The 56,339-nt window shown below is 60.8% G+C and carries 54 protein-coding genes, 1 tRNA gene, 2 pseudogenes and 1 riboswitch (2 of these 58 cut by a window edge); of the genes and pseudogenes, 37 read left to right on the plus strand and 20 right to left on the minus strand.

The features are described 5' to 3' along the window. Together ruvA and ruvC are read right to left on the minus strand one after the other, a co-directional pair. Positions 1–444, minus strand: the 5' portion of a protein-coding gene (gene ruvA / locus AF71_RS18940; RefSeq protein WP_018858853.1) for a Holliday junction branch migration protein RuvA. The gene continues 174 nt to the left of window position 1, outside the view; 444 of the gene's 618 nt are visible here — the first part of the coding sequence; it begins with the start codon at positions 442–444; its stop codon lies beyond the left edge, outside the window. Between the two features lie 34 nt (positions 445–478). After that, positions 479–991: a crossover junction endodeoxyribonuclease RuvC gene (ruvC, locus tag AF71_RS18945; RefSeq protein WP_018858852.1), complete on the minus strand. Its 513-nt coding sequence runs from the start codon at positions 989–991 to the stop codon at positions 479–481. Positions 992–1,232: 241 nt separating this feature from the next. On the opposite strand from ruvC, the gene AF71_RS18950 reads away from it, so the two are divergent. From AF71_RS18950 to AF71_RS18985, 8 genes are all read left to right on the plus strand, one after another. After that, positions 1,233–3,548 carry a methyl-accepting chemotaxis protein gene (locus AF71_RS18950; RefSeq protein WP_169682601.1) on the plus strand — a complete coding sequence of 772 codons (2,316 nt, stop codon included), beginning with the start codon at positions 1,233–1,235 and terminating at the stop codon, positions 3,546–3,548. A gap of 120 nt (positions 3,549–3,668) precedes the next feature. Beyond that, on the plus strand, positions 3,669–4,670 hold the full coding sequence (locus tag AF71_RS18955; protein WP_169682656.1) for an LLM class flavin-dependent oxidoreductase: 1,002 nt from the start codon (positions 3,669–3,671) through the stop codon (positions 4,668–4,670). Positions 4,671–4,862: 192 nt separating this feature from the next. Further along, entirely contained in the window at positions 4,863–5,249 is a 387-nt protein-coding gene (locus tag AF71_RS18960; protein ID WP_026372005.1) for a cytochrome c family protein, read from the plus strand. Positions 5,250–5,394: 145 nt separating this feature from the next. Then, positions 5,395–6,204 (plus strand): cytochrome c oxidase subunit II, encoded by an 810-nt coding sequence (locus AF71_RS18965; RefSeq protein ID WP_169682603.1) that lies wholly within the window; start codon positions 5,395–5,397, stop codon positions 6,202–6,204. Positions 6,205–6,259: 55 nt separating this feature from the next. Then, positions 6,260–8,035, plus strand: coding sequence for a cytochrome c oxidase subunit I (gene ctaD, locus AF71_RS18970; RefSeq protein ID WP_018858847.1), 1,776 nt, complete (start codon positions 6,260–6,262; stop codon positions 8,033–8,035). Beyond that, positions 8,032–8,742, plus strand: a complete 711-nt coding sequence (locus tag AF71_RS18975; protein ID WP_018858846.1) for a cytochrome c oxidase subunit 3 — start codon at positions 8,032–8,034, stop codon at positions 8,740–8,742. The genes ctaD and AF71_RS18975 overlap by 4 nt, the downstream gene beginning before the upstream one ends. Positions 8,743–8,752: 10 nt before the next feature. After that, positions 8,753–9,478 carry a heme-copper oxidase subunit III family protein gene (locus tag AF71_RS18980; protein ID WP_018858845.1) on the plus strand — a complete coding sequence of 242 codons (726 nt, stop codon included), beginning with the start codon at positions 8,753–8,755 and terminating at the stop codon, positions 9,476–9,478. A 10-nt stretch (positions 9,479–9,488) separates the two neighbouring features. Next, entirely contained in the window at positions 9,489–9,824 is a 336-nt protein-coding gene (locus AF71_RS18985) for a cytochrome C oxidase subunit IV family protein (protein ID WP_018858844.1), read from the plus strand. A gap of 16 nt (positions 9,825–9,840) precedes the next feature. On the opposite strand, the gene AF71_RS18990 is transcribed toward AF71_RS18985, so the two are convergent. The 4 genes from AF71_RS18990 to AF71_RS19005 form a co-directional block, all read right to left on the minus strand. Further along, positions 9,841–10,146 (minus strand): SH3 domain-containing protein, encoded by a 306-nt coding sequence (locus tag AF71_RS18990; RefSeq protein WP_246733736.1) that lies wholly within the window; start codon positions 10,144–10,146, stop codon positions 9,841–9,843. 56 nt (positions 10,147–10,202) lie between these two features. Then, positions 10,203–10,691, minus strand: a complete 489-nt coding sequence (locus AF71_RS18995; protein ID WP_018858842.1) for an invasion associated locus B family protein — start codon at positions 10,689–10,691, stop codon at positions 10,203–10,205. A 236-nt stretch (positions 10,692–10,927) separates the two neighbouring features. Further along, on the minus strand, positions 10,928–11,404 hold the full coding sequence (locus tag AF71_RS19000) for a tetratricopeptide repeat protein (RefSeq protein ID WP_018858840.1): 477 nt from the start codon (positions 11,402–11,404) through the stop codon (positions 10,928–10,930). A gap of 21 nt (positions 11,405–11,425) precedes the next feature. Next, complete coding sequence (locus AF71_RS19005) at positions 11,426–12,400, minus strand: MBL fold metallo-hydrolase (RefSeq protein ID WP_018858839.1); 975 nt, start codon at positions 12,398–12,400, stop codon at positions 11,426–11,428. A 292-nt stretch (positions 12,401–12,692) separates the two neighbouring features. Here AF71_RS19005 and AF71_RS19010 point away from each other — a divergent pair, with 292 nt between their 5' ends. Further along, on the plus strand, positions 12,693–13,448 hold the full coding sequence (locus tag AF71_RS19010) for a sigma-70 family RNA polymerase sigma factor (RefSeq protein ID WP_113472030.1): 756 nt from the start codon (positions 12,693–12,695) through the stop codon (positions 13,446–13,448). Further along, on the plus strand, positions 13,445–14,266 hold the full coding sequence (locus AF71_RS19015) for an anti-sigma factor (protein ID WP_018858837.1): 822 nt from the start codon (positions 13,445–13,447) through the stop codon (positions 14,264–14,266). The genes AF71_RS19010 and AF71_RS19015 overlap by 4 nt, the downstream gene beginning before the upstream one ends. Positions 14,267–14,327: 61 nt before the next feature. Here the strand turns inward: AF71_RS19015 and AF71_RS19020 are convergent, their stop codons facing one another. Then, positions 14,328–15,074, minus strand: coding sequence for a YebC/PmpR family DNA-binding transcriptional regulator (locus AF71_RS19020; RefSeq protein WP_018858836.1), 747 nt, complete (start codon positions 15,072–15,074; stop codon positions 14,328–14,330). A gap of 174 nt (positions 15,075–15,248) precedes the next feature. Here AF71_RS19020 and AF71_RS19025 point away from each other — a divergent pair, with 174 nt between their 5' ends. Beyond that, a complete protein-coding gene (locus AF71_RS19025) occupies positions 15,249–15,752 on the plus strand; it encodes a pyridoxamine 5'-phosphate oxidase family protein (protein ID WP_018858835.1) in 504 nt (167 codons plus the stop codon). 30 nt (positions 15,753–15,782) lie between these two features. Here the strand turns inward: AF71_RS19025 and AF71_RS19030 are convergent, their stop codons facing one another. From AF71_RS19030 to AF71_RS19060, 7 genes are all read right to left on the minus strand, one after another. After that, complete coding sequence (locus tag AF71_RS19030) at positions 15,783–16,619, minus strand: MBL fold metallo-hydrolase (RefSeq protein WP_169682606.1); 837 nt, start codon at positions 16,617–16,619, stop codon at positions 15,783–15,785. 114 nt (positions 16,620–16,733) lie between these two features. Further along, positions 16,734–17,558, minus strand: coding sequence for a TIGR00282 family metallophosphoesterase (locus tag AF71_RS19035; RefSeq protein ID WP_169682608.1), 825 nt, complete (start codon positions 17,556–17,558; stop codon positions 16,734–16,736). Positions 17,559–17,560: 2 nt separating this feature from the next. Next, positions 17,561–18,148 carry a 5-formyltetrahydrofolate cyclo-ligase gene (locus AF71_RS19040; RefSeq protein WP_169682660.1) on the minus strand — a complete coding sequence of 196 codons (588 nt, stop codon included), beginning with the start codon at positions 18,146–18,148 and terminating at the stop codon, positions 17,561–17,563. Positions 18,149–18,244: 96 nt separating this feature from the next. Next, positions 18,245–18,976, minus strand: coding sequence for a hypothetical protein (locus AF71_RS19045; protein WP_169682610.1), 732 nt, complete (start codon positions 18,974–18,976; stop codon positions 18,245–18,247). Between the two features lie 65 nt (positions 18,977–19,041). Continuing rightward, positions 19,042–19,926 carry an NAD(P)-dependent oxidoreductase gene (locus AF71_RS19050; protein ID WP_018859204.1) on the minus strand — a complete coding sequence of 295 codons (885 nt, stop codon included), beginning with the start codon at positions 19,924–19,926 and terminating at the stop codon, positions 19,042–19,044. Then, entirely contained in the window at positions 19,923–20,744 is an 822-nt protein-coding gene (locus tag AF71_RS19055; RefSeq protein ID WP_169682612.1) for a glycosyltransferase, read from the minus strand. The genes AF71_RS19050 and AF71_RS19055 overlap by 4 nt, the downstream gene beginning before the upstream one ends. Continuing rightward, on the minus strand, positions 20,741–21,961 hold the full coding sequence (locus AF71_RS19060; protein ID WP_113471092.1) for an NAD-dependent epimerase/dehydratase family protein: 1,221 nt from the start codon (positions 21,959–21,961) through the stop codon (positions 20,741–20,743). The genes AF71_RS19055 and AF71_RS19060 overlap by 4 nt, the downstream gene beginning before the upstream one ends. A 119-nt stretch (positions 21,962–22,080) precedes the next feature. Here AF71_RS19060 and ybgC point away from each other — a divergent pair, with 119 nt between their 5' ends. The 16 genes from ybgC to AF71_RS19140 all read left to right on the plus strand — a co-directional run bounded on the left by ybgC (position 22,081) and on the right by AF71_RS19140 (position 40,552). Then, the gene (gene ybgC, locus AF71_RS19065; protein ID WP_112646151.1) at positions 22,081–22,545 is read left to right on the plus strand and encodes a tol-pal system-associated acyl-CoA thioesterase; all 465 of its coding nucleotides are present in this window, start codon (positions 22,081–22,083) and stop codon (positions 22,543–22,545) included. A gap of 441 nt (positions 22,546–22,986) precedes the next feature. Then, positions 22,987–23,706: a protein TolQ gene (gene tolQ, locus AF71_RS19070; protein ID WP_016557208.1), complete on the plus strand. Its 720-nt coding sequence runs from the start codon at positions 22,987–22,989 to the stop codon at positions 23,704–23,706. Between the two features lie 29 nt (positions 23,707–23,735). Beyond that, positions 23,736–24,191 (plus strand): protein TolR, encoded by a 456-nt coding sequence (gene tolR, locus AF71_RS19075; protein ID WP_025660914.1) that lies wholly within the window; start codon positions 23,736–23,738, stop codon positions 24,189–24,191. Between the two features lie 8 nt (positions 24,192–24,199). Next, positions 24,200–25,330, plus strand: coding sequence for a cell envelope integrity protein TolA (locus tag AF71_RS19080; RefSeq protein ID WP_018859209.1), 1,131 nt, complete (start codon positions 24,200–24,202; stop codon positions 25,328–25,330). Between the two features lie 22 nt (positions 25,331–25,352). Further along, positions 25,353–26,663, plus strand: a complete 1,311-nt coding sequence (gene tolB, locus AF71_RS19085; protein ID WP_018859210.1) for a Tol-Pal system beta propeller repeat protein TolB — start codon at positions 25,353–25,355, stop codon at positions 26,661–26,663. A gap of 156 nt (positions 26,664–26,819) precedes the next feature. Continuing rightward, positions 26,820–27,350: a peptidoglycan-associated lipoprotein Pal gene (gene pal / locus AF71_RS19090; RefSeq protein WP_007802639.1), complete on the plus strand. Its 531-nt coding sequence runs from the start codon at positions 26,820–26,822 to the stop codon at positions 27,348–27,350. A 160-nt stretch (positions 27,351–27,510) separates the two neighbouring features. Next, positions 27,511–28,512: a tol-pal system protein YbgF gene (gene ybgF, locus AF71_RS19095; RefSeq protein WP_026372052.1), complete on the plus strand. Its 1,002-nt coding sequence runs from the start codon at positions 27,511–27,513 to the stop codon at positions 28,510–28,512. A 12-nt stretch (positions 28,513–28,524) separates the two neighbouring features. After that, entirely contained in the window at positions 28,525–29,850 is a 1,326-nt protein-coding gene (gene tilS / locus AF71_RS19100; RefSeq protein WP_169682614.1) for a tRNA lysidine(34) synthetase TilS, read from the plus strand. Positions 29,851–29,948: 98 nt separating this feature from the next. Further along, complete coding sequence (gene ftsH / locus AF71_RS19105) at positions 29,949–31,880, plus strand: ATP-dependent zinc metalloprotease FtsH (protein ID WP_025660918.1); 1,932 nt, start codon at positions 29,949–29,951, stop codon at positions 31,878–31,880. A gap of 237 nt (positions 31,881–32,117) precedes the next feature. Continuing rightward, positions 32,118–33,470: a phosphoglucosamine mutase gene (glmM, locus tag AF71_RS19110; protein WP_112661269.1), complete on the plus strand. Its 1,353-nt coding sequence runs from the start codon at positions 32,118–32,120 to the stop codon at positions 33,468–33,470. Between the two features lie 181 nt (positions 33,471–33,651). Beyond that, entirely contained in the window at positions 33,652–34,419 is a 768-nt protein-coding gene (locus AF71_RS19115) for an outer membrane protein (RefSeq protein WP_018859216.1), read from the plus strand. 179 nt (positions 34,420–34,598) lie between these two features. After that, positions 34,599–35,411, plus strand: coding sequence for an outer membrane protein (locus AF71_RS19120; protein WP_112646141.1), 813 nt, complete (start codon positions 34,599–34,601; stop codon positions 35,409–35,411). A 141-nt stretch (positions 35,412–35,552) separates the two neighbouring features. Next, positions 35,553–36,731, plus strand: coding sequence for a phosphoserine transaminase (locus AF71_RS19125; protein ID WP_018859218.1), 1,179 nt, complete (start codon positions 35,553–35,555; stop codon positions 36,729–36,731). Positions 36,732–36,817: 86 nt separating this feature from the next. Beyond that, entirely contained in the window at positions 36,818–38,413 is a 1,596-nt protein-coding gene (serA, locus tag AF71_RS19130; RefSeq protein WP_169682616.1) for a phosphoglycerate dehydrogenase, read from the plus strand. A 148-nt stretch (positions 38,414–38,561) separates the two neighbouring features. Next, positions 38,562–38,720, plus strand: coding sequence for a hypothetical protein (locus AF71_RS19135; RefSeq protein WP_025660921.1), 159 nt, complete (start codon positions 38,562–38,564; stop codon positions 38,718–38,720). Between the two features lie 644 nt (positions 38,721–39,364). Beyond that, entirely contained in the window at positions 39,365–40,552 is a 1,188-nt protein-coding gene (locus tag AF71_RS19140; RefSeq protein WP_348644144.1) for a transporter substrate-binding domain-containing protein, read from the plus strand. Between the two features lie 27 nt (positions 40,553–40,579). Here AF71_RS19140 and AF71_RS19145 read toward each other — a convergent pair whose 3' ends face one another. Then, positions 40,580–42,820: a heavy metal translocating P-type ATPase gene (locus AF71_RS19145; protein WP_169682619.1), complete on the minus strand. Its 2,241-nt coding sequence runs from the start codon at positions 42,818–42,820 to the stop codon at positions 40,580–40,582. Positions 42,821–42,891: 71 nt separating this feature from the next. Between AF71_RS19145 and AF71_RS19150 the strand changes: the two genes are divergently transcribed. Together AF71_RS19150 and AF71_RS19155 are read left to right on the plus strand one after the other, a co-directional pair. After that, positions 42,892–43,314, plus strand: coding sequence for a helix-turn-helix domain-containing protein (locus AF71_RS19150; protein WP_018859225.1), 423 nt, complete (start codon positions 42,892–42,894; stop codon positions 43,312–43,314). 140 nt (positions 43,315–43,454) lie between these two features. Further along, positions 43,455–45,545, plus strand: coding sequence for a bifunctional diguanylate cyclase/phosphodiesterase (locus tag AF71_RS19155; protein WP_169682621.1), 2,091 nt, complete (start codon positions 43,455–43,457; stop codon positions 45,543–45,545). Between the two features lie 61 nt (positions 45,546–45,606). Here the strand turns inward: AF71_RS19155 and AF71_RS19160 are convergent, their stop codons facing one another. Continuing rightward, entirely contained in the window at positions 45,607–46,815 is a 1,209-nt protein-coding gene (locus AF71_RS19160) for an MFS transporter (RefSeq protein WP_169682623.1), read from the minus strand. Positions 46,816–47,116: 301 nt separating this feature from the next. On the opposite strand from AF71_RS19160, the gene AF71_RS19165 reads away from it, so the two are divergent. The 5 genes from AF71_RS19165 (at position 47,117) to AF71_RS19185 (ending at position 51,317) form a co-directional block, all read left to right on the plus strand. Continuing rightward, positions 47,117–47,932, plus strand: coding sequence for a sulfurtransferase/chromate resistance protein (locus AF71_RS19165; RefSeq protein WP_169682625.1), 816 nt, complete (start codon positions 47,117–47,119; stop codon positions 47,930–47,932). Further along, a complete protein-coding gene (gene chrA, locus AF71_RS19170; protein ID WP_169682627.1) occupies positions 47,933–49,342 on the plus strand; it encodes a chromate efflux transporter in 1,410 nt (469 codons plus the stop codon). Positions 49,343–49,520: 178 nt separating this feature from the next. Continuing rightward, on the plus strand, positions 49,521–50,720 hold the full coding sequence (gene mnmA / locus AF71_RS19175) for a tRNA 2-thiouridine(34) synthase MnmA (protein WP_169682629.1): 1,200 nt from the start codon (positions 49,521–49,523) through the stop codon (positions 50,718–50,720). A gap of 110 nt (positions 50,721–50,830) precedes the next feature. Then, positions 50,831–50,907 (plus strand) — tRNA-Met (locus AF71_RS19180). A gap of 149 nt (positions 50,908–51,056) precedes the next feature. Next, the gene (locus AF71_RS19185; RefSeq protein ID WP_169682631.1) at positions 51,057–51,317 is read left to right on the plus strand and encodes a hypothetical protein; all 261 of its coding nucleotides are present in this window, start codon (positions 51,057–51,059) and stop codon (positions 51,315–51,317) included. Between the two features lie 60 nt (positions 51,318–51,377). Here AF71_RS19185 and AF71_RS19190 read toward each other — a convergent pair. Continuing rightward, positions 51,378–51,963, minus strand: a pseudogene (locus AF71_RS19190) (transglutaminase-like cysteine peptidase). A 12-nt stretch (positions 51,964–51,975) separates the two neighbouring features. Here AF71_RS19190 and AF71_RS19195 point away from each other — a divergent pair. Next, entirely contained in the window at positions 51,976–52,131 is a 156-nt protein-coding gene (locus tag AF71_RS19195) for a hypothetical protein (RefSeq protein ID WP_192306232.1), read from the plus strand. 88 nt (positions 52,132–52,219) lie between these two features. On the opposite strand, the pseudogene AF71_RS31800 reads toward AF71_RS19195, so the two are convergent. The 3 genes and pseudogenes from AF71_RS31800 to AF71_RS19205 form a co-directional block, all read right to left on the minus strand. Then, a pseudogene (locus AF71_RS31800) lies at positions 52,220–52,384 on the minus strand (porin family protein); the annotation flags it as partial. Positions 52,385–52,685: 301 nt separating this feature from the next. Beyond that, complete coding sequence (locus tag AF71_RS19200) at positions 52,686–54,251, minus strand: EAL domain-containing protein (RefSeq protein ID WP_169682633.1); 1,566 nt, start codon at positions 54,249–54,251, stop codon at positions 52,686–52,688. Between the two features lie 383 nt (positions 54,252–54,634). Then, positions 54,635–55,198 carry a histidine phosphatase family protein gene (locus AF71_RS19205; protein ID WP_113471098.1) on the minus strand — a complete coding sequence of 188 codons (564 nt, stop codon included), beginning with the start codon at positions 55,196–55,198 and terminating at the stop codon, positions 54,635–54,637. A gap of 57 nt (positions 55,199–55,255) precedes the next feature. Beyond that, a riboswitch (cobalamin riboswitch) is annotated at positions 55,256–55,393 on the plus strand. Positions 55,394–55,421: 28 nt separating this feature from the next. On the opposite strand from AF71_RS19205, the gene AF71_RS19210 reads away from it, so the two are divergent. Beyond that, positions 55,422–55,631 carry a CbtB domain-containing protein gene (locus tag AF71_RS19210; RefSeq protein WP_018859236.1) on the plus strand — a complete coding sequence of 70 codons (210 nt, stop codon included), beginning with the start codon at positions 55,422–55,424 and terminating at the stop codon, positions 55,629–55,631. A gap of 13 nt (positions 55,632–55,644) precedes the next feature. Then, a protein-coding gene (locus AF71_RS19215; RefSeq protein ID WP_169682636.1) for a CbtA family protein crosses the window boundary here: on the plus strand, positions 55,645–56,339 show its 5' portion. 49 nt of this gene lie beyond the right edge of the window; the window shows 695 of its 744 coding nt (coding positions 1–695); it begins with the start codon at positions 55,645–55,647; its stop codon lies off the right edge, out of view.

The raw sequence follows: 56,339 nt of genomic DNA on the forward strand, positions 1-56,339 counted from the left end.
CTCCTGCTTGAGGCCGATGGTGGCCGACGCTTCTCCGGCGAAGGCCGGCGCCTTGTTCTTCAGTTCGGTGACGATGCGCACGGCAACCTTGGGACCAACGCCCTGAGCGCGGGCGACTGCCGTGCGATCCTGCAGCGCGATGGCGTTCGCCAGTTCGCTTGGAGGCAGGGTCGAAAGGACGGCGAGAGCCACCTTTGCACCAACGCCCTGTACGCTCTGCAGGAGGATGAACCACTCTCTCTCGAGCGCGGTCATGAAGCCGAAGAGCTTCAGCTGGTCTTCGCGAACATAGGTCTCGATGAAAAGCACACAGGCCTCGCCCACCGAGCCGAGGCGGGAGAGCGTGCGCGCCGAGCAGAAGGCGACGTAGCAGACGCCGTGGACATCGACGAGGACGTAGTCATCGCCGATTTCATCGATGGTGCCTTTGAGCTTGCCGATCATGCAAATGGTCCGTTCGGTGGGTTTTCAGTGAAGATTAGCCGGCAAGCGCCGCCTGCCGCATGCGGCTGCTGCCGCGGTTATGAGCGTGGCAGATGGCGATGGCCAGCGCATCAGCCGCGTCGTTGCCCTTGAATTCGACCTTGGGCATCAGGATTTTCAGCATCATGTGGATCTGCTGCTTCTCGCCGTGGCCGACACCGATGACCGCCTTCTTGACAGCGTTTGGCGCATATTCGGCGACGGGCAAACCGGCGCGGGCAGGGACCAGCATGGCAATGCCGCGTGCCTGCCCGAGTTTCAGCGTTGCAACGGCGTCCTTGTTGACGAAGGTTTGTTCGACGGCAGCCTCATCAGGCTGATAGCTGTGCACGACTTCCGCCAGGCCATCGTGCAGCTGGCAAAGGCGCGAGGCCAGGTCCAGGTCGCCGTCCGAGGTGACCGTACCGGACGCGACGAAGCGCAAGGAATTGCCGAGCGTGTCGATAATTCCCCAGCCCGTGCGGCGCAGGCCCGGATCAACGCCGATGATGCGAATCGTATTTTGCATGCTTCACCCTATTGCACTCGCCAAATAACTGCCATCGATATGTGAACAAAACAAAAACATTCCTTGTTTTTGCCACACGCTGTTTACGGCAATTTAAGCTCCATAGCCGACTTTTGATCCACAAAATGTCAGAGGAACTCCCTTCTCAGGAAGGCAAGGTTCCCGTTTTCTGTTTTCAGGTCAGCCGGCAGGATGTTCCACGCTCTGCCGGTATGAGCCGTTCCGGAAGGGTTCATCGTTCATGGTTCAGAGATTTAAATCCCTGTCCTTCAAGGTCATCGCGACATTTATACTGCTGACCGCACTGTCGATTGCGGTCATCAACGTGCTTGCTTACTTCGCCAGCAGCCGCATTTCCGGTGAGCAGGCACTCAAGGCGAAGGAGAGCGTCCTGATCTTCCGCGGCGACATGCTGCAGGATCAGCTTGAGCAGTTGGAAAACCAGGCGAACTCGATTGCGCGCATCGAAGCGTTGCAGATGTCGATTACAAGCCTGAAGAGCGGTTGGAAGACAATCGAGAAGACGTCGGGTGATGCGCGCGCCGAATTGAAGAAGGTGTTCATCACCAACAATCCGAACCCGGCCGACCAGCGCGAAAAACTGGTGAAGCCGCAGGCACCAAGCGGCTTCTACTACGCCAACCATGAAACGACGCAGGGTGAAGTGGCCCGCGACCTGGAGAATACCGCCTTCAGCGACCTGCTGATCGCCGATCTCGATGGCAACGTCCTCTACTCCTACAAGAAGAACGACGATTTCGCGGAGAACCTGAAGACCGATGCATGGAAGGCGACCGGCGCCGGCCTTGCCTTCGCCAAGGCGATCGCCAACACCGCAAAGGCGACTGACGATTCCGCCCCCACCGGCTTTTCCGGTCTTCGCGTCGACGCGGCGAACGGCAAGTCGGCAATCTTCTATGCCGTGCCGATCGTCAAGCTCGGCGCGGCGAAGGGCGTGATGCTCTTCAAGGTCCGCGACAACATCATCACCAGCATTCTCGCCAAGGGCATCGTGTCCGGTAGCACGGCGCAAGCCGCTATCATCTCGGATGACGGATCGGCGATCGGCGTAAACTCGTCCGGCCAGCTGGCAACGCTCGATACCACGCCTTTCACCTTCGCGAAGGACGCGCTGTCGGCCAAGGGCATGACGGTCGACGACTTCGATCGCGCCGATGGCTCGGCACGAGCCTATGTTCGCGGCATCGATTATCAGGGCTCCCGCTTCCTCGTCGTGGAAAGCGTCCGCATCAGCGAACTCAATGCTGGCTCGCTGGAGATCGCCACGCTCCTGACGATGATTGCGTTTGGTGTTCTGATCATCATGGCCGTGGCAACCTGGGCCATCACCAAGCTGCTGTTCTCGCCGCTTGCCCGGCTCGCGGACGTCACGCGTGACGTCGCCGACGGCAACCTCGAAGTCGAGATCGGCAGCCAGAACCGCGGCGACGAAATCGGCACGATGGCCAAGGCATTGGCGCGGTTCAAGCAGTCGCTTGTCGAGAGCCGCGACCTGGAAGCTGCCAGCAACGAAACGCGGGCTCGCGCGGAGCGGGATCGCCAGCAGCACATGGCTGAGCGCGAGGCGGAAGCACGGACCCTGCAGGAAGTCGTCCAGGCGATCGACGAGGGCCTGCATCACCTTGCCAACGGCGATCTTGCCCATCAGATCGAGACCCGCTTCCCGAACGAACTCGAAGGCCTCCGGGTCAACTTCAACGAGGCGCTGGCTACCCTCAGCGAAACGATGACGGCGATCGGCGGCAACTCCATGGCCGTGCGTTCGGGTTCCGAGGAAATGCGCACCGGTGCCGATGAGCTTGCCGGTCGGACCGAGCGGCAGGCCGCCTCTATCACCGAGACCGCGAATGCGATCGATGCGATCACCCAGTCGGTCCGCGTTCAGATCGAGCGTGCGGAGCAGGCCGAACGCATCGCCCGCGACGCCAAGCGGGAGACGACCGGCTCCAGCCAGATCATGCGCGAGACAATTGCCGCGATGGAGGCGATCCAGGCGTCGTCGCGCCAGATCAATTCGATCATCGCCGTTATCGATGCGATCGCCTTCCAGACCAACCTGCTGGCGCTCAATGCCGGCGTCGAGGCTGCACGGGCAGGCGAGTCCGGTAAGGGCTTCGCCGTGGTCGCCATGGAAGTGCGCGAACTGGCACAGCGTTCATCGAGTGCCGCAAAGGAAATATCGAGCCTCTTGCAGAAGTCCACGCATGAAGTGGAGATGGGCGTGTCGCTCGTTGAGCGTGCCGGCGACGCGCTGACGGGGATCGGCAGCCATGTGGAGGCAATCAACGGCCAGATCAGCGAGATCATGGAAACGACGCGCGAGGAAGCCGACACCCTGCGTCAAATCAACTCCGCGGTCTCAGAGCTTGATGCGATGACGCAGCAGAATGCCGCCATGGTCGAGGAAACGACGGCTGCGATCCATCGGCTCGCGACCGAAGCGGTCGAAATGGACCGGCAGCTGGCGAATTTCACGCTGGCGCAGGCGGAACATCACCAGGGCGCCGAGGTACACCTGCTGCGACGTCGGGCTTGAACCGTGATCGGCAGATGAACGAGGGCCGGGAGACCGGCCCTTTTTCTTTCCCGCTCGTTTGGAATGGGCCGAGCGGCCACCTACATAGACCTGTCCTTCCAATTACCGACAGGCTTCGTCATGGTTCCCTTCTCCATTCTCGATCTCTCTCCTGTTCCAGAAGGCGGGACGATCCGCCAGTCGCTCGAGAGTTCGGCGCGCATGGCGCAGAAGGCCGAAGGGTTCGGGTACAACCGCTTCTGGCTTGCGGAACATCACGGCATGCCGGGTATTGCCAGCGCGGCGACGGCGGTCGTGATCGGCCACGTCGGCGCGGCAACCAAGCGGATCCGCATCGGCTCGGGCGGCATCATGCTGCCGAACCACTCGCCGCTTGTCATTGCAGAGCAATTCGGAACGCTGGAAGCGCTGTTTCCGGGCCGCGTCGATCTCGGCCTGGGGCGTGCGCCCGGCACCGACATGCGGACCGCCCGGGCCCTGCGGCGCAATCTCGATGCGGGCGCCCAGAGCTTTCCGAACGACGTGGTCGAATTGCAGCAGTTGCTGGGCACGCCGATCGAGAACCAGGCGATCCTTGCGGTTCCCGGCATGAATTCCAACGTTCCGATCTGGCTTCTGGGTTCCAGCCTCTACAGCGCGCAGCTCGCCGCGATGTTGGGGCTGCCTTATGCCTTCGCCTCGCATTTTGCGCCGGACTCGCTGCTTGATGCCATTGACATCTATCGCAGCCGCTTCACACCTTCCGCCATGCTCGACAAGCCCTATGTCATGGTTGGTGTCATGGGGTCCGTTGCCGCAACGGATGAGGAGGCGCAATACCATTTCACCTCGGCCCAGCAGCAGTTCGTCAATCTGCGCCGCAATGTGCGTGGCCAGTTTCCGCGGCCGGTCGCCGATATGGGGAGCTTCTGGTCCCCGATGGAGAAGCTGACGGTCGAGCACACGCTGCGCTATGCCGTCGTCGGGTCGCCGAAGACCGCGGAGGCAAAGCTCACCGAATTCCTTGCCGAGACGCAGGCGGATGAAGTGATCATCTCCATGCCGATCCACGATATCGAGGCGAGATTGAAATCGGTCGAGCTTTTCGCCGGGCTTGGAAACTTCCTTCGCGCTGCGGCCTAATGCCGCGCATCGCGGGCGCTTCGTGGCCTACAGCCATTTGTGCGAATTGACTTAACGCAGCCGGACCATAGCTTTGCTTGATCACACATGTCGTTTGCACAGCGTTGTGGCGACGCAAGTGTGATGGACGGCGCACGCCGCAAATCGCGCGCGCGGCCGGTTTCGAGCAACCTTTGGAGGATGAGGATTGCTATGCGTTACCACGGTCTTGCTGCTTTGATTTCACTGATCTGTCTTTCCGCCTCGTCTGCAATCGCCCAAGAGGGCGACGTGGCGGCCGGGGAAACGGTCTTTAAGAAGTGCGCGGTCTGTCATATTGCCGACACCGACAAGAACAAGGTCGGGCCGTCGCTGAACCACCTGTTCGGCCGAACAGCCGGGACGCATCCGGATTTTGCCTATTCAGCGGCGATGAAGGCGGCGGGCACAGCCGGGTTGGTCTGGGACGAAGCGACTCTGCGCGATTATCTTCACGACCCAAAGTTGAAGGTTAAGGGTACGAAGATGGTGTTCGTCGGGCTGAAGGACGACGGCGATATCACCAATCTGCTAGCTTATCTCAAGCAATTCTCGAAATGAAATCAGCTTATTGATGTAGAGGCAGACGGCTCGTTGGCGTCATTTCGCGCCATTGCCGTGATGTTTTGTTTATGAGATAGTCCTAACGCAAGTGCCAGCGGATTGCGGGTAATTTCCACAGCCGGCCGGGCATTGGGAGGAACGCATGGTTGTCGTGCTGGTTCTCGGTCTGATCGTCATCGGGTCGGTGGTTTTCCACCTGCTCAGCCCGTGGTGGTGGACTCCGATCGCTTCGAACTGGAACTACATCGACAATACCATCATCATTACATTCTGGATCACCGGCATCGTCTTCGTCGCGGTGATCTCCTTCATGGCCTACTGCATCTTTCGTTTCCGCCATCGGCCGGGCAATCGGGCCGCCTACGAGCCCGAGAACAAGCGTCTGGAATGGTGGCTTGCCGGCAGCACGGCCCTTGGTGTGGCAGCGATGCTGGCGCCTGGTCTCGTCGTCTGGAACCAGTTCGTGACGGTGCCGCCGGATGCTGGCGAAATCGAAGTCGTAGGGCAGCAGTGGCTGTGGAATTTCCGGTTGCCGGGCGCCGATGGCAAGCTCGGCAGGGCAGACAATCGAGCGGTGACCGCCGACAATCCGCTCGGCGTGATCACGAACGATCCGGCTGGCCTCGACGACATCATCATCTCAGGCGCCGAACTGCACTTGCCGATCGGCAAGTCGGTCCGCGTACACCTGCGCTCGATCGATGTGCTGCATGATTTCTACGTTCCCGAGTTCCGGGCGAAGATGGACATGATCCCCGGTTCGGTCACCTATTTTTGGTTCACGCCGACGCGGACGGGCACCTTCGAAGTGCTGTGCGCGGAGCTTTGTGGCGTCGGACATCCGCAGATGCGAGGGACTGTCGTCGTCGACGAGCCGGACGCCTACCAGGCGTGGCTCGCGCAGCAGCAGACGTTTTCGCAGCTGATGGCAGCGGTTGAACCGGCCAAGTAGGCCGGCGTTGCGGCCGGGGGAGCGGCCGTAACGGGAGGAGGAAGGAAGGCATGCGATGGTTGATATTCCAACCAGTGCCGGCGATGTTATCCCACCCGCCGAGGTGGCGGATGTTGAGCTCTATCATCCGAGGAGCTGGTGGACGAAATACGTCTTCAGTCAGGATGCCAAGGTCATTGCCATTCAGTATTCGGTGACGGCCTTTTCGATCGGTCTGGTGGCGCTGGTGCTGTCGTGGCTGATCCGCCTACAGCTCGGTTTTCCCGGCTATTTTTCCTTCATCGATGCGGATCATTATTACCAGTTCATCACCATGCACGGGATGATCATGGTGATCTATCTCCTGACCGCGCTTTTCCTCGGCGGCTTCGGCAATTACCTGATTCCGTTGATGGTCGGCGCCCGCGATATGGTGTTCCCCTATGCGAACATGCTGAGCTACTGGCTTTATCTGCTGGCCGTGATCGTGCTTGTTGCGGGCTTCTTCGCCCCTGGCGGACCGACGGGGGCCGGCTGGACGCTTTACCCGCCGCAGGCACTGACGTCAGGTACGCCAGGCGGGCGCGACTGGGGTATCATCCTGATGCTCTCGTCCCTCATCATCTTCATCATCGGCTTCACGATGGGTGGCTTGAACTATGTCGTCACCGTGCTGCAAGGGCGGGCGCGCGGCATGACGCTGATGCGGATGCCATTGACAGTATGGGGCATTTTCACAGCAACCGTCATGGCGTTGCTGGCTTTCCCGGCGCTCTTCGTCGCCGCCGTCATGATGCTGTTTGACCGGCTGCTCGGCACCAGCTTCTTCATGCCTGCGATTGTCGAAATGGGAGAGCAGCTGAAATCCGATGGCGGTAGCCCGATCCTGTTCCAGCACCTCTTCTGGTTCTTTGGGCATCCGGAAGTCTACATCGTCGCGCTTCCGGCATTCGGCATCGTCTCCGATCTTATCAGCACGCATGCGCGCAAGAACATCTTCGGCTACCGCATGATGGTCTGGGCGATCGTGATTATCGGGGCGCTGAGCTTCATCGTATGGGCGCATCACATGTATGTCAGCGGCATGAACCCGAATTTCGGGTTCTTCTTCGCCACGACAACGTTGATCATCGCCGTGCCGACCGCGATCAAGGTCTACAATTGGGTGCTGACGCTGTGGCGGGGTGATATCCACCTGACGCTGCCGATGCTGTTTGCCATCGGTTTCATCGTGACCTTCGTCAATGGCGGGCTGACCGGACTGTTCCTCGGCAACGTCGTGGTGGACGTGCCACTGTCCGATACGATGTTCGTGGTAGCGCATTTCCACATGGTGATGGGCGTCGCGCCCATCATGGTGGTCTTCGGCGCAATCTATCACTGGTATCCGAAGATTACCGGGCGGATGCTCGACGAGGTTCTCGGTCGGATCCATTTCTGGGTTACCTTCATCGGCGCCTATGCGATCTTCTTCCCCATGCATTATGTAGGCCTGGTGGGCGTGCCGAGGCGCTATTTCGAGCTTGGCGACACGGTTTTCATTCCGCCTTCGGTGCATGACCTGAACATGTTCATTTCGGTCGCGGCGCTTGTCGTCGGGGCGGCGCAGATGGTGTTCCTGTTCAATATCATTTGGAGTCTGTTCCGCGGTCGCGAGGCCGGTGGCAATCCGTGGCGAGCGACGACGCTCGAGTGGCAGACTCCTCAGACGCCGCCCGCCCATGGCAACTGGGGCAAGGAGCTTCCGATCGTCTATCGCTGGGCCTACGACTACAGTGTACCCGGCGCTCCCGAAGACTTCATACCCCAGAACCAGCCGCCTATGGCCGGAGTGTCGAGGGCGCACACATGAGTGTGGTTCTTGTCTTTCTCGCGGGAATAGCCGCAATCGTCATCTGGTGGCTGTCCGGGCAGAGGATGATGTCGAAGCCATGGATGGAGGTCGGCACGCTTGATGATATCGCGGGACCGGCGAAGCCGCCGATCCCGACCGCCAAGATCGGCCTCGGCATTTTCCTCGCGGTGGTCGGCGCGCTCTTTTCCCTGTTGGCCAGTGCTTATCTTTCGCGAATGAGCGGTGCGGATTGGTGGGCAATGCCCGTTCCTCGGCTTCTTTGGGCGAATAGCGCTGTCTTGATCGCCAGCTGCGCGGCTCTGCAATGGGCGGTGGTTGAAGCGCGCCGGGGCGCCGGTGACGGCCTGCGGCTTGCGCTTGATATAGCGCTGGCGACCGCAGTGCTCTTTCTTGCCGGGCAGGTCGTCGCCTGGCTGCAGCTGGTCGCGGCCGGATATGTCCTTGCCGATAACCCGGCAAACAGTTTCTTCTACATGCTGACGGGATTGCATGGCCTGCATATCCTCGGTGGGCTGGCAGTGCTTGCGCGAACCAGATTGCGCTTGCTCGCAGGCGGCACCGCCGCTTCCGCCAGGCTGCGCCTCGGTGTCGAGCTCTGCGCCACCTACTGGCACTTCATGCTCGTCGTGTGGCTGCTTCTCTTCGCGCTTTTTACCGGCTGGGCAAACGACTTCGTCGATCTCTGCCGCCAACTCGTTTCTTAAGGGGTGGAAGATGGCCGAACTGACCCGAATGCAAACCGACGACGTCGCCATGGGGCCGCCCGCCGGCCTGCGCGGCGTGGCGGCCGACTTTGCCTCGGACCAGCGGGCGTTCAAGAACGTCTCCTGGGGCAAGGCCATGATGTGGATCTTTCTCCTCAGCGATACTTTTATCTTCGGCTGCTTCCTGCTGGCCTATATGACCGCGCGGATGTCGACGCCGGTTCCGTGGCCTAATCCGAGCGAGGTCTTCGCGCTCAATATCGGCGGCCAGGAGGTCCCGCTGATCCTCATCGCGATCATGACCTTCATCCTGATCAGCAGCAGTGGCACGATGGCCATGGCTGTCAATTTCGGTTATCGCCGCGAGCGCGGGAAAACGGCCGCTTTGCTGCTTCTGACCGCCGCGCTCGGCGCGACCTTTGTCGGAATGCAGGCTTTCGAATGGACGAAGCTCATCACCGAAGGCGTGCGCCCCTGGGAAAACCCGTGGGGCGCGGCACAGTTCGGATCATCCTTCTTCATGATCACCGGTTTTCACGGGACGCACGTGACCTTCGGCGTAATCTTCCTGCTGGTTACCGCGCGCAAGGTATGGCGCGGGGACTTCGATACGGGCCAGCGCGGCTTCTTCACAAGCCGCAGGGGCAGCTATGAGAACGTCGAGATCATGGGCCTGTACTGGCACTTCGTCGACCTCGTCTGGGTCTTCATCTTTGCCTTCTTCTATTTGTGGTGAGGTCGCATCCATGGCACAGGCACAAGCACACTCCGGCCAACAGCATCCGATCAGGCTCTACCTCGTCGTCTGGGGATTGCTGTTCGTCCTCAGCACCTTCTCCTATCTCGTCGATTATCTCGGTATCCAGGGCTATCCCCGCTGGACGCTCATCATCGTGTTCATGATGCTAAAGGCCGGACTGATCGTTGCCATTTTCATGCACATGGCCTGGGAACGGCTGGCGCTCGTCTACGCGATATTGCTGCCGCCGCTGCTCGTCCTCGTCTTCGTGGCGATGATGGCGTCGGAGTCGCACTACACGATCTTCACCCGGCTTGCCTTCCTCGGCGGGGCCGGTCCCTGAGTCGGCCGTTGCAGGGCTACATGATCTTCTCGTTCGGATAGACGCCCGATAGGGCGGACTGGCGAACGAACCCGCCGACGTCATGGCCGGTCACCTCGACATTGCACCATGTACCATCACATGAGCGGACGGCGACCCGGACGCGCGCCGCGAGCTTTGCAACGGCATTCGCCGAGGCGCGCGGTGTAGCGCGGATCGGCACCGGCGAGGCCATCCAGGGGCCGATCAGCGCAGTACGGTGGCTGGATAGCAGCGCGCGATGCATGCAGCCGGAGATGCCATCGGCGGATGTCATTTGGCTGGAGAGCACGATGCCGAGCAAGCAGCCGGCAGCCAGCCCAGCCGGTGTGCTGCACGGTATCGACGGCGTGCCATGGCCTAGTTGCAGGATGCCATGCGCTTCAGGGCAGCGGTCACCCCGTTCAGCGAATAAGTATAGGTGGTCGCCGTGCCGCGCTGGGAGACCGCTTCGACCGTCATGTCGCTACCGGAGCGCATGGCGCTGATGACGTCATGCTCGCGCGATTCTTCAAGCACCCAGGCGGACTTGCCCCTGGTGAACATCGTAAACGTCTTGTCGCCGATTGCGATCTTGGCCCGGGAGCCGGGCTTCAGTTCGTAGCCCATGATCGCTTGCGGCTCATATCCGGCGCCCGGCGCCCGACCGATCACGAAGTAATTGCTGCCATGATCGACGCTTGCCGGTTGCTTGCTTGTCGGCACTGTCAGCAAATAGCACACCCTCTCGCCGCCCTTGCTGTAGGAATAGACGCCCCAGTCCTCGAACTGCTTGACCATTGTCGGCTGCGCATGGGCGGCAATTGCACCGGCAAGAGTGAAGGAGAGTACGAGAGCTATTCTTTTCATGGGCATTTTCCCCGCCGAAAGTGTGAGAGACGCTGGTCTTGGAAAAGACCGGCTGGAGCGAACGCGGCGCATTCAAGTCGGCGAGGGTTACCGAGACCTTAATGGCGGGCTGGGGGTAACGAACGTGTGACCGATCGATCGCCTGATGTGAATGGACGGCCAAAACGAAAGGCCGGTCATGTCTTCCATGGCCGGCCCGCAGGCCTAAGGCTCCTCTTCGCCTGATGTTCCGGATGTCAGTTGCCTGTCTGCCGCACCGTCTTCTGAGCGATCGCCTTGGCAAGATCGTCACGCTCCTCGCAGCCGTTCGGGCAAAGCGTCGTCAGTCGTGCGAGCTGGTCGTTCGCCTTGGCCATGTCGCCGGTCTCGACGTAGAGTTCGCCCAGATATTCGCGGGCGGCCTTGTGGTCGGGCTCGAGCTCCAGCGCCTTGGTGTAATAGGTCAGCGAGGTCCGGTAGTCTCCGGTCTTGCGCAGGGTAAAGCCAAGCAGATTGTAGACGTCTGCCTGCTGCGTATCCTCGGCAAGGCCGCGAAGCTCGTCCCGCGCCCCCTGATAATCCCCGGCAGCGATCTTGGCGCGCACCGACGTCAAATCTGGCGCGTTGGTGGATTCGATATTGTCGATGGCGAAGGCCGGAACGGCTTGGATCGCGGGAAGGGCAGCGGTTGCCGCGATCAAGGCGATCGTGCCTGCCAGAACATGTCTCTTCATGATCGTTTCTCCTTCAGTTTCTCATGCCTGGATCTTGGGGGTGAAGCCGTAGACGTTGCCGTCCTTGACGAAGGTGCCGGAGCCCGGGAACGGAAAATGCGAGCCGCAGATCGCGATCTTGTCTGCGATGACGCGGTCGATCAGCTTGCGGCGCGTCTCGATCGCCATCGGCCCGTCCTGGTCGTATGCGCCCTGCCATTCCGGATGCGGGGCGAGCAAGGCCGGCACGTACATGATGTCGGCCGACACCATCAGCTGTTCGTTTCCGCCGTCGACGAGATAGACGGAGTGGCCGGGCGTATGTCCCGGCGCTGATATCATGCGGATGCCGGGCGCTACCTCGGCGCCGTCCTCGACGAGTTTCCAGTTCTGCCATTTCGGGAAAACATTGGCGATGCGCTGGCCGGCGGCCTTACGGCTTTCCGCAAGCTTTTCGACTCGGCCAGACTCCGTCCACCAGCTATACTCGGCTGCGTTGACGATCAGTTCGGCATCGGGAAAGACGGCCGCATTGGTGCCCTTGTCCATCAGGCCCCAGACGTGGTCCGGATGGAAATGTGAGAGCATGACCGTGTTGATCTTCCTGTAGTCGATGCCCGCCGCCGCCATGTTGGCGGGTAGGTGTGTCGCATTCGCCTGCCACTGGCCGACGCCCGATCCGGCATCCATCATGATCAGCCGGTCGCCCATCTTGAGGACGACGACGGTGAGGGGGATCGGCATGAAACCGGTCGGCAGGCCGGCCTTGGCAAGCGCCTCCTTGGTGTCTTCGATTGAGGCGTTCTTGATGAAGCCTGGGTCGTGCGGCTTTCGCCAGATACCGTCATAGATGGCGGTGACCTCGACCGATCCGACCCTATATCTGTAGAAGCCGACGCTCGGCTCGTCGGGCGTTTCGGCAAAGACGGGTGAAACGAATTCCAGTTTCGAGGCAAGGCCGAAGGCGGCGCCTGCGGCGGCGGTGCCGAGAACGGTACGGCGTGTCATGGTGAACATCGCAAGTCTCCTCTTGTCGGGTGCTATGATGCAGCGGCAACCCGACAATGGGTGCCGCCGCTGCCAGACAAGATCGAGGCCGGCCGGCAGTTATTCCCGGCATGCCGGGCAATCTTCCTAAGCCGATGAAACCGATGAGAGATTTTTCGCGACGGCATCCAGAACCCTTCCCGTGAACGCCTTTCCTCGAAAAAAAATCGCGCCGGGACGGAATAAAATGACGGTCAGGGCGATCTATCTTGCGGAAGGCATAAGGGCGATCCGATGCGGTCGGCCGAACCCGGGGAAGACGATGACAGAGGCTGAGATCGCGGATTTCCTTTCATTCGAATGCCAGCGCACGCCATTAGGTGCCGATCGGGCGATTGCCGGTACCGGGCGGATGGCGGCTCGCCTTCTGAAAGCCCTCTCCGCCATGATCGGCATGTCGTTGGCGATGACGCGGCCGCTGCTCGACCCGCAAGCGGCCACGATGAGGACGCCTGCCGCATCGGCCGAAACGATGCAACGCTTCCAGAAGGCCATCCTTCCGCAGCTGGACGACGCCTACAATTTCGCCCGCTTCCTCAGTCGCGATCCCGATGCTGCTGGAGATATCGTCCAGGAAGCCTTCCTGCGCGCCTATCGGAGCTTCGAAGGCTATCGCGGCGGCGATCCGCGCGCCTGGATGTTTTCGATCGTCAGAAATTGCTACCGCGCCTGGCTACTCGACGGCCGCCGGAAGGCGCATTTCGAAGTGCCGATGGCCGAGGACGTCTCGACCGGTGAAGCGGATATCGCGACTTGCCAGATCGCGTCCGACGACGACACGCCGGAAGCGTCCGTGATCCGCAAGAGCGAGTCCGAGCGCGTACGGCGGGTCATCGGCGATCTTTCCGACCCGATGCGGGAGGTGCTGGTGCTGCGGGAACTCGAGAGCCTGTCCTATCGGCAGATCGCCGAAATCATCGACGCGCCGATCGGCACCGTCATGTCCAGGCTCGCGCGGGCACGGGAGGAGTTCGGCAAAGCCTGGCTGGCCCTGGAAAAGAGCGGGGTGGCGCCATGAGCGATGAAAGCCATAGAGCCTGTCCCGAATGGAGCGACATGCTGCACGGTTTCGTCGACGGTGAGCTCGATTCGGTCCATTCGGCGCAATTCGAGGCGCATCTTGCCGGTTGCGCCTCCTGCAGCGCCGCGCTGGCAAGGGTGACTGCCATGCGGAAGGTCATCGGTGGAAACGGGGTCAAATGGCGCGCGCCGGAAGAAGTGCGTTCTCGGGTCCTAAGTAGCCTGTCCCTCGCGACTGCCGCCTCCGTGGATCCGGAGAAGGCGGCTGCGGCCGAAAACGGCATCTGGCCGCGGATCTTCGCGTTCATCCGGCAATGGAGCCTTGTGCCGTCGCTTGCTGCGCTGGCCGCAAGTCTCTTCCTGTTCGTCAATCTGCCGCGTGGGATAGATATCCAAGATCAGATCGTCGCCAGCCATGTCCGCTCGCTGCTTGCCGATCACCTGGCTGATGTGCAGACCTCGGATCGACACACCGTCAAGCCCTGGTTCAACGGCAAGATCGACTTCTCTCCGCCAGTCGTCGATCTCGCGGCCCAGGGGTTTCCCCTGATCGGGGGCAGGGTCGACTACGTTGGCGGACGGGTCGTCGCGGCTCTGATCTATCGGCTCCGCGGACACGTGATTAATCTCTTTATATGGCCGGGTACGTCGACGGCACCGGGCAGCGCGGAACGCGAGGGATACAATATTAGTCGATGGTCGAGCGGCGGACTGGTGTTCTGGGCGATAACCGATGCCAGCGCCGAAGATCTTGCCGCATTCCGCAAGAATTTTATAGCGCAGGCCGGCTTGGCGCCCGAGGAAGAGCGTCCTTGAAACGAAAGCGCCGGCGGGAACAATCCGGCCGGCGCGATAACATGATGCTTCCTTGCAGGTCTCAGGCCGAAAGCTTGGCCAGAACCTCTTCGTCGACTTCGAAATTCGAGTAGACGTTCTGGACATCGTCATCGTCTTCCAGGCTGTCGATCAGCTTCAGCAGCGACTGGGCACGTTCTTCGTCGACGGGCACGTTGTTCTGGGCGCGCCAGACGGCCTTGACGGTTTCGGCTTCGCCGAGCGAGGTCTCGAGGGCCTTGGCGACTTCGCCAAGAGACTCAAAGGCGCAGGTGATGTAGTGGCCTTCTCCGTCGGTCTCGACGTCGTCGGCGCCGGCTTCGATCGCCGCTTCCATCATCTTGTCGGCATCGCCAGCGGACAGCTTGTAGGTGATCTCGCCAACGTGGTCGAAGGAGAAGGATACCGAGCCCGTTTCGCCAAGTGCGCCGCCGGCCTTCGTAAAGATCGAGCGGACGTTGGAGGCAGTGCGGTTGCGGTTGTCGGTCAGGGCTTCGACGATGATCGCCGTGCCGCCCGGGCCGTAACCTTCGTAACGGACTTCATCGTAGTTCTCGGCGTCGGCGCCAGCAGCCTTCTTGATGGCGCGGTCGATGTTATCCTTCGGCATGGACTGCGCCTTGGCGTTCTGGATTGCCAGACGCAGGCGGGCGTTCATCGCAGGGTCGGGCAGACCGGCCTTGGCCGCAACCGTGATTTCACGTGCGAGCTTGGAGAACATTTTCGATCGCACGGCATCCTGACGGCCCTTGCGATGCATGATGTTTTTAAACTGTGAATGGCCAGCCATGGCACCCCTGTTCACGTCGTATTGTTAGGAATGGGCCGCCTTATAAGAGCGAAATTGGCCGCATTCAAGGGAAAACGGCTCTGTCGCGCCGGTCGCCCGTGTATCCGGAATGGCGGAACAAACCCCAGGAAGTTGACGTTTCACCCACGGACCCTCGAAATGGAAGGAAGTGCTATGGCTAGTTTCAACGAGGCGCGAGAACACCCGGCACGCCAGCTCTGGGACCAGGTGAACGACATTCATGCCGGTATGCTCGGCGTGGACGGGGCCGACATGCACATGCAGCCGATGGCGCCGAACGCCGATCCGAAGACCAACACGATCTGGTTCTATACGAAATCCGATGCGGCGATCGTACGTGCGATCAAGCCGGGGACTCGGGCGCATTTCTGCGTGGTCGGCAAGGATCACGACTACCATGCCTGCCTTGCCGGCAAGATCGAGGTGCGGCCCGACCAGTCAAAGGTAGACGAGTATTGGAACTCGCTCGTCGCCGCCTGGTATGACGACGGCAAGAAGGATCCGAAGCTCACGATGCTCGCCATGCATGTCGACGACGCCGAGATCTGGGTTTCGACAGGCAATAAGCTGAAGTTCGGCTGGGAGATCGCCAAGGCCAACCTCGACGATGACAAGATGCCCGATGTCGGCATCAGGCAGCACTTGCAGTTCGCCTGAGGAGAATAGGCCCGGTGCAGTCCGGGTCTTTTACTGCATGCCCTTCGCGACATAGATCAGCGGCTTTTTCGGCAAGGCGCGCAGCGAGACGGAGATCGTGTTCGTCGGCGCGTAGCTGATGTCGAAATCGGGTCCGAACATCGACAGGAAGCTTTGCAGTGGGCGCGGCTGATGCATCGGCAGGATCAGCGAGGCGCGCAGGCGCTTGATGACGCGGCTCATGCTGTCGGAACCCATCGTCAGCCCACCATCCACCGGCACCATCACGACATCCAGCCGGCCGATGTCCGTGTAGTGGGCCTCCGTCAGTTCGTAATGCAGATGGCCGAGATGACCGATGCAGAGACCGGCAACCTCGAAGATGAAGATCGAGTTCCCATCTTCCTGCGGCGCGCCGAAGCCGCCCCTGATATCGGTTGTGACGTTGCGGATGTAGGTGTCTCCGACCACGAGGTTGATCTTGGCCTTTTCGCCCGGGACGTCGCTCCATCCATGCAGTACATATTTGATGGCCGGGTCGGTCACCAGAGTATAGTGCGAGGAATGGGCGCGGTTCATGGTGACGACCATTGGCGCCTGTGGCGGCGAGTACCAGCCGCTGTAATCGGTCGCGATCGTTACGCCGCCTGGCGTTTCAATGAGGAAGGTGGAGTGCCCGATGTAGGTCAGCGCAACCGATTGGTCGGTGGCGCCGGCACCGATGATCGGTGACGGGCCTGTGAAGCTGGCAAAGGTCGCTTGCGGGATCGATTGGGCGATGGCCTGGCACTGGCTGACGTTTCGCTGTTCCTCCTGAGCGGCGGCGGCTTCCGCGGCAACCAGGACCATCAGGCAGGCGATTGCGAAAACAAGAAAACGCGGCTTCATGCCACTTCCTCCAGCGCTCTCACGGATAGGCTCGGGAGGATGCGGCAAGGCGCAGCAGCGGTCCAGTTGAAATCCGGAGTCGCTTCTCACGTTTGCGTCATGGCGGGAAAGGCTCTAGCGCCAGAACTCCGGAATAGTCTCGGCAAGCCGGGGACCGAGACGCAGCGGAGCGATCTTTTCAGCCAGGCCGGTCGCATCGGAGATCTCAACGCCGACACCGCAGATGGTGGCAGGGCCGGTCGCTGCTTCCATGCGGCCCTTCGGCATCTTGGAGATGAACCGGTTCAGCGGCTCCTCCTTATCCATGCCGAGCGAGGAGTCGTAGTCGCCGCACATGCCGGCATCCGACATGTAGGCGGTACCACCGTTCAGGATCTGGTGGTCGGCGGTCGGCACATGTGTGTGGGTGCCGACGACGAAGCTGGCGCGGCCGTCGACGAAATGACCGAAGCACTGCTTCTCGCTTGTCGCTTCGGCATGGAAGTCGAAGATGATCGCATCGGCCTGTTCCTTGAGCGGGCAGGCATCGAGGATCGCTTCTGCAGACTTGAAGGGATCGTCGAGTTCGGGATGCATGAAGACGCGACCCATGACATTTGCGACCAGCACGCGTGCACCGTTGCGGGCGTAGAACAGCCCCGAGCCGCGGCCTGGCGTGCCCTGCGGATAGTTGGCCGGTCGCAGGAACTGGTCGTGACGCCCGGCAAATGCGACCGCTTCCTTCTGATCCCAGACGTGGTTGCCCGTCGTGACGACATCGGCGCCGGCGTTTATCGTCTCGAGGAAGATATCCTCGGTGATGCCAAAACCGCCGGCGGCGTTCTCGCCGTTGACGACGACGAAATCGAGCTTCAGGTCAGAAATGAGGCCGGGGAGGCGGTTCCAGACGGCGGCGCGTCCGGTCTTACCCACCATGTCACCCAGAAAAAGCAGTCGCATTGCTATCCAATCCAAGAGGCAAAAAAGCGCAGCCCGCTTTCCGTCAGAAGGGCGTCCAGGCTGACATCGTGCGGCTCGTCGGGCACATGTGCCACTTCCTGGCAGTCGAATGCAATGCCGATCAGCTTGGGATGCAGGCCTTTTTGCCGCAAACGGTCGATGGCGCGGTCATAATAGCCGGCACCGTAACCGATGCGGTGGCCGCGATTGTCGAAGGCGGAGAGGGGAACCAGCATGATTTCGGGATCGAGCACGGCGGCGTCCGCCGGCGGTCCCGAGGTGCCGAAGCCTGTGCTGACCAAAGGGACACCGGGCACGAGTTCGCGAAACACGATTGTCTGCTTGTCGAGGATGGCGGGCACGCAAAGCCGTGCTCCGCGCGCCTGGAACCGCGCCAGAAGCGGCCGGATGTCGGCCTCCGAGCGGATCGGCAGGAAGCCGGAAACAACGGTGCCGGGATCGAACGCGACGGCCTCGCCGGCATGCTCGGCCATGGCCAGGCTCATCTCGATGCGGGTGGCTTCCGGGATGGCGTCGCGCAGAGCGAGCCGGCCGGCACGCATTTCGGCTTTCAATTCTTTCGGGGTCATACGGTCCATCGCGCTGTTTTCAGCAGACGATAAAGGTCTTGCTGATCATTTCAACGGGACAATGCGACCTTTGACCACCCACCGGAGCCAACCAGGTCAAATCGTGATGCTGGCCGGTACGGTTGAGGCGTCGGCCTGTGCCTCAAACGCATAGGCGTTCGCGCCTAGTGCCTGCTGACCAGTCCTTGCGCGCAGTTCGCGCATGGCCTTGTCCATCAACTGCCGGACCTCCTGCAGGACGGCCTTGAACTCTTCCATCGTCTTGCGATCCTCGGCGGAGATGCCTACGGACGCCTGCTGTCCGTCTTCGACGATGCTCTTGTAGGCGTTGCGCGCAGCCGTTGCGCCGTCGGGTTCGTCTGCCTCGGTTGCGCTCGTGTCGGTGCTATCCGAAGACGTCGTTGCATCTGCGGCGGATGCGTGAGCTGTGGCGTCTGCCGAGGCTGCTCCGGTATCTTCAGTTGCGACAGAGGCATCGGCTGTGGAAGCAATGTTTGTGGCGCTGGCCGCAACAGCCGAGGCAAATTCCGCAGCAGCGGCGCTGATCTTGTGAGCGAGTTCGGCAGCAAGCCGGGCGACGACCTCCGGCGGGTAGCCGCCGCTCTTCAGCATTTCGAGTTGCTGCTTGGCTTCCTCAAGCTTGCGCGCCGCTCTGGCCTTCGCCGCTTCGGCCGAGGTGGCCATGCTCTCGCGCAGGCTTTCCTGTGCCTTTGCCGCATTCTGCAATATCTTCAGGCGCGTGCTGGTGCTGTCGGCCGATATATTGAGATTGTCGGCGGAATAGGTGTTGCGCAGGATGTTGAGCGCTGATGCGGAACCGACTTGCATACTATCCTCCGGATTGCACTATCCGGTGCAGTCTGCAACTTCAGGCTTGAGTGGGCCTGTGCCACCTATGCAAGCGTAGCGAGCGCATGGATCGTTTCATTGAACAGCGGCATGCCGCCCGGCGACCAACCGAGAGCACGGATCTTCGCCGTGTCCATCGGCGTAAGCTGCGCCTTGTCGGCGGGAAGCGGGAGCCTGTTCACACAATCGCGCTCCCAGCGAATGTGTTCCAGGATGTCCCAGGTATCCAGCGTGACATCGGAGACGTTGAAGGTCTCGCCGGAGATACGCGCGGCGTCCGCTTCCAGCATGAGCCGTACGGCCTTGCCGACGTCTCTTCCGTGGACCTCGGTTCCGGCGCGTGATGGCAGGTGGCGGCCGGCTAGGTAATCTTCGATCAGTCTGTCCCATTTGTTCGGTCGGAGGTCGCCATAGACGCCGGTCAATCGGAGGCTGGCCGTTGTGAAGACGGGCGCCGCGAGGTGTGCGAGACTGCGCTCGGCATCAAGCTTGACCTGGCCGTAGAGGGTCTCGGGCTTGTCGGGCATGCCCTCTTTCAGTGTGGTTCCCGGTGCGTGCTCGCCGTAGGCGGCGCGGCTGGAAATGAAAACGCAGCGGCGCGTGCCGGCGCGTTTGGCTGCTTCGAAAAGCCGGACGCTGCCGTCGAGGTTGAAGCGCTTGAACGTCTCCGGGTCGTCGCCCTCGCCGCCGCGGTATTTGCCGGGCAGGTGGTGGAAGGCGGCGTGCACGAAGAAATAGGCGTCCTCGAAGGCTTCGATATGATCGTGCGCCGGATCGAGCGAGAGCGGGGCGAACTCGACCGGTCTCGAAAAGAAGCGGGGCAGGGGAGCGTGGCGGCCGCCGATGATCACGGTATAGCCGGCGGCGAGCAGTTCTTCGACGATATAGCGCCCGACGAGACCTGTTCCCCCCGATACCAATACCTTCATGCTGCCTCTTCCGGGTTCGCCATGGTCGATAGATCCGGCAGGTCATCGCCGGCATAGAATGCATGCCAAAGGTCGATCAGCGGCCGCAGTTTATCGACCTTCGGATGATTCGTCTCCCACGGCTTCTCATACTGGTAGTGCAGGACGGAAATGCTGTGCCAATCCCAAAGCTGGGGCATGGTAAACCAGACATATTGGAGCATGTTGAAATAGATCGGCAGGCCGTGCCAATCCGGGAAAAATTCCTGCAGGAAGGTCTGGTCCGTCCGCTTCCAGAACACTCCCGGCTGATCCAGTCGCTCCAGCATGCGTTGGAATGTGTCTTCAGACGGTTGCGCGACGAAGACGCCGGAGTTCAGCCGCTGGAAGTCCTCGAGGGATTCATAGACGTTCGGGGCGGCCGAAAACTCGGGATAGCGGAAGAGCTTGTCGATGTTGTGCAACACGATCGCATCGGCATCGATGAAGACGCAACTGGTGTATTCGGTCAGCTGCCAGAGGCGCAGCTTGCAGAAATTGTCGAGCGGCGAGTGAAACGCCGGCTTGCGTCCTTTCCTGAAGGGAGCCGCGGCGTGCAGATTGGATCGAGCATGACGCTCATTGAACTCGGCTGACAGCGGCAGATGCTCGACCGGCACCAGGCGGCAGTCGAGCTTTAGGAGTGGGTCGAGGCTGGCTTGGTCAACGCCCGCGGTATGGAGGACGACGATGACCGCTGGGGTAGCGGTTCGGCGCAAGGATGTTGCAAGCGCCTTGGCACCCTTGGCGTAATCGTCGTTGGTGACGAGAGTGACATAGGCGTGCTGGGGCTCACTCATGAAACGGACTTCAGCCTCTTGCCTTCCGGATCATGGTTGATCGTGGCGGCAATGTCCTTCGTCCAAGCGGAAACGGCAGGCACGCGCGACCGGTCAACGCGATAGGCAAATTTCTTGGCGACATCGACGATCTCGCTCAGAAGGCCTGCCTGGAGGGTGATCGGATCGAGGCCGAGATGGCGAAATTTCTCGTTCTTGACGATGAGTTCATTTTCCGGTGCTTCCTTGCGCGGGTTCGGTAGCCAGGCAATTTCGGCGCCGCTCATCTTTGCGATCATTTCCGCGAGATCGCGCACGCGATGCGTTTCGGTCATCTGGTTGAAGATTTCGACACGGGCTCCGCGGGCAGGCGGGTTGTTCAAGGCAAGCTCGATGCAGCGTACCGAGTCCTGGATATGGATGAAGGCGCGGGTTTGGCCACCGGTGCCATGGACGGTCAGGGGATAGCCGATCGCCGCCTGGATGAGGAAGCGGTTCAGCACGGTGCCGTAGTCGCCGTCATAGTCGAAGCGATTGACGAGTTGAGGGTGCCGGCGTGTCTGCTCGGTATGCGTTCCCCAAACGATTCCCTGGTGCAGGTCGGTTATGCGCAGGCGGTCGTTCTTGGCGTAGAAATGGAAAAGCAACTGATCCAGGCATTTGGTCATGTGATAGATCGAGCTGGGATTGGACGGATAGAGGATTTCCTGGCTGACGGTCTCGCCGCTCGCCGTCTCGATGCCAACGGGCAGATACCCCTCGGGGATCGCCGCCCCGACCGTCGAATAGCCGTAGACGCCCATCGTGCCGAGGTGGATGAGATGTGCGTCGAGCTGGAGTTCGACAAGCGCATTCAGGAGGTTGTGGGTGGCGTTAACGTTGTTGTTGACGGTGTAGTTCTTGTGGCGGTCGCTCTTCATCGAGTAGGGGGCGGCACGCTGCTCGGCAAAGTGAATGACGGCATCCGGACGGTTCTCGGCGAGCCACTTCTTCAGGAGCTCGTAGTCCTTGGCGAGGTCGATCAGGTTGAAATGAATGCGCCGGCCAGTTTCGGCGTGCCAGATGCGCGTGCGCTCCTGGATCGAGTCCATCGGGGTCAGCGACTGGACCCCGAGTTCGGTGTCGATCCACCGCCGCGAAAGATTGTCGAGGATATGGATCTCATGCCCCGCGTCCGAAAGATGCAATGATGTCGGCCAGCCGATGAATCCGTCCCCGCCCATCACTGCAATCTTCATCGCGGTGTCTCCTGCTTGAATGTCTCTGTCAAAAATTACTTAGGAAGCGTGACAATTGTTCAATGCTTGCAAGGCGGAAAGTCTTCCGCCAAAGAGGGCGCGTGGCTTTGGAGAAAATTATGGCGGACAACGGTTTTTCGATTTCGGGTGAACTCACGGAAACGGGTCACCGGCTCCTGCAGCGGGTTTATTACGAGGACACGGATTTTTCCGGCCTCGTCTACCATGCCCGCTACCTGCACTTCCTCGAGCGCGGCCGCACAGATTACCTCCGGTGCCTCGGCGTCGAGCAACGAGAGCTTATCAATGCGGACGAGGAGGGGCTTGTCTTCGTCGTCCATCGCATGGAGATCGACTTCAAGCAGCCGGCACGGATGGATGACATCCTGACGGTGCTGACCCACACCGAAAGAGCAGGCGGCGCCAAGATGGTCCTCAATCAGGAAATCCGGCGCGGCGAAACGCTGCTGATCGCCGCCAAGGTGATTATCGCCGTCATTAACGCCAATGCGAGGCCCCGAAGACTGCCGGAGACACTTGCCGAGAAGTTTCTCGAAGGCAGCAAGCCGCTCCGCGGGCCGTGAGCCGTTGCCGCGCGCAGTGCGATCAACATCCTTTGCGTGCAGCGATTCGCCCGGGTTGATCGCGAACGCTGAAAAGACACGGGATTCCGGCCTTGCATAAACATGAGTTTTGTGTGAAGGAATTCGCGCGCTGGAAGATATGCGCTGTTGTGGTCATCGAGCTAGATCTGACCAAGTAATCCAAGGGATAAATCTTTCGCCGATAGTTTCGCTGTCATGATCCGGCGCTAACGATCTGTTAACCATAATAGTGTCTTACTCGGATTGTCAGAGTTTGTGCGGTGCACGCCTTCCTTTGACCAAATTTGACGGCAAGGAAGGCGGATAAGAGCTTGGAAGCTTGACCAGGGCTTTGGGCGGCGGCCGCCAGACACTTCTTGCGAGATCACTTTGTGCCGCCCGGTCAAGTGCCGGGCGTTTGGATTCGGGGATTTTGGATCAATGGAACAAGTAGGATTGGCAGCAGCAACGGCCGACGTCAGCCTCTGGTCGCTGTTTATGCAGGCAGGTCTCGTCGTCAAGCTGGTCATGCTCGGGCTCATCGCAGCCTCGGTCTGGACCTGGGCGATCGTCATCGACAAGTATCTGGCGTATGGTCGCGCACGGCGCCAGTTCGAGAAGTTCGAGCAGGTGTTCTGGTCGGGCCAGTCGCTGGAAGAGCTCTATCGCACGCTATCGGAGCGCAACAACACCGGCCTTGCCGCGATCTTCGTTGCGGCGATGCGCGAATGGAAGAAGTCGTTTGAGCGCGGTGCGCGCTCCCCGATCGGTCTGCAGATGCGTATCGACCGCGCCATGGACGTTACGCTGGCGCGTGAATCCGAATTTCTCTCCGCCCGTCTCGGCTCGCTGGCAACGATCGGTTCGGCCGGCCCGTTCATCGGCCTCTTCGGTACGGTCGTCGGTATCATGACCTCGTTCCAGGCAATCGCCGGCTCGAAGTCGACGAACCTCGCGGTCGTTGCTCCCGGTATCGCCGAAGCGCTGCTTGCAACCGCAATTGGCCTTGTTGCCGCTATCCCGGCCGTTATCGCCTACAACAAGTTCACTGCCGACGCCGGCAAGCTTTCGGGCCGTATGGAAGGCTTCGCGGATGAATTCTCCGCCATCCTTTCGCGCCAGATCGACGAAAAACTGCAGCCGCGCCAGGCCGCGCAGTAATCGACGGGAACGGAGTCAACGATATGGGTATGGGTGCTCCAAGCGGTGGCGGTAGCGGCGGTGGTCGCGGTGGTCGTCGTCGCGGTGGCCACAGAGGTGGTGCCATCTCCGAAATCAACGTGACGCCGCTCGTCGACGTCATGCTGGTGCTTTTGATCATCTTCATGGTGGCAGCACCGATGATGACGGTCGGCGTGCCCGTCGACTTGCCGGAAACACAGGCCAAGGCGCTGAATTCCGAAACGCAGCCGATCACGATCTCGGTGAAGAACGACGGCCAGGTGTTCCTGCAGGAAACACCGATCCCGGTCGAAGAGATTGCCGCGAAGCTCGAGGCGATCGCAACGACGGGCTACAATGAACGCATCTTCGTTCGCGGCGACGCGACCGCGCCCTATGGCGTGATCGCCGACGTCATGGCTCGCATCCAGGGTGCTGGCTACAAGAACATCGGCCTCGTGACGCAGCAGAAGAAGGACCAATAGCGAACGCTATGAAGGCCAGTATCGTCACATCTGCGGCTCTGCACTGTGCACTGCTTGCCTGGGCGCTGATCTCGATCGGCTCCCCGGAGCAGTTCAAGGTCGAGGATTTCGAGGCGATGCCCGTCGACCTCGTGCCCGTCGAAGAAATGACGCAGATGCAGCAGGGCGACAAGACGGCCAAGCCGAGTGAAAAGCCGGCGCCGAAGCCGACGGCCAAGCCGACCAATGTCGAAAACGCCGAGAACATGGGCGAGAACAAGGTCGACCTCAAGGCGCCGCCGGTCCCGAACGCCAAGCCCAGCAATAACGAGAGCGCTGCTGCCCCTAAGGCCGTCGAAAAGCCTCTTCCTCAGAATGATCCCGTCCCCAACGAGGTGAAGGAGATAATGAAGGAGGAGACGGACGTCGAGCCGAAGCAGGTCGCGTCCATTACGCCGCCGAAGCCGGAAATCACCCCGCCGACGCCGCCAAAGCCAGAGGAAACGCCACAGGAACAGCCGGAGCCACCGAAGCCGGACGCCGAGGCGCTGCCGGACAAGGTTCCGACTCCGGTCGTGAAGCCGCAAGCCAAGCCGCCGGAACAGAAGCCGGCCGAAAAGCCCCCGGAGAAAAAGACCGAGGATCAGGCGAAGGCGGACGAAAAGCCGACGGACAAGAAGAAGGCCGACAAGAAGCAGGAGAAAGCGAAGTCCGCCTCCTCTAAGCAGAGCGACTTCAACGCCGACGATATCGCGGCGCTGCTGAACAAGCAGGACCCGTCGAATGGCGGAGCCAAAAGTTCGACCGAGGTTGCTTCGCTCGGTGCCAAGAAGGCCACCGGTGGCTCCAAGCTCTCGATGAGCGAGATGGATGCGCTGCGTAGCGCGATCGCCGGCAACTGGTCGGTTATCCCGGGGATGGAAGGTGCTAGCGACGTTCGCATCAAGGTCCACATGAAGCTGGACCCTGACGGTAACATCATCGGCTCACCCGAGGTCGAAGCGGTTGGCGGCACCAACGAGGCGACGCGCATGGCGTTGGCAAGCGGTGCCAAGCGTGCCGTGATGAAGTCGTCGCCCTTCACCAATCTCCCGAAAGACAAATATGACGCCTGGGGCGAAGTTATCGTCAACTTCGATCCCAGCGATCTAGCACTTTAAAATGCTGAAAGGCTTGTCCTCCATGACCAAGTGTTCCCTCATTCGCGCCTTGATGGTCGCCGTCGGCATGATAACCACTGCGGTTGTCGCCACGCCGGCCAACGCGCTTGTCGAAATCAACATCAACAAGGGCAATGTCGAGCCACTGCCGATCGCGATCACCGATTTCCTGCAAGGCGACATGGGCGCCCAGGTGTCGCAAGTGGTTGCCGCCGACCTTCAGCGCTCCGGCCTCTTTGCGCCGATCAACAAGAACGCCTTCATCGAGAAGATCTCCAACCCGGATGCCGCTCCGCGCTTCGAAGATTGGAAGGTCATCAATGCGCAGGCCCTCGTTACCGGTCGCGTGACGCAGGAAAGCGACGGGCGCCTGCGCGCCGAGTTCCGCCTTTGGGATACATTTGCCGGCACGCAGATGACGGGCCAGCAGTTCTACACCCAGCCTGAGAACTGGCGTCGCGTTGCCCATATTATCGCCGATGCGATCTACAAGCAGATCACCGGCGAAGAGGGCTACTTCGATACGCGCGTCGTCTTCGTATCCGAGTCCGGCACGAAGCAGGAGCGCAAGCGCCAGCTCGCCATCATGGACCAGGACGGCTACAACGTGCGCATGCTGACGAACGGCAGCGATCTCGTGCTGACGCCGCGCTTCTCGCCGAACCGCCAGGAAGTCACCTACATGTCCTTCGCCAACCAGCAGCCGCGGGTTTACCTGCTGCAACTGGAAACTGGACAGCGCGAAGTGGTCGGCAACTTTCCGGGCATGACCTTCTCGCCGCGCTTCTCGCCTGACGGACAGAAAGTCGTCATGAGCCTTCAGCAGGAAGGCAACGCAAACATCTACACGATGGACCTGCGTTCGCGCACCACGACGCGCCTGACGTCCACTGCTGCGATCGATACCTCGCCGTCCTATTCGCCTGATGGCAACCGCATCGTCTTCGAAAGCGACCGTGGCGGCCACCAGCAGATCTACGTGATGAATGCCGATGGCTCCGGCCAAACCCGTATCTCCTTCGGAGACGGCAACTACTCGACGCCGGTCTGGTCTCCGCGCGGCGATCTGATCGCCTTCACCAAGCAGTCGGGCGGCAAGTTCTCGATCGGCGTCATGAAGCCGGATGGTTCGGGTGAACGCATCCTGACGACGGGCTTCCACAACGAGGGCCCGACCTGGGCGCCGAACGGCCGCGTTATCATGTTCTTCCGCCAGGCAGCTGGTGCCGGCGGTCCGCAGCTCTACTCGATCGATCTGACGGGCTACAACGAGCAGCTCATCAAGACGCCGAACTTCGCTTCGGACCCGGCCTGGTCGCCGCTTCTCGAGTAGGAAAGCCTGTGGATGTGCCTTTTTGTCGCCGCAAAAATCCCTGATTGGGGCGACTGAGGGACAAATCAACCATCTGTTAACCATAATTCTTGAATGCCGATTAACCCAACGAGGTTACAGTCCGGCAACCTTAATCAAGTCGCAAGGAGACCGGCCATGAGCCGAATTCACACCCCGGCAATGAGCCGCATGCAGAATTTCGCCCGTAACCCCGTCATGATCGCGCTTGTCGCCGGTCTTGCCTTGGCCGGTTGCGCCAACAAGAAGAACATGGCGAACAGCGCTGGTGACCTGGGCCTCGGTGCCGGCGCCGCAACGCCCGGTTCTGCACAGGACTTCACCGTCAACGTCGGCGATCGTATCTTCTTCGACACCGACTCCACCTCGATCCGCGCGGACGCTTCCCAGACCCTCGACCGCCAGGCTCAGTGGCTTGCCCGCTATCCGAAGTACGCGATCACCATCGAAGGCCACGCCGACGAACGCGGCACGCGCGAATACAACCTTGCTCTCGGCGCTCGCCGTGCAGCGGCCACCAAGGATTACCTTGCTTCGCGCGGCGTTCCGGCACAGCGCATGAAGACGATCTCCTACGGCAAGGAACGCCCGGTTGCCGTCTGCGACGATATTTCCTGCTGGTCGCAGAACCGCCGGGCCGTTACAGTTCTCGGTGGCGCCGGCATGTAATTGCTGGGAAATATTACAATTTCGAAAGGCGGCTCCAACGCGGGCCGCCTTTTCTTTTTGAACACACTTTGGCCAGTTTCCGTTGCTTTTTGAAAGCAATTGGAAAAATCTCCTGTTCGTGCCAATGGGTGCGAAGAATCACAGGGACAGGACAAACCATATGAAGAAATTTGTCGTTGCGGGCATGCTGTGCCTCGCGGCCGTGGCCGGGGCGGGCCAATCGGCGAATGCGACGTCGCTTTTCGGGTGGCAGATCGGCGGCAAGGCTGCCAATCGGCAACCGCAGGCACCGGTTGTAAACGTGCAGGCGGGCGGCCCTGAGGTTCGCATCCAGCAGCTGGAAGAACAGCTGCGCCAGCTGAACGGCCGCATCGAAGAGATGAGCTTCCAGCTCCTGCAGATGCAGGAAACGATCCGCAAGGCGCAGGAAGACAACGAATTCCGCTTCCAGGAGCTGGAAAAGGGCGGCGGCAGTAGTGCCGGCAGCAGCTCCAAGACGATGAAAAAGAGCGAAGCCGATGTGCCTCCTCCGGCGCAGGGCCGGAGCGGTGGTGACGATGTCGCCCGCGTAATCCAAGCACCGCAGGGAGCCGAAACGGCTCCCTCGACCGACGTTCCGGCAAATGATGGTCTCGGCCAGCCGCCGAAGCAGCTCGGTTCGATGCAGTTCGACCAGAGCGGCAATCCGGTCGGAGGCTCGGTCAACGAGAATGCCACGGTCGGATCCGGCCCGGTTCCTGGCGTCGATTCCGGCCGTTCGTCGCAGACGGCCTCGCTCGGCAGCGAAGCCGACCAGTACAAGGCCGCCTACGGCCACGTGCTTTCCGGGGACTATTCGACGGCCGAGCAGGAGTTCACCCAGTACATCGCTCAATACCCGAGCAGCGCACGCGCGGCGGATGCCAATTTCTGGCTTGGCGAAGCGCTCTACTCGCAGGGCAAGTACAATGAGGCCGCCAAGACGTTCCTCGATGCTCACAAGAAGTATGGCAGCTCCGAAAAGGCGCCGGAAATGCTTCTCAAGCTGGGCATGTCGCTTGCGGCGCTCGACAATACGGAAACCGCATGCGCCACGCTGCGGGAAGTCTCGAAGCGTTACCCCAAGGCTTCGCGTGCCGTGATAACCAAGGTTGCCAGCGAGCAAAAGCGTCTCGCCTGCTAGGGCCTTCCGGTTTTGCGCCCGGATGGCCCCCTTCTACCTGAGACGGCAGCGCGCCGTTTCCTTGACTCGCTGATCGGGCCCTCGCGCATCCTTGTTGCGACTTCGGGCGGAAGCGATTCAACAGGCCTGCTTTTGGCTCTTGTCGAAGCGAGCAAGGCTGTACCCAACTCGAAAATCTCTCTTTGCGCTGTTACAGTGGATCATGCACTGCGGACAGAATCGGCCGAAGAGGCGCGCCAGGTTGCTGCCCTCTGCGGGTCGCTCGATATCCCGCACGTCGTTAAAGTCTGGCAGGGCGAAAAGCCCAAGGCCGGCCTCATGGCGGCTGCGCGCGACGCCCGCTACGCGCTGCTTGCCGAAGCCGCCGAGAACTTCAACGCCGACATCGTTGTAACCGCGCATACGGCAGACGATCAGCGCGAGACGCTCGCCATGCGGTGGGAGCGCTCAGAACAGCCAAGCACCGGCATCGCCGATCTCGTGCTCTTTGATCGCCGTATTTGGGTTGCCCGACCGCTGCTTAGCTGTCGGCGAGAGGCGATCCGCGAATATCTTCGCACAAGACATGTCGGCTGGATCGACGACCCAAGCAATGATGACCCGAACTATGAACGTGTGCGGATGCGATCCCGCCTCGCCGAAGAGGCGGATGCCGTCCCGGATGCGGGCGAGGCCGGTGACTTGCGCACGAGCGTCGCCGCTTCGGCGGCTAGATGGCTGGATCAGCATTTCGTTCTGCATTCTCCCTTGGTCGGCCAGGTACTCCCGGCCGGACTCACCGCGGAGAGGGGCATTCTTGATTATGCCATTGCGCGCCTTGCTGCGGTTTTCGGCGGGCAGGCGTTCCCGCTCGGACGCAAGCAGACGGACGATGTTCTAGCGCTTATCAAAAGCGATCAGCCAAATCGGATGACCGCGGGCAGGGTAGTGTTTGACCTTCGGCGCGACGGGCTTTTTCTCGTTCGTGAAAACCGTGGGATCCTGCCGTTGACGCTTGCGCCGGGCGCGCGCGGCGTCTGGGACAGGCGGTTCCTCGTTGAAAATGCAGCCCCGACGGAGATCGGCGTCGTTGCCGGCGGAGCTGAGATGCAGAGCGACCGGCTACCGAGGGGCGTGCTCAGGCAGGCCCGGTCAGCGGCGCCATGCGTCGTCGACGCTGCTGGGTCCGAAGTTCCCTCTCGTGTTGCCGAGAAAGTCAGGATCAGTCCCTATTTCTCGCCGTTCGACCGTTTTTTGACACGATTTGACTTCATCTTTGCCGACAGGCTTGCGGCTGCCTTTGGAACGCGCCCCTATCCAAAACCGCCTTTAGGTCTTATTGACGGAAAATCTATCTAACAGTCCAGTTTTCCTTGGCATTCACCCAAGGCAATCCTATGTTAGAGACCAAATAAGACGGTCGCCATGAGGTGGCTGTTCCAGTGCTGGGGAGTTCGATGAACCCTAACTTACGTAATTTCGCCTTGTGGGCAATCATTGCGCTTCTGCTGATTGCCCTGTTCAGCATGTTCCAGACGTCGCCGGCGCAGACCAGCTCCCGCGAGATCCCTTACTCGCAGTTCCTGCGGGAAGTGGATGCGGGCCGCGTCAAGGAAGTCGTCGTCACGGGCAACCGCGTCACCGGCACCTATGTTGAAAACGGCACCACCTTCCAGACCTATACGCCTGTTGTTGACGGCAGCCTGCTCGATCGCCTCCAGCAGAAGAACGTCCTCGTTTCGGCGCGCCCGGAAACCGATGGCTCTTCGGGCTTCCTGAGCTATATCGGTACGCTGTTGCCGATGCTGTTGATACTGGGCGTCTGGCTCTTCTTCATGCGGCAGATGCAGGGAGGCTCACGCGGTGCGATGGGCTTCGGCAAATCCAAGGCCAAGCTTCTGACCGAAGCTCATGGCCGGGTGACCTTCGATGACGTCGCAGGCGTCGACGAGGCCAAGCAAGACCTTGAGGAAATTGTCGAATTCCTGCGTGATCCGCAGAAATTCCAGCGCCTCGGCGGCAAAATTCCGCGTGGCGTTCTGTTGGTTGGCCCTCCGGGCACCGGCAAGACGCTGCTCGCCCGCTCTGTTGCAGGCGAGGCCAATGTGCCGTTCTTCACGATCTCGGGCTCCGACTTCGTCGAAATGTTCGTCGGCGTCGGCGCAAGCCGTGTCCGCGACATGTTCGAACAGGCCAAGAAGAATGCGCCCTGCATCATCTTCATCGACGAAATCGACGCTGTCGGTCGCCATCGCGGCGCCGGTCTCGGCGGCGGTAACGATGAACGTGAGCAGACGCTGAACCAGTTGCTGGTCGAGATGGATGGCTTCGAAGCAAACGAGGGCATCATCCTGATCGCGGCGACGAACCGCCCTGATGTTCTCGATCCCGCACTTCTGCGTCCGGGCCGCTTCGACCGCCAAGTGGTCGTGCCGAACCCCGACATCGTCGGTCGCGAGCGTATCCTGAAGGTTCATGCCCGCAACGTTCCGCTGGCACCGAACGTCGATCTCAAGGTTCTGGCTCGCGGTACGCCCGGCTTCTCCGGCGCGGATCTGATGAACCTCGTTAACGAAGCTGCCTTGATGGCTGCGCGCCGCAACAAGCGCGTCGTGACCATGCAGGAATTCGAGGACGCCAAGGACAAGATCATGATGGGCGCCGAGCGCCGCTCTTCGGCGATGACCGAGGCTGAAAAGAAGCTCACGGCCTATCACGAAGCCGGTCATGCGATCACCGCACTCAATGTGGCGGTCGCCGATCCGCTGCACAAGGCAACCATCATCCCCCGGGGCCGTGCGCTTGGCATGGTCATGCAGCTCCCCGAGGGTGACCGCTACTCGATGAGCTACAAGTGGATGGTCTCGCGCCTCTGCATCATGATGGGCGGCCGCGTTGCTGAGGAGCTGACTTTCGGCAAGGAGAACATCACATCGGGTGCATCCTCAGACATCGAGCAAGCCACCAAGCTTGCTCGTGCGATGGTCACCCAATGGGGCTTCTCCGACGAGCTCGGCCAGGTGGCCTACGGCGAGAACCAGCAGGAGGTCTTCCTCGGCCACTCTGTTTCGCAGTCGAAGAACGTCTCCGAGGCCACCGCCCAGAAGATCGACAACGAAGTTCGCCGCCTGATCGACGAGGCCTATACCCAGGCCCGCGATATCCTCACCGACAAGCATGACGAGTTCGTCGCGCTGGCCGAAGGATTGCTCGAATACGAGACGTTGACGGGCGAGGAAATCAAGGCGCTGATTCGCGGCGAAAAGCCTTCGCGCGATCTCGGCGACGACGCGCCGCCCAGCCGCGGCTCGGCCGTTCCGAAGACCGGTAGCCGACCGGTGGCTAAGGGTGACGAGCCTGAAGCCGGCCTAGAGCCGCAGCCGCATTGATTTATCTTGAGAATGTCTGAAAGGCCGGGGTCTAGTCTGGACTCCGGCCTTTCGCGTCGGTAACGCGATGTAATGGGTTTTCTCGCGAATTTACGTGATGGTGACAGCGATTTATGTCATGCCGGTGACATAGGGAGGCTTCACTCGAAGCTCTTGTAACGACATTCGCCCGTGGCGACGTGATTTTTGCAAGTAATAATGCGCAGCCTGAAGGCGCGCTAAGGCACAGGGGTGCATATGAAAAGACGCTATTTCGGTACAGACGGTATTCGCGGTCAATCCAATGTGTTCCCAATGACACCCGACCTTGCGATGCGGGTCGGGATTGCAGTCGGAACGATCTTTCGCCGAGGCAACCACCGTCATCGCGTTGTCATAGGCAAGGACACCCGCCTTTCTGGTTATATGCTCGAAAACGCGATGGTCGCAGGCTTCACTGCTGCGGGCGTCGATGCCTTTGTTCTCGGTCCTATCCCGACGCCAGCCGTGGCGATGCTGACGCGGTCCTTGCGCGCCGACATCGGCGTCATGATCTCGGCGTCCCACAATCCCTACCAGGACAACGGCATCAAGCTATTCGGGCCAGATGGCTATAAGCTGTCGGACGATCTGGAATCGCAGATCGAGGATCTGCTTGAAAAGGATCTCTCGACGCAGCTTGCCAAAGCCGACGACATCGGCCGCGCCAAGCGTGTTGACGGCGTGCACGACCGCTATATCGAGCATGCCAAGCGCACGCTGCCGCGTGACGTCACGCTACAAGGCTTAAGGATCGCGATCGACTGCGCAAACGGAGCCGCCTACAAGGTGGCGCCCGCTGTTCTCTGGGAACTCGGCGCCGACGTCGTGACCATCGGCAACGAGCCGAACGGCACGAACATCAATCTCAATTGCGGCTCGACCAGCCCGGTTGCTCTGCAGAAGAAGGTCGATGAAGTCCGTGCCGATATCGGCATTGCGCTCGACGGCGACGCCGATCGCGTGATCATCATCGATGAGAACGGCGCTGTTGTCGACGGCGACCAGCTGATGGCTGTCATTGCCGAGAGCTTTGCCGAAAGCCAGCAGCTTCGCGGCGGCGGTATCGTTGCGACGGTGATGTCGAATCTCGGGCTGGAGCGCTTCCTCGAGGATAAGGGCCTCGGCCTCGTACGCACGATGGTCGGTGACCGCTATGTCGTCGAGCACATGCGCCAGCACAACTACAACGTCGGTGGCGAGCAGTCCGGTCACATCGTGCTGTCGGACTACGGTACGACGGGCGACGGTCTAGTGGCCGCATTGCAGATCCTTGCTGCGGTCAAGCGGACCGGCAAGACGGTGAGCGAAGTTTGCCGCCGCTTCGAGCCAGTGCCGCAGCTCCTTCGCAATGTGCGCATTTCCGGCGGCAAGCCGCTTGAAGACGCCCGTGTGCGGAAGGCAATCGCCGATGCAGAAGCCGAGCTCGGTCATAGCGGCCGCCTTGTTATCCGCCCGTCCGGCACCGAACCGCTGATCCGGGTCATGGCTGAAGGCGATGACCGCGGCCAGATCGAACGCATCGTCAATGATCTGGTTGGTATAATCGGTGGTGCGCGCGACGCCGCGTGACGTCCGTATTTGTGAACATGGCGGGCATTGTTTCGGCGTCCGGCCATGTGCGCAAGATCATGCTAAAGATTTTCTGAATTTAATCTGACATTAACTCTAATTTGTAAGACTCCGGGATGAATAAAAGCCGGGCGTGGTCGAATGACGCACGCCCGGGCATCGATTGTTTCTGGAGCATACTATGAAGAGATTTTTGATTGCCCTGGCTGCGGCGTTGACGGCAGGTGGCCCGGTTCTCGCTGCCGATCTTTATGTCGATCCGGCTCCTCCGCCCCCTCCCGCCTTCGGCGGATGGTACCTGCGCGGGGACTTGGGCATGACTAACCAGCGTCTTGGCAGTATGCAGCACGAATTGTTTGACGACGTGGAACTCCACGAATTTCCGGATGAGGGCTCATTTGACAGTGGCCTGCTCGGTGGGTTGGGCGTCGGTTATCAATTTAACCAGTGGCTCCGCGGCGATGCGATCGTTCAGTATCGCGGCAAGACCGATTTTTCCGCGCTCGATCGTTACGGTCATACCGATGCGACGGGACCCGTCTGGGATGGTACGAATGACTACGATGCTGCCAAATCGGAATGGCTGTTGATGGCGAATGCCTATGTCGACATCGGCACATGGGAAGGTATTACGCCTTATGTCGGCGCCGGCATCGGTGCCTCACGCAACACGATCTCTCGGTTCAGGGATGTCAACGTCCCGACCCAAGGCGTTGCTTATGGTGACAGTGAATCCACTTGGAACTTTGCTTGGGCGCTCCATGCCGGTATCGGCTATCAAGTGACAGATCGCCTCACCGTCGATTTTGGCTATAGCTACGTCGATCTTGGCGACGCAAAAACCGGCCCGCTCCGTTCCTACGACAACACGGTGAACACCGGCCCGATGCACTTCGACAACATTACCTCGCACGATTTCAAACTCGGCCTGCGCTATTCGCTGCAATAGCCGACACCCCATTGTTGCGAGCGCTTCGACTTCAAGGCCGCCGTCAGGGCCGCCTTTTTCGTTTCTCCCCGTCCCCGATCGAAGTTAACAAACATAGTTAACCGCGCGTTAGCATCTGGTTGGAATAATGCCCGGATGGTCAGTCATGCGGGCATTTCTCTGCCCGGTCGGGAATTGCAATGAAATCGTCCACCATCATCCGCGCCACGGCGGCAAGCTTCGCTCTGTTCGGCGGTCCGGCGATGGCGGAGGAACCCCCGATTACGCAGGCACCCGAGGTCACCATTGCCGGCGATGCATCGGCAAGGGGCTGGTATCTTCGCGGTGATCTTGGCTATGCGCCGTGGACAGGAAACGAAGCGCCGGCCTACCGCTTTACTGACGCAGGGGGCGCCACTGCTGGCGGCGAATTCGATCCGGCACGTTTTTCCAGGCCGATCTCAGGCGGTGCCGGTATCGGCTATCAATTCACCGACATCTGGCGCGCCGACTTCACGGGCGACTTTTTCAAAAGCAAGTTCACCGGCACAGCCCGCACCGATTTGCCTTGTGCTGCATCCGCAGCCGTCGGAACCGGCTGCGCCTTCGGTGCGCGCGGCGATCTTCGGGCCTATGGCGTGATGGCGAACGGCTATGCCGACCTCGCGACGATTGCCGGTTTCACCCCTTATGTCGGTGCCGGGATCGGGGCGACCAATGTAAAATGGGGGAACGTGCATGCGCAACCCGCGTGCACGGATGGTGCTTCGACCTGCTCGGGAGCGGCGTTCTCCCAGCAAGAACTCAATGGCGAAAGCAGCTGGCGCTTCACTTATGCGCTGATGGCCGGCCTCAGCTATGAGGTCACGGATACCATCAAGATCGATGTCGGCTACCGCTTCTCCGACATTGCCGGCGGCAGCATGTTTACGGGTCCTTCGGGATCAAGCGGTCGCGACGACGGACTGACGCGATACGAAATCCGTGTCGGCTTGCGGATCGCTGGCTGGTAAGTCCGCGGCGCAATGACGCGCATACGCTAAAAATCTCTCTCCTAGCGACAGCGGCTGCTTGACTTCGATCCCACCGCCCTATAACGACGGCGGCGGGACACTCCTCCCCAACGAGGAGCTATCTATCTGGAAGGATAGCACATGGCGAAGACCGCAAAGCCGGACGTACGTCCGAACAATACTCATTTTTCCTCTGGCCCTTGCTCGAAGCGCCCCGGTTGGTCGCTCGAAGCCCTCTCCGATGCGGCTCTTGGCCGTTCGCACCGCGCGAAGATCGGAAAGACGAAGCTCAAGCAGGCCATTGATCTCACCCGTGACGTTCTGGAAGTGCCGGCGGATTACCGCATCGGTATCGTTCCTGCTTCCGACACTGGCGCCGTCGAAATGGCCCTCTGGTCGTTGCTCGGTGAGCGCGGCGTCGACATGGTCGCCTGGGAAAGCTTCGGCGCTGGTTGGGTTACCGACGTCGTCAAGCAGCTGAAGCTGAAAGACGTCCGCAAGATCGAAGCTGGCTACGGCGAGCTGCCGGATCTTTCCACCATCGATTTCGACCGCGACGTGGTCTTCACCTGGAACGGCACCACCTCCGGGGTTCGCGTTCCGAACGCCGATTTCATTCCGGCTGATCGCAAGGGTCTGACGATCTGCGACGCCACCTCGGCCGCTTTCGCACAGAATCTCGACTTCGCCAAGCTCGATGTTGTCACCTTCTCCTGGCAGAAGGTTCTGGGCGGCGAGGGCGCACATGGCGTCATCATCCTGTCTCCGCGCGCTGTCGAGCGTCTGCTCACCTACGCGCCGGCCTGGCCACTGCCGAAGATCTTCCGCATGACTTCGGGTGGCAAGCTGATCGAAGGCATCTTCAGCGGCGAGACCATCAACACGCCGTCTATGCTCTGCGTCGAGGACTATATCGATGCACTGCTCTGGTCGAAGGAAGTCGGCGGCCTCAAGGCCCTGATGGCCCGCGCCGATGCCAACGCCAAGGTAATCGCGGACTTCGTTGCTGCCAACGACTGGATCGCCAACCTGGCGGTGAAGCCGGAGACGGCATCCAACACGTCCGTCTGCCTGAAGATCGTCGACAAGGACGTTCTGGCGCTCGACGCCGATGGTCAGGCGAACTTCGCCAAGGGCGTCGTCAGCCTGCTCGACAAGGAAGGTGTCGCCTATGACATCGGCCACTATCGCGATGCACCGTCGGGCCTGCGCATCTGGGCAGGTGCCACGATCGAGACTGCCGACATGCAGAAGCTGATGCCGTGGCTCTCCTGGGCGTTCGCGACCCAGAAGGCGACGCTTTCCCAGGCTGCTGCCTGAGCTGATAGCATCCGGCTCCGCCGAACGGGCGGAGCCTCGTATCCCTGATTTCATCCATCGCTGAACTTTTTGAAGGAAGCCCCGCAATGGCACCTCGCGTTCTCGTATCCGACGAACTGTCGGAAACCGCTGTCCAGATCTTCCGTGATCGTGGCGTCGAAGTCGATTTCCAGCCGCAGCTCGGCAAGGACAAGGACAAGCTCGCCGAAATCATCGGCAACTACGATGGTCTCGCCATCCGCTCCGCCACCAAGGCGACGGAAAAGCTGATCGCCGCTGCGACCAATCTCAAGGTCATCGGTCGCGCCGGCATCGGCGTCGATAACGTCGATATCCCGGCCGCCTCCAAGCGAGGCATCATCGTCATGAACACGCCGTTCGGCAACTCGATCACCACGGCCGAGCATGCCATTGCGCTGATGTTCGCCGTTGCCCGCCAACTGCCCCAGGCCGATGCCTCGACGCAGGCCGGCAAGTGGGAAAAGTCGAAGTTCATGGGTGTCGAAATCACCGGCAAGATGCTCGGCGTCATCGGCGCCGGAAACATCGGCGGCATCGTCTGCAAGAAGGCTATCGGCCTCGGCATGCATGTTCTGGCCTACGATCCCTTCCTGTCGGCCGAGCGCGCGCAGGAAATGGGCGTCACCAAGGTTGAGCTCGACGAGCTGCTGGCCAAGGCCGACTTCATCACGCTGCACGTTCCGATGACCGACAAGACCCGCGGTATCCTCGGCAAGGAAAACCTCGCCAAGACGAAGCCCGGCGTTCGCATCATCAACTGCGCCCGTGGTGGCCTGGTTGACGAAGCAGCGCTCGCAGAAGCCATCAAGTCCGGCCACGTCGCCGGCGCCGGCTTCGACGTCTTCGAGGTCGAGCCCGCCAAGGAGAGCCCGCTGTTCGGCCTGCCGAACGTCGTCTGCACGCCGCACCTGGGTGCGTCGACCACGGAAGCACAGGAAAACGTCGCCCTTCAGGTCGCCGAGCAGATGGCGGATTACCTCGTCAAGGGTGCGGTCTCCAACGCCATCAACATGCCGTCGATCACTGCTGAAGAAGCACCGATCCTGAAGCCGTTTATCCGGCTTGCCGACGTTCTCGGTGCTTTTGTCGGCCAGGTGTCGGAAGATCCGATCAAGGAAATCGAGATCCTGTACGATGGCGCGACGGCCACGATGAACACCAAGGCGCTGACCTCGGCTTTGCTCGCCGGCCTCATTCGCAACCAGGTCGCCGACGTCAACATGGTTTCGGCGCCGATCATGATCAAGGAAAAGGGCATCGTGCTCTCCGAGGTCAAGCGTGACAAAACCGGCGTCTACGACGGCTACATCAAGCTTACCGTCAAGACCGACACGATGACGCGTTCGATCGCCGGCACGGTCTTCTCTGACGGCAAGCCGCGCTTCATCCAGATCAAGGGCATCAACCTTGATGCCGATGTCGGTTCGCACATGGTCTACATCGCCAACACCGACGTACCCGGCATGATCGGCTTCATCGGTACGACGCTAGGCGCCGCTGGCGTCAACATTGCGAACTTCCAGCTCGGCCGCGACAAGCAGGGGGGCGATGCTATCGCGCTGCTTTACGTCGATGGTCCGATTGGCGATGAGGTTCTGGCCAAGCTGACAGCACACTCGGCGATCCGCCAGGCAAAGCCGCTGGTGTTCTCAGTCGATTGAGTTTTGCTCCCCAGGCAATGAGAAAACCCGGCGTGGGAACCTGCGCCGGGTTTTCTCGTTTTGTCTTTCGGTCGACCACGTTGATCACTGTCAGGGGCGACCATCGGTCTCTTTCTACGGTTGTTGAACAACCAATTTGGGAGCTTTCATGACAAAGTCAGTCGTCGCTATCGCCCTTGCGCTCGCCTCACTCATCAGCCTGTCAGCTTGCGCAAACACGGCGAACGGTCTTGCCAAGGACGGCAGGGAAGCGGGCAATGCGCTGGATGTCAGCACGCATCGCATCCTCAAGGCCGGCGCGAACTAAGTCGAGCGGCCGGCCTTTATGTTTGCAGGTTAAGCCCGCCTGAGCAAGCGGGCTCGCGGCTACTGCGGGTTCGCTGGAGCCGGAGCGGCTGGCGCCGGGGCGGCCGGAGTCTCGGTAGCCGGGGCAGCAGGAGCTGGAGCGGCAGGAGTCTCAGCTGCTGGCGGTGTCGCGGGTGCAGTCGATGCAGGTGGCGGTGACGCCGGCTCGGAAGTGGTCGGAGCCGGTGCGTTCGGTGCCGTCGCGGTCGAACCGGTTTGTGTTCTCGGCCAATAAGTGGCTGCTAATGCTACGATAACGACAATGGCTGCCAAAACAATCCACAGCGTCCTGCTCTTGGACGCCGAGGTATTCGGGTTTGGTCTGTTGAAGTCATTCGTCATGTTACTCCTCCTCTTAACGTTAACGCCCCAGCGAGCGAAATGTTCCCACTGCGTGCAAATTGCGCAGCGAGACTAACGCAGAGGTTTTGTACCTGACCCAGTGCCTTTGAAAATCGTAGGCGTATGAAGGGCGGGCGAAGCGCAAATTTTACCGTAACGTACTTCTAATTTGCGTTCTTTCGTGGCTCGCTTCGGACCGCTGCCCAGGCCGTTGCCCAGGACTAGGCAGCCTTGGCGCGCGGTTCTTTTCGGAGTTGGAGGCTGGTGAGAACGGGTATCGTGGCAGTCTCCGTTGCAACGTTTGCGACTGGCATACGTGGGTGGGTGCGCACTGCGGGCCGCCATATCCGGGGCGCGCTTATCGCTTTCTCGGCCTTCAGTGGAACTGCAGTCGGCTGCGCCTATGTCTATGGGCAGGTTCCGCAGCAGACCGACAGGCAAGATTTCCCTCAGCGCGAACTTGTTATCGGCACCAAGCAGGCACCGCCATTTGCGATGAAGGATGCCGATGGCAATTGGAGCGGCATTTCCATTGAGCTCTGGCGCGAGGTCGCGCAGAAGCTAGGGCTGCAGTTTCGCCTCGCCGAAGAGCCCGATGTTCAAAAACTCATCGAAGCCACATCGCGGGGCGACTACGATGTTTCCGTCGCAGCGATCACCATCACGGCCGACCGCGAACGCCGCGTGGATTTCAGTCAGCCCTTCTACGATACCGGCCTGGGGATCGCTGTGTCGGTCAACAGCGTGTCGGTGTGGCGCGAAATCACCCGGACAATGATCTCAGCGGGATTCCTGCAGGCGGCGGGAGCGCTGATCGGTATCTCCCTGCTGGTCGGCGCACTGGTGTGGCTGTTCGAGCGGCGCCACAACGACGACTTCGGCGGACCGGTCGGACGCGGTTTGGGAGCGAGCATCTGGTGGTCCGCGGAGGCCATGACCCAGGCAAGCACCGGGCATCGCGGGCCGATCACCGTTGCGGGGAGGGCGCTTGCGATCATCTGGATGGTGGTATCGATCATCACGATCGCCGTGTTCACCGCCAGCGTCACTTCCGCACTGACGACGAGGCAGATGCGCGGGCTGGTCAATGGCGTGGAGGATCTGCCGGGCGTGCGCGTTGGCACGCTTGCCAATTCGGCGACCATCGGCTTCCTGGACGGCGAGCGCATCAAGCACCGCACATTTGCCCAGGTTGCCGACGGGCTGAAGGCGCTCGAAACAGGATCGATCGATGCCTTCGTCTACGACAAGCCGCTTTTAGCGTGGACTGTGGAGCAGCATTTCTCCAGCAGCGTGCAAGTCCTGGATGTCGATTTCGAGCCCCAAAGCTACGGGCTCGCCATGCCGCTCGGCAGACCGTATCGAAAGGCAATCGACGTCGCCGTCCTTCAGGCGATTCACGATCCGCGTTGGAAACGAACGATCTTTCAGTACCTCGGAGAAAAACGATGAGCGAAAGAGCGGTGCCTGCTTAACCCCTTACCTGGCCGGCTTCAGCAGTCTCAGCGCATTGATGGTGACCAGCACCGTTGCGCCGGTATCGGCCAGGATCGCCGGCCAGAGGCCAGTGATGCCTGCGATGGTGGTCACGAGAAATGCCGCCTTCAGGCCGAGCGCGATGGTGATGTTTTGGACGATGTTGCGCATGGTGCGCTTGGAGAGCGCGATCATCGCAGCAACGTCGCTGACGCGACCATGCAGGATCGCGGCATCGGCAGTTTCGAGCGCCACATCGGTGCCGCCGCCCATGGCGATACCGACATCGGCGGTCGCAAGGGCAGGGGCGTCGTTGATGCCGTCGCCAACCTTGGCAACGATCAGGCCGCCGCGCTTCAGCTCAGTCACGATGCGTTGCTTGTCCTCCGGCATCAGGTCGGCGCGTACCTCGATGCCGAGCTGTGTGCCAATCGCTTTTGCGGTACGGTGATTGTCACCCGTTAGCATGACAGTCTTGATGCCTGCCTCGGTCAATCTCTCAAGGCCGGGCTCGGCGTCATCGCGCGGTTCGTCACGCATGGCGATGGCTCCTGCCAGCGTGTCGCCGACGATTAGTACCGAAACTGTTTTTCCATCGTCGTTGAGCGCCGTGATGCGCGCGACCTGATCCGATGAAAGAGGGATTTGTTCGCTGGCGGCTTTGGGAGACCCGAAGAATACGGGTTGGCCCTCGACGGTCCCGGTGATGCCTTTTCCTCCCAGAGCCTTGGCGTTGCTTGCTGCGGGGAGGGTGATCTCGGCGGCGGTTGCTCGCGCCAGGATTGCAAGCGCCAGCGGATGGCTGGATCCTGTCTCAAGGGCAGCGGCATATTTCAGGACTTCGCCTTCGTCCTTTCCAAACGCGATCACATCGGTCACCTGCGGCTTGCCTTCCGTCAGCGTGCCTGTTTTGTCGAATGCTACGGCAGTGACTTTGCCGAGGGTCTCGAGAACCCCGCCGCCTTTCAGCAGCAGACCGCGGCGCGCTCCAGAAGAAAGCGAGGCGGCAATCGCGGCCGGGGTCGAGATCACGAGGGCACAGGGGCAGCCGATCAGCAATATGGCGAGGCCCTTGTAGATCCATTCGTTCCAGGCGCTGCCGGCAAGAAGCGGCGGCAGGATCGCGACAAGGGCGGCAACCACGACGACGCCGGGCGTATAGTAACGAGAGAAACGGTCGATGAAGCGCTCCGTCGGCGCCTTTGATTCCTGCGCCGCTTCGACCAGCCGGACGACACGCGCAATCGTGTTGTCCGCCGCCGCTGCCGTCACCTTGACCCGAAGAGCCGCGTCGCCGTTGACGGTACCTGCAAAAACGGTGTCGCCCACGCCTTTTTGCACGGGCGTACTTTCGCCGGTGACCGGCGCTTCGTCGATTGCACTTTCGCCGGACAGGATGGTGCCATCCGCCGCGATGCGGTCGCCCGGACGAACCAGAATCGTCGAACCGACGGCGAGGCTCTCGGCGGGAACTTCCCGGGTCTTGCCATCCTCTTCGAGGAAGGCGCGTTTCGGGACCAGGGTCGCCAGCGACTGGATGCTCGCGCGTGCCTTGCCGGCGGCGATGCCTTCCAGCAGTTCGCCAACCAGAAACAGGAAGACCACGGCGGCGGCTTCCTCGCTGGCCTGGATGATAACCGCGCCAACCGCCGCGATCGTCATCAGCATCTCGATCGAAAAGGGCGTGCCAGCGAAGGCAGCGACGATTGCGCGTCGGGCGATTGGAACAAGGCCGACGAGCACTGCCATGATGAACGCGTAGGGCGCAATTGCCGGCACGAGGTGGCCGATGACGTAAGCTATAACGAGGGCTGCGCCGGCAAAGATTGTCAGCCGGCCCTTCTTGCTGTGCCACCAAGGTCCGGCCATAGGGGCCTCGTGACCGTGGAGCCCTTCCAGCGCGTCAGGCACTCTTTCCGCTACATGCTCATGACCTGCGTGATTATGCCCGGCGTGGTCGTGATTACTGTGGTCATGGTCATGGTGGGAATGGTCTGCCGGCTGTGTATCCACTGGCATCCTTCCGGTCACCTGCGAGACGGAATAGCCAAGGCTCGTCACTTTCTTTTCGATGGCGACAAGATCGCTGCTGCCGTCGTGGCGTACAGTCATCGTCCCCGCGGTCACGGAGATAGAAACGTCTTCGACACCTGGGATGCGTCGGACGGCGGTGTCAATCTTGGCTGCGCAGCTGGCGCAATCCATGCCGCCAACCCTGTAACGTTTCTCGACCGTTTCACCCATGATCCGCTTCCTTGTCAGACAGAAGCATCCTCCCTACATCCTCTAGCGACTAGAGGTGCAAGAGGAAAATCATGAAAACGATCACGATCGGCGAAGCCTCCCGGAAAAGCGGCGTCAAAGTGCCGACGATCCGCTACTACGAGAGCATCGGCCTCCTGCCGGAGCCGAACCGGAGCGAAGGCAACCAACGTTCCTACGAGCCGGCGGATCTGCGCAGGCTCGCCTTCATCCGTCATGCCCGCGAGCTTGGCTTCGAAGTGGAGGCGATCCGCACCCTCCTGACCCTGCAGGACGACCCGCACCAGTCATGCGCCTCTGCAGACGCGATCGCCAAGGCCCGCCTAATCGAAGTCGAGCAGAGGATCCGAAGCCTGATGGCGCTGAAAGCGGAGCTGGAGCTGATGGTGGAAGGCTGCGGTCACGGCCGTGTCGATCAGTGCCGTGTCATCGAGGTGCTGGCGGATCACGGCCAGTGCAGCCATGCCCATCACTGATGGGGAAGGGAGGCAGAAATACCGCAATGCACAATCCAAAGGCGTTACGCCTAAAGTTTGTGCGAATTATGATTCTGTTTTTGTTTAGCTTTTCGACCTATAACCCGTCGATCCGCTGCCATTACTTCTTGTGATCTAGTATGACCGGTTTCCAGAAAGCATTTGCTCCGATCGATGCGCCGAACGATGATTTTCAGTCGCTGTTTGCAACCCATCCGTCGCCGATGTGGGTCTACGAACCCGGCAGCCTTCGCTTCCTGATCGTCAACAATGCTGCCATCGATCTCTACGGCTATTCGCGCCAGGACTACGCGCGCATGACGGTCCTCGACATCAGGCCGGAGCAAGAGCGCAAGCGAATGCGCGATGCCGTGCAGGCCCGTACGGATATGGAGCGTGCGGAGCGCTGGACGCATTTGAAGGCCAATGGCGAAACCCTGGAAGTGCTCACCTACGGACGGGCGGTTCGCTTCGACGGACGGGATGCGATCCTCGCGATCGTGCAGGACCGGACCGAGGTCAACGCAGCCCAAAGGCAGGTGAGCGATACACGCTCAATGCTGGACAGTATCGTCGACAACCTGCCCGTAGGCGTCTTCGTGAAGGACATGGAAGAAGACGGACGCTACATCCTTTTCAACGAAGCGTGTGGGGTCATCGTCGGCCACGATCCAGAAGGTATCATCGGTCAGAGCGACTCCATCATTTTCGAGGAGAAGCAAACGGCGATCTTTCGCGAGCAGGATTCCCGAGCTCTCGGGGCAGGTACAACCATCAGCTTCGAAGAGACGATGCAGCGCGCCGATGGGACGCCGCGGATTCTGCGGACGATCAAGCGGGCTCTGCCCGCACCGGACGGCGGCGTGCCGCGCTATGTCCTGGGCATTTCCCAGGACGTGACCGAGGAGCGATCGGTCGAGGCTCGTCTCGCTTACATGGCAATGCACGATGCGCTGACGGGCCTGCCGAACCGCGCCTCTTTCGCCGATCATATCCAGCGGGAGGCACCGGTCGCCACGACGGAAAACCCGCTGGCGCTGCTTTACCTCGATGTCGACCACTTCAAGCATATCAATGACAGCAAAGGGCATGCCGCGGGCGATGCGCTGCTATGCCAGGTCGCAGGGCGCCTGATGCAGCTTGTCGCCGATGGCGACCTCGTCGCGCGTCTCGGCGGCGACGAGTTTGCGCTGCTGCTCCGACTGGAGCGACGTGAGAACATTGAACGCTTTGCCGAACGGCTGCTCCGATCGTTATCGGCCCCATTTGATCTTGATGGCGTCGACGAGCATGTCACCTGCAGCATCGGCATTGCGCTTGCGCCGGAGCACGCCGAGGACGACGATGTCCTGATGCGAAACGCGGACCTTGCGCTCTACGCAGCGAAGGAAAGTGGTCGCTCGACCTATCGCTTTTATCTTCCTGAAATGCGCCTCGAAGCCGAGCGCAGGCACATGATCACGGCCGAGCTTCACGAGGCGCTGCTAAAGGGCCAGTTTGAACTGCACTACCAGCCAATCGTGCAACTTGACGACGATGGTCTGGCGGGCTTCGAGGCCTTGATCCGCTGGCGCCATCCCGTACGAGGGCTGGTCCCGCCGATGGAATTCATACCCCTCGCCGAGGAGACGGGCCTTATCATTCAGGTCGGCGAGTGGGTGCTGCGCGAAGCCTGTCGGGCGGCGGCGGCCTGGCCCGATCACCTCAAGATCGCCGTCAATCTCTCCGTGTGCCAGTTTCGCCACAACAGCCTGCTTGCGACCGTTGTTGCGGTACTGGATGAGACCGGTCTCCGTCCTGAACGCCTTGAGATCGAGATCACCGAGTCAGTCTTCCTCGCCGACGTTGAGCAGAGCCTGCCGCTCTTGCGGGCGTTGAAGGAACTCGGCATCCGCATCGCCATTGACGATTTCGGCACCGGTTATTCCTCCTTCAGTTATCTGCGCGCCTTTGCCTTCGATAAGATCAAGCTCGACCGCAGCTTTGTCTCCGGCATCGAAACGGATCCGGGTAACTTGGCGATCGTGCGGGCGGTCGTCGGCATCGGCTCCGGTTTCAACGCGACAACGCTTGCGGAAGGGATCGAGACCGAAGAGCAGTTACGGAAATTGCGCGCCGAAGGCTTCAGCGAAGTACAAGGCTTCCTGCTTGGCACGCCTATGCAACAGGCCGAGGCGGAGGCCCTGATTTACGGCGGAGCCTCTCCCTTGCTTGCCGCGACCGGCTCCTGAAATCATTACCTCGAAGGTGTCAGCTTTGCTGCGTGGATCGCTGACGGGGCAAGCTCCTGATTTATAAAGCAGTTCTAAGCCGCCTTTTCAACGGCAGCAGCGAAAGGCCGGCGAGCGAGGCAAAGGCTGCGCCGGCGAGAAAGGTTATCTGGTGTCCGCCCCAATCCCAGAGGGCGCCGGCGAGCACGCTCGCGGCGAGAAGAGCGACACCCGCAATCAGGTTGAAGATGCCGAAGGCGGTTCCGCGCAGTTCGGCGGGTGCGGCATCCGCAACAAGGGTCGCCAGCAGGCCCTGTGTAAAGCCCATGTGGAACCCCCACAGCAGTACTCCAATCCCGAGGCCTGCCAGCCCGGGAAGAAACGCAAGGCTGAGGTCGGCGAGAATGAGAAGCGCCAGCCCGACCATCAGCAGGGTTATCCTGTCGACACGATCCGCCATGACGCCTACCGGATAAGCCGAGATTCCATAGGCAATGTTCATGACGATCAGGACGATCGGAACGAACATGACGGGAAGTCCCATCTGTTGAGCATCAAGGATGAGGAAGGCCTCGCTGAACCGTGCAAGGGTGAAGACAGCAGAGACGGCAACGACCAGCCAGTAGATCACGGGCAGTCGAACGAGTTCCGAGGCTCGGAGCGGCACCCGAGCGCGCCCTTGGTCGGCATGCGGCGGTTCCTTGACGACAAAGAGGATGATCGCGACCGAGCAGAACGCCGGTATGACGGCGATCCAGAAGACCGTCGCATAGTGGTCGGCGGTCCACCACATCAGACCCAAGGCCAGTGCCGGCCCAAGGAAGGCGCCGACCGTGTCCAGCGACTGACGCAGACCGAAACTTGCGCCGCGGATTTCCTTCGGGCTGATGTCGGCTATCAAGGCGTCGCGCGGTGCGCCCCTGATGCCCTTTCCAACGCGGTCCACGAAACGCGCGGTTACGAGCCAGCCCAGCGACGGTGCCAGGGGAAACACTGGCTTTGTCAGCGCGGCCATTCCGTAGCCCAGGGCCACGAGCAGCTTTCGCTTGCCAAGCCAATCGCTGAGCGCTCCGGAAAACACTTTGGTGATGGCGGCGGTCGCCTCGGCAATGCCTTCGATCACGCCGACTGCAAATGCCGAAGTGCCGAGGATGGCAACCATGTAGACCGGAAGCAGCGCGTGGATCATCTCGGAGGAGATGTCCATGAACAGCGAAACGAAGCCGAGAGCCCAGACGCCTTTCGGGATCGCCCGCAGGGCTGCGGGTCGCGAGCCGGCAACGTCGACCATATCGAACTACCTTTCACAAACGAACCCGCCAGGGTCTTCTGCTTTTGAAATCTGACGGCGACCTGAAAAAGCGTCCGAAGCCTAGCGTGATATCGTCCTCCTCGTGCGCTCGGACACTTCAGTCTAGCCGCTGCGGGATCAATCGTTACATCTCAATTGTTTGCCGGCAGCGCAAGCAGGCGGAAAATGTTGACATAGCCGATTCACGCGTGGATCATATGGTCCATGGGGTCGCGATCACCCCACGAGGCGCCAGCCGAAGAGTCGCGTCCAACGAAGCCGCTAAAACGGAGGACGCGCGATGCCGTCATTCACCGAAATCTCAGCCGACAAACTGAACCGCCTCATCGGCACGCCGGGTGCGCCTGTCTTGATCGATGTGCGCAATGACGAGGACTTTTCCGCAGATTCTCGTCTCATTCCCGGATCGATCCGCAAGCCATTCAAGGATGTGGAGGAGTGGGGTGCCGAAATCCACGGTCCGGCCGTCATTGTCTGCCACCACGGCGCCAAGCTTAGCCACGGCGTTGCCGCGCATCTTCGCGTCATGGGTACGCAGGCCGAAACACTGGAAGGCGGGTTCGAGGCATGGAGCAAGGCAGGCGGTCTCGCAGTGCCGGACGATAAGCTGCCGCCGCGGGACGCGAAGGGGCGGACGGTTTGGGTCACGCGCGCGCGCCCGAAGATCGACCGTATCGCCTGCCCCTGGTTGATCCGCCGCTTCGTCGATCCATCGGCTGTCTTCCTGTTCGTTCCCACCGCTGAAGTGCTGATGGTCGCCGACCGGTTCGGCGCAACACCGTTCGACATCGAGGATGTCTTCTGGAGCCATCGTGGCGAGCGTTGCTCCTTCGATATCATGCTGGAGGAGTTCACCCTTCAATCCCAGCCGCTCCTCAGGCTTGCGACGATCGTCCGGGCTGCCGACACCGCAAGGCTCGATCTCGCACCCGAAGCAGCGGGATTGCTGGCGGCTTCGCTCGGGCTCTCGCGGATGTTTGCCGATGACCTCGAGCAATTGCAGGCCGGCATGACCCTTTACGATGCCTTCTACCGATGGTGCCGCGACGCGACCGACGAAACGCACAACTGGCCCTCGGCGAAGAAGGGAAGTTAGATGACCAATCTTGCCACGAACAGGCCCGCCGACGACACGACGGGCGGGACGGGTCACGGTGTCTCCTTCGGCGAGGCCTTTCGCGTCTGGTTGCGCGTGGCGGCGTTGAGTTTCGGCGGCCCGGCCGGGCAGATCGCCGTCATGCACAGGATCGTCGTCGACGAAAAGAAGTGGATCGGCGAACACCGTTTTCTGCACGCCCTCAACTACTGCATGCTGTTACCCGGGCCAGAGGCGCAACAGCTCGCCATCTATATCGGCTGGCTCATGCACAGGACGGCAGGAGGCCTTGTGGCCGGCATCCTTTTCGTCTTGCCCGGCTTCCTCTCCATCCTGGCCTTAAGCTACGTCTACGTGATATTTGGCAACGTCGAGGCCGTCGAAGGCATGTTCTTCGGCCTCAAGGCCGCCGTGCTTGCGGTCGTCGTGCAAGCGGTCATTCGGATCGGGGGCAGGGCGCTCAAAAATCCCGCGATGGTCGTTATCGCGCTAGTGGCATTCTTCGCGATATTTGTGCTCCACGTCCCATTCCCGCTCATCATTCTGGCGGCGGCGATAACAGGCTTCCTCGGTTCCAAATCCAGTTCAAGGCTCTTCCAGGTGGGTAATGGCCACAAAACTGCGGCGGGTCACATCCTTGCCGATGCCGACTCCGCGCTTGGTGAGGAAACGCCGGTTCATGCGCGGCCAAACCTGGTGTGGTCGCTTAAGATCTCGGCTGTGTTGCTGGCACTCTGGCTCGGGCCGCTTCTGCTGCTCTACGTTTTCCGTGGCGGAGATGATGTGTTCACGCAGATCGGCATCTTCTTTAGCAAAATGGCCGTGGTGACTTTTGGCGGCGCATACGCCGTCCTCGCCTATGTCGCGCAGGAGGCGGTGCAGCACTATGGCTGGCTGCGGCCGACGGAGATGCTAGATGGACTCGGCATGGCCGAGACGACGCCGGGGCCGCTGATCATGGTTCTACAGTTCGTCGGGTTCATGGGCGCCTATCGCGACCCGGCTGGCCTCGATCCGATGACCGCAGCCACGCTGGCGGCGATGCTGACGACCTGGGTCACGTTCGTGCCGTGCTTCCTCTGGATTTTTCTCGGTGCGCCTTTCATTGAAAAGCTCAGGGGAAATGCGGCGCTCGCAAGTGCCATGTCGGCGATCACCGCTGCCGTGGTGGGTGTGATACTGAACCTCGCCATCTGGTTCGGTCTGCACTTTCTATTTGTCGAGGCTCGCGTCCATCAGTTCGGTCCACTATGGGTCGAACTGCCGGTCTGGTCGTCGCTCGCCCTGCCGTCGCTGGCTCTCAGCCTTGCCGCAGCGGTTGCGATCTTCCGGTTCAGGATGTCGGTGATCCCCACACTGCTTGGATGTGCTGCTGCCGGAATGGCGTGGAGGCTGATCGCGTCGTTCTGATCGAGCCGCGCTGCGAACCAGGGCGGCGCGAGTGATGAAACGTGCTTCCTCTTGCGCCGGACCCCAATCCTTTCTATATCCTCGCCAACGAAAGTCCGGCGGCCGATCCCGCTCTGACGTAGGAAATCCGCCGGCTCAGATGGGCGGACCGCAACAAGCTTAGAATTGGCAGCCACCCGTGAATACACTGGATTTTGACAAGAGGCCGGAAGATACCCGCGTTGTCGTCGCCATGTCCGGCGGCGTTGATAGCTCCGTGGTGGCAGGCATTCTCAAGCGCCAGGGCTATGACGTGCTCGGCATTACGCTGCAGCTTTACGACCACGGCGCGGCCGTTCACCGTGCCGGTTCCTGCTGCGCCGGCCAGGATATCGACGATGCGCGTCGCGTTTGCGAAACGCTCGGTATTCCTCACTATGTCCTGGATTACGAAAAGCGCTTCCGGGATACGGTGATCAACCCCTTCATGGAAAGCTATGTGGCCGGCGAGACGCCGATCCCCTGCGTCTCGTGCAACCAGACGGTCAAGTTCGCGGATCTCCTGGCAACGGCCAAGGAGCTTAGCGCCGACGCGCTGGCGACTGGCCACTACATTCGCTCCCGCGCCAATCCGGCCCCCGGCAATCCCGGTCGCCGCGCCCTTTATCGCCCTGCTGATGCCGATCGCGACCAAAGCTACTTCCTCTTCGCGACGACGCAGGAACAGATCGATTACCTGCGCTTTCCGCTCGGCGGTCTGCCCAAGGCAGAAACCCGCAAGCTTGCCGAAGAGATGGGGCTTGTCGTCGCCAAGAAGGCCGACAGCCAGGACATCTGTTTCGTGCCGCAGGGCAAATATTCCGACATCATCAACAAGCTGAAGCCGAATGCGGCACTCGCAGGCGAGATCGTCCATCTCGACGGCCGCGTGCTGGGCCAGCATGAAGGCATCCTGCACTACACGATCGGCCAGCGCCGCGGCATCGGCGTCGCCACCGGCGAGCCGCTCTATGTCGTCTATCTCGATGCCCGCTCGCGCCGGGTCATTGTCGGGCCGAAGGAGGCGCTGGAGACGCACCGCGTCTATTTGCGGGATGTCAACTGGCTGGGTGACGAGCCGCTTGTCGAGGCGGCTTCGGGCGAGGGCTTCGTGTGCTTTGCCAAGGTTCGCTCGACGCGCGCGCCGACGCCTGCCGTCTTGCATGCCGATGCGACCGGCATCTATGTCGACCTCGCGGTTGGCGAGGCTGGCGTTGCGCCGGGCCAGGCCTGTGCGCTCTATTCGGCACCCGGCGACGACGCCCGCGTGTATGGCGGTGGTTTCATCGAACGCTCCGAGCGCGAACCGGCGGCGGAAGCTTCGCTGAAGGCGCTGTTGGCCAGCCCGGTCGCGGCCTGAAAAAGCCTGTGGTATTTTCTCGATCATGCGCTTGACACAAAGCCGAAGCGCACCTTATAAGCCGCTCATCCCACGGGCCGAGCGCATCGCGAACGGCACCGTTGACCAGTGGCGGAGTAGCTCAGTAGGTCAGAGCAGAGGAATCATAATCCTTGTGTCGGGGGTTCAAATCCCTCCTCCGCTACCAGTCAAATGACGCATTTTCTTCTGTGGACTTTCCCATAAACCTTGGCTGCGGGCCTTTCTCCGTTGCTTACCCCTGTGCACCATGGGTCTGCGCTGTTGTCATCATTGTCGCTTAGACTGCTCGGCGAAAATCACGGATCGGATTTGAGAATGGCGAAGAAGCCGAAACTGGAACATTCCGAGCTTGCCGGTGAGTTTACCGATGATGGCGTGACCGTGCTCGTCGACATCTTCCGTCCGGCGGGTACGAATGGCGACTGGAAAATGGAAGTGGTGACCCAGCACGAGGATCTCATCGAATGGGAAGAGCCCTTCGCGACCGATCGCGAGGCCTTTGACGAGTTCCTGGCGACGATCGCACGCGAGGGGATCCGAACATTTCTGGAGGAAGAGGACCCGACCGTCCACTAGCCCTTGCATCGTCGCGAAGGCGCGCGGCCGGCCGGCAAGCGGAGAATTGCTCGCAGCGCTCTACGTTCCGGAATATTGGTCCGCTCTCGGGCCGGCCAGCGTTACTTGCCAGGCGCTTCTGTCGTTGAAGTTCTGGCTTGCCAGAAAAGTATATCCCGTGCTTGCCTAGGGTTTTACTTTGCCTGCAAGATTGTCGAGAACATAATCGCCGGATCTCAGTCGGGCCAGCAGGACGACATGGTTGTTGCCGCGGCGATCGATGACAACCGAAAGCGCCAGTTTGTTCGACGCAAAGCCGGCGCCCAGCAAGGTTTTCAGCTTCAGTAGGGCATAGTCTTCGCAGTCGCCTTTGTTGTTGATGGGAAGCGACCAGTATTCGGATTTCCCCGATGTCTGTGCGTCCGTCGCCAGCGTTGACCTGCCGGTTCACCTTTTGAAGCAAAGGCATAGCCTTCTCGTCGGTCATCTCGTGGCCGCCGTTGCCATGGCAAAGCCAAGTATAGCGCGTGCAAGCCGAGGGGAAGCCTATCGGCGCTCCAATGGCGCCTGATGCGCGCAGGGTGGATCCTGCATAGCTCTCACCAGAAAACGCTGTGAAAACAAGCGTGAACGCTGCGAAAGCTGCCAAGGTCCGCGTCGAAAACATCCTATCGGCTGAGTGCTGCGCAACCAAGGTGGCGGTAACGAAGGCGGCGGTAACCAGGGTGGCGGTAACGAAGGTGGTGGCAACCAAGGCGGTGGCAACCAGGGTGGTGGCCACCAGGGTGGCGGCAATCAGGGTGGTGGAAACCAGGGTGGTGGAAACCACCACTAAGGCTTATCTTACACGGCGACCAGCCTCAGTTCAGAGAAGCAAAGCCCGGGCGTATGTCCGGGCTTGGTCATTTCATCGTTGAGCAGTCTCAAAATCTGAAGCCAGCGCTGACGGTAACAACCTTCTGATTGAAAACGGTGTCTATGCCCAAAAGGACTTTGCTGCCGTAGTCGTTGTAACGACATTCCACGCGCCCGAAGATGTTGTACGTGAAGGCGTAGTCGAGACCGGCTCCGGCGGTCCACCCTGAGAACTGGCATCGAAGCCGTTCCAGGTGAAAACTGGGGCTGCTGGTACAACCGCGGCCGCCCCGTCATAAAATCGGGGGGCGACGCCGCCCCTGCAAGACCAATGAAGGCCGCCGAGGCGGCAGCGATACGAAAATGCGCGATAAATCCCTCTCCTATGACAAGGGTCCACTCACTTTGCGCACCGATCGGGCTAGGTCCGATCGGTGATCGCGGTCCATGCTGCGTGAGCGAACGTGGCCCTGTCTGAACGGGTCCATTACGAAGTTCTGATGTAGAGGACTACTGGAGAGGAGTGCGGAGCGCTTATCCGTTGGCCAATGTCTCGTGACGGTCAAGGGCGAACGAGCGCGTTTCTTCGGCGGGCATCGCCTTGCCGAAGAGATAGCCCTGTCCGACATCGCAGCCGAGTTGAAGCAGGTGGCCGAGTTGGCGATGCTCTTCGATGCCCTCGGCGGTGGTCTGTATGTTGAGGCTGCGCCCGAGCCCAAGCATGGCGCGGATGATTTTTTCCTGACGCTCATCATCGCGGTACGTTGCGATGAAGCTCTTGTCGATCTTGATCTTGTCGAAGCGATAGCGGGCGAGCTGGGCGAGGCTGGAGTAGCCGGTGCCGAAATCGTCAAGCGCGATCTGAACGCCTGCATCGTGGAGTTCATCCAGGATGATTGCGGCAACCGCCGGATCCTGGATCAGGGCATTTTCGGTGATCTCGATCTCCAGACGACTTGGCGGAAGACCATTTGCCGACAACACCTTGAAGATGCGCGAGGCCAGCAGCTTGTCCTCCATCTGCACCGGAGAGACATTGAAGGAGAGGGTAACGTGGTCGTCCCAGGCCAGGGCGTCTCCGCAGGCCTGCGCCAGAAGGTCTTCGAAAAGCTCGGTGATCAGTCCGGTCTCTTCGGCAATGCCGATGAACTCCGGCGGCGGAATGGCGACGCCTTCTTCGTCCGTCCAGCGAGCGAGCGCTTCGAAGCCGCAGACCGTGCCTCTCTTGAGATCGATCAACGGTTGATAGAAGGGGCGGATGGCCTTTTGCTGAATTGCGACGCGCAGCTTTGATTCCAGCGTCGCGCGCTTTGCCACCTTGTCCTGCATCGAGGCTTCGAACACCATGTGGTGGTTGGGGCCGCGTGACTTCGCCTCGTACATGGCGAGGTCGGCTCGGTGGGCCGCGTCCTCGAGCGGCTCTTGACCCTGCTCCCAGCGATCGTGGCCGACGCTGGCGCCGACTTCGACCGCGAACCCGTTGATGTGAATGGGCCGTGTTACGGCTTGAATGAGCAAACGCGCGAAGCGTTCTTCATGGCGGGAGGAGAGGCCAAGCGCAACGACGACGAACTCGTCGCCGCCGAAGCGATAGACGCAGTCCGCGTTTCCGATTGCGCAGATCCGTTTTGCCACCTCGATCAGAAGGGCGTCGCCGCCATTGTGGCCGACAAGGTCATTGACCTTCTTGAAGCCATCGAGGTCTACCGAGAAGATTGTCACGTTCTGCTCCCACTCGTCACCTTCGACGTCGGTCTTCGTCCTTCGCAGCAGGACTTTCCGTTCGAACGCATAGCGGTTGGGAAGTTTGGTGAGGTGGTCGTGGGTTGCTGTCCAGTCGGCCTTGGCCTGAGCGGTGGCCCGCAGCTCCATCTCCTTGCGCAAATCGACAATGCGCAGGATCGAATAGACGAAGCTCATCGCCCCGCCGATGCCAAGGGCGAGGACGAGCTTGTCTGCACCATAGCTTTCGTAGGCGCCGACGAAGGCGACCACACAGTTATCCAGTTCCAGGATTGCACCGACGAGCCATAGCGTTACCCCCAACGCCATGACCAACAAGCATTGCCTCCCGGCCCTGCTCTGGAAGAATACCGGCATGCTTTACTCCATCTCCACCCGGGCGCTGATGTATCATGGAAGTCTGAAGCGTTTGTTGAAATCAAAGGGCGATTTCTTGTTATCAAATCGCTATCACGGCGTGTGAACTGGCTCGAAAGCCGCGGTGAAAAACGAGGCGAGCGCTTGTCGCTCGCCTGTTGTTCTCAAAGTCTGGTTAGAAGGGTGACGCTGACGACGAGCAGGAGAAGCATCCCGGCGCCAGTCATACGTAGCAGACGCGAGCGTCGCATCCGCGCGCCGCTCCAATCATAGGGCATGCAAAGTCCTCCTTGGGGCAAGGATTGACAGCCCGACGGTGTCGGGTCGAAAAACTATCGCATCGATTGCTTGCGTAAGGCTGGACTAAATTATCGCCCTGAAAATTAGGTGGTTTGTCCTTCGAAGCGCAGGGACCAGCGGCTTCCGTTGCTGGTCATGTGAGCGACGGCGAGCGGTTCGATATCGGTAATCCAGAATGATGACAGGGGGGCATTCAGCGTGCCGATGATGGCTGCTCGGATGACCGCCGCATGGGTAATGGCGATGATGTTACCGCCGGACTGCAAGTGCTCGCGCATCCAGCCGTTTACACGCATGCACACGGCAGCGATCGCCTCGCCACCATGCGGTGCTTCCTCCGGTTGCGCCATCCAGGCGGCAAGGTTCTCGGGTTCCGCTTGCTGGATCTCGGCGATCGAACGGCCCGCCCAGCGGCCAAAATCGCAATCGGCGAGCGCCTCGGAAACTTCCGGCTGCAAGCCAAGCGCGCCGGCCGTCTGCCGCGCGCGCAGCGTCGGGCTGGCGAAGACGCTGTCGGCGTGCCGCAGGCGTGGGGTGATTGCCCGTGTGGCAATGATTGCCTTTTCATTCAGCGGTTCGTCCTGCGGGAAGCGCGCCTCGCGGTTGGCGGCCGTCGGGCCGTGGCAGATCCAGGTAAGGCGCGTCATCACGTTCGTTGTCTCCGGATATCGGGGAGCGTGGTCCGCCGCTGCATGAAGTTTCGTTGACAGGTTCGAAGCGGCAGATATAACGGTGATGTTGTGGGTTTGGAAACCGGTGAAATTCCGGTGCGGTCGCGCCACTGTGATCAGGATGAGGATACCTCGGACTGGAAGTCAGACCCTGCCACGCAACGATTCTCGACTGAACGCGTCATTCCAGGAGGAATACATGTCTGACACTACTTTTGCGCCCGTCGCCGCACCGGCTCCGATTCCGGTTGGCGAGCTTTTGCCTTGGGCCATCTTCGGCGGTCTACTGATGCTCATCGCCATCTATTTCGTCGGTACCGAAGAGGGCGCGATGGCGCTTTTCAACGGTATGTACGTGCACGAGTTCGTGCATGACGGCCGGCATCTCCTCGGCTTTCCCTGCCACTAAGGGAGTTCCGGACATGGTTGGAAATCTTTTGCTTCGCGGCATGCTCGCGGGGGTGATCGCTGGCGTCCTCGTTTTCGCCTTTGCGCATACTTTCGGCGAGCCGCTTGTCGACCAGGCGATCGCGTTCGAGGAGGCGGCCGCCCAGGCGGCGGGTGAAACTGCTGAGCCTGAAATCGTCAGCCGCGCCACGCAGGCGGGCCTTGGCCTCTTGACCGGTGTAATGGCCTACAGCATTGCTGTCGGCGGCCTGTTTGCCCTCGTATTCGCCTTTATCCAGGGGCGGTTCAGCAATCTGAGCGCCCGCGGGACCTGTGCCGTCATCGCCGTTGCGGCGTTTGTCGCTATCGTGATCGTACCCAACATAAAATATCCGGCCAATCCGCCAGCAGTCGGCAATCCCGACACCATTGGCGTCAGGACCGAGCTGTTTTTCCTGATGATCGTCGTTTCGATCGCTGCGCTTGTAGCGGCAATTGCGCTTGCACGCCGCCTCACGCCGCGGTTCGGTATGTGGAATGCGGCAATCGCGGCAGGTCTGGCCTATGTCGGTTTCATCGGCCTCGTGCAGTATCTGCTGCCGCCGATCAACGAGGTTGCGGAGAACTATTCGGCTATGGTTCTCTGGCGTTTCCGTACGACCACGATCGGGATGCACGCCATCCTATGGGGCGTTCTTGGCCTGGCCTTTGGTGCTCTGGCCGAGCGCAA

It is taken from the genome of Rhizobium sp. 57MFTsu3.2 (assembly GCF_012932765.1).
Classification (GTDB): Bacteria; Pseudomonadota; Alphaproteobacteria; order Rhizobiales; family Rhizobiaceae; genus Rhizobium; species Rhizobium altiplani.

Coding starts and splice junctions, on each gene's coding strand:
- ruvC (WP_018858852.1), bottom strand. CDS start 991: ATGCAAAATACGATTCGCATCATCGGCGTTGATCCGGGCCTGCGCCGC.
- AF71_RS18950 (WP_169682601.1), top strand. CDS start 1,233: ATGGTTCAGAGATTTAAATCCCTGTCCTTCAAGGTCATCGCGACATTT.
- AF71_RS18955 (WP_169682656.1), top strand. CDS start 3,669: ATGGTTCCCTTCTCCATTCTCGATCTCTCTCCTGTTCCAGAAGGCGGG.
- AF71_RS18960 (WP_026372005.1), top strand. CDS start 4,863: ATGCGTTACCACGGTCTTGCTGCTTTGATTTCACTGATCTGTCTTTCC.
- AF71_RS18965 (WP_169682603.1), top strand. CDS start 5,395: ATGGTTGTCGTGCTGGTTCTCGGTCTGATCGTCATCGGGTCGGTGGTT.
- ctaD (WP_018858847.1), top strand. CDS start 6,260: ATGGTTGATATTCCAACCAGTGCCGGCGATGTTATCCCACCCGCCGAG.
- AF71_RS18975 (WP_018858846.1), top strand. CDS start 8,032: ATGAGTGTGGTTCTTGTCTTTCTCGCGGGAATAGCCGCAATCGTCATC.
- AF71_RS18980 (WP_018858845.1), top strand. CDS start 8,753: ATGGCCGAACTGACCCGAATGCAAACCGACGACGTCGCCATGGGGCCG.
- AF71_RS18985 (WP_018858844.1), top strand. CDS start 9,489: ATGGCACAGGCACAAGCACACTCCGGCCAACAGCATCCGATCAGGCTC.
- AF71_RS18995 (WP_018858842.1), bottom strand. CDS start 10,691: ATGAAAAGAATAGCTCTCGTACTCTCCTTCACTCTTGCCGGTGCAATT.
- AF71_RS19000 (WP_018858840.1), bottom strand. CDS start 11,404: ATGAAGAGACATGTTCTGGCAGGCACGATCGCCTTGATCGCGGCAACC.
- AF71_RS19005 (WP_018858839.1), bottom strand. CDS start 12,400: ATGTTCACCATGACACGCCGTACCGTTCTCGGCACCGCCGCCGCAGGC.
- AF71_RS19010 (WP_113472030.1), top strand. CDS start 12,693: ATGACAGAGGCTGAGATCGCGGATTTCCTTTCATTCGAATGCCAGCGC.
- AF71_RS19015 (WP_018858837.1), top strand. CDS start 13,445: ATGAGCGATGAAAGCCATAGAGCCTGTCCCGAATGGAGCGACATGCTG.
- AF71_RS19020 (WP_018858836.1), bottom strand. CDS start 15,074: ATGGCTGGCCATTCACAGTTTAAAAACATCATGCATCGCAAGGGCCGT.
- AF71_RS19025 (WP_018858835.1), top strand. CDS start 15,249: ATGGCTAGTTTCAACGAGGCGCGAGAACACCCGGCACGCCAGCTCTGG.
- AF71_RS19030 (WP_169682606.1), bottom strand. CDS start 16,619: ATGAAGCCGCGTTTTCTTGTTTTCGCAATCGCCTGCCTGATGGTCCTG.
- AF71_RS19035 (WP_169682608.1), bottom strand. CDS start 17,558: ATGCGACTGCTTTTTCTGGGTGACATGGTGGGTAAGACCGGACGCGCC.
- AF71_RS19040 (WP_169682660.1), bottom strand. CDS start 18,148: ATGACCCCGAAAGAATTGAAAGCCGAAATGCGTGCCGGCCGGCTCGCT.
- AF71_RS19045 (WP_169682610.1), bottom strand. CDS start 18,976: ATGCAAGTCGGTTCCGCATCAGCGCTCAACATCCTGCGCAACACCTAT.
- AF71_RS19050 (WP_018859204.1), bottom strand. CDS start 19,926: ATGAAGGTATTGGTATCGGGGGGAACAGGTCTCGTCGGGCGCTATATC.
- AF71_RS19055 (WP_169682612.1), bottom strand. CDS start 20,744: ATGAGTGAGCCCCAGCACGCCTATGTCACTCTCGTCACCAACGACGAT.
- AF71_RS19060 (WP_113471092.1), bottom strand. CDS start 21,961: ATGAAGATTGCAGTGATGGGCGGGGACGGATTCATCGGCTGGCCGACA.
- ybgC (WP_112646151.1), top strand. CDS start 22,081: ATGGCGGACAACGGTTTTTCGATTTCGGGTGAACTCACGGAAACGGGT.
- tolQ (WP_016557208.1), top strand. CDS start 22,987: ATGGAACAAGTAGGATTGGCAGCAGCAACGGCCGACGTCAGCCTCTGG.
- tolR (WP_025660914.1), top strand. CDS start 23,736: ATGGGTGCTCCAAGCGGTGGCGGTAGCGGCGGTGGTCGCGGTGGTCGT.
- AF71_RS19080 (WP_018859209.1), top strand. CDS start 24,200: ATGAAGGCCAGTATCGTCACATCTGCGGCTCTGCACTGTGCACTGCTT.
- tolB (WP_018859210.1), top strand. CDS start 25,353: ATGACCAAGTGTTCCCTCATTCGCGCCTTGATGGTCGCCGTCGGCATG.
- pal (WP_007802639.1), top strand. CDS start 26,820: ATGAGCCGAATTCACACCCCGGCAATGAGCCGCATGCAGAATTTCGCC.
- ybgF (WP_026372052.1), top strand. CDS start 27,511: ATGAAGAAATTTGTCGTTGCGGGCATGCTGTGCCTCGCGGCCGTGGCC.
- ftsH (WP_025660918.1), top strand. CDS start 29,949: ATGAACCCTAACTTACGTAATTTCGCCTTGTGGGCAATCATTGCGCTT.
- glmM (WP_112661269.1), top strand. CDS start 32,118: ATGAAAAGACGCTATTTCGGTACAGACGGTATTCGCGGTCAATCCAAT.
- AF71_RS19115 (WP_018859216.1), top strand. CDS start 33,652: ATGAAGAGATTTTTGATTGCCCTGGCTGCGGCGTTGACGGCAGGTGGC.
- AF71_RS19120 (WP_112646141.1), top strand. CDS start 34,599: ATGAAATCGTCCACCATCATCCGCGCCACGGCGGCAAGCTTCGCTCTG.
- AF71_RS19125 (WP_018859218.1), top strand. CDS start 35,553: ATGGCGAAGACCGCAAAGCCGGACGTACGTCCGAACAATACTCATTTT.
- serA (WP_169682616.1), top strand. CDS start 36,818: ATGGCACCTCGCGTTCTCGTATCCGACGAACTGTCGGAAACCGCTGTC.
- AF71_RS19135 (WP_025660921.1), top strand. CDS start 38,562: ATGACAAAGTCAGTCGTCGCTATCGCCCTTGCGCTCGCCTCACTCATC.
- AF71_RS19145 (WP_169682619.1), bottom strand. CDS start 42,820: ATGGGTGAAACGGTCGAGAAACGTTACAGGGTTGGCGGCATGGATTGC.
- AF71_RS19150 (WP_018859225.1), top strand. CDS start 42,892: ATGAAAACGATCACGATCGGCGAAGCCTCCCGGAAAAGCGGCGTCAAA.
- AF71_RS19155 (WP_169682621.1), top strand. CDS start 43,455: ATGACCGGTTTCCAGAAAGCATTTGCTCCGATCGATGCGCCGAACGAT.
- AF71_RS19160 (WP_169682623.1), bottom strand. CDS start 46,815: ATGGTCGACGTTGCCGGCTCGCGACCCGCAGCCCTGCGGGCGATCCCG.
- AF71_RS19165 (WP_169682625.1), top strand. CDS start 47,117: ATGCCGTCATTCACCGAAATCTCAGCCGACAAACTGAACCGCCTCATC.
- chrA (WP_169682627.1), top strand. CDS start 47,933: ATGACCAATCTTGCCACGAACAGGCCCGCCGACGACACGACGGGCGGG.
- AF71_RS19185 (WP_169682631.1), top strand. CDS start 51,057: ATGGCGAAGAAGCCGAAACTGGAACATTCCGAGCTTGCCGGTGAGTTT.
- AF71_RS19200 (WP_169682633.1), bottom strand. CDS start 54,251: ATGCCGGTATTCTTCCAGAGCAGGGCCGGGAGGCAATGCTTGTTGGTC.
- AF71_RS19205 (WP_113471098.1), bottom strand. CDS start 55,198: ATGACGCGCCTTACCTGGATCTGCCACGGCCCGACGGCCGCCAACCGC.
- AF71_RS19210 (WP_018859236.1), top strand. CDS start 55,422: ATGTCTGACACTACTTTTGCGCCCGTCGCCGCACCGGCTCCGATTCCG.